The following is a 55,672-nucleotide window of genomic DNA, read 5'->3' as shown; positions in this document are numbered from 1 at the left end:
TCTTCTCCATATACTGAAGGAGCGAAATCATCATCGTTCCAATCTGGTTGTCCGAGCGGCAGTTGTCCTAATAAATCCGTCTGCAGTTCTTCAGCTAACTTTTGACCGCCACCTTTTCCAAAAATATATTCTTTTTCCCCCGTCGTTTTGCTTTCAAAATATGACATATTTTCAATGACACCGACAACTTCATGATTTGTACGTACCGCCATCGCTCCCGCCCTTGCTGCTACAAAAGCTGCTGTGGGATGAGGAGTCGTCACTATAATTTCTTTCGATGTTGGGAGCATTGTATGCACATCTAACGCTACATCGCCTGTACCTGGAGGCAAATCTAATAATAAATAATCCAACTCTCCCCATTCCACTTCATCAAAAAAGTTTTTTAACATCTTCCCAAGCATCGGGCCGCGCCAAATGACCGGGGAATTATCTTCTACAAAAAAGCCCATAGAAATAACTTTTACTCCGAGCCGTTCAACTGGGATGATTTTTTCCCCACGAACAATAGGGCGCTCAGTGATGCCCATCATGTCTGGTACGCTAAACCCATAAATGTCAGCGTCAATTAAACCGACTTTTTTACCAAGCCTTGCAAGCGAAACAGCTAAGTTAACGGAAACAGTCGACTTTCCTACTCCACCTTTTCCACTTGCGATCGCCAAATAAATCGGCTCATTTACCATTCGCTCTTCTTCTAACGGCAATTGAGCAAAGCGAAGTCCAACAGAAGACGCCCCTGCATCTTTTAAACGTTGCACAACGGTTTGTTGTACTTGAAGTTGTTGAGCCGTTTCCATTTTAGCTAAAGCAATTTTCACACTCACTAGCCCTTTTTCTTCATTTATCTTGACTTCTTGAATGGCTCCTGTTTCTTTAAACGTTTTTTTCAAAAAAGGGTCATAAATTGTTTCGAGCAGTTCCACAACTTGTTTTTCTGTCAACATCGCGCCTCACCAATCCTTATGTATTCGGTTTCACACTTTCAATATAACATAATTTTCTGGATAAAAAAATGAATCCTTCTCACTCAGAAGGATCACGTTCATTTGATACGTAACGTAAAATGCCTTTGTAAATCGAAGCCGCTAACTTTTCCTGATACGATGAAGACACTAGTAGTTTTCGTTCTTCCTCGTTTGATAAAAAACCAATTTCAACTAAAGCCCCTGGCTTTTTAGCCATTTTTAATAAATATACCGTTTGAATGGGCTTCGCCAATCGATGTGTATTTTCCAAATTGACACGTAGCTCTTGTTGAATAAACTTAGCTAATCTCGCATTTTCCTCTAATGAAGGATAGTAAAAAACTTGTGCGCCTCTCCACTTCGGCGAAGGGATGGCATTTAAGTGAATACTAATGAAAAAATCTGCCTCTGACTCATTAACAAACTGCACTCGCCGTTGTAAGTCCTCTATTTTTCTTCGGCTATATCCTCTTGTCTGTTCGCTAGCTAAATCATGATCTCCTTCTCTTGTCATTTGAACAAGCGCACCTTGTTGTTGCAAATAATCGCGTAATTTCAACGCCACATGTAGCGCGATTTCTTTCTCCAAAACGTCTCCTTCAACCGCTCCCCCATCAGGACCCCCGTGCCCTGGGTCAAGAATGATTACCTTCCCTGATAACGGTAAGCTCCATGCTTTCCACGAGCGATCGCTTAACACGTAAAACTGTAACAAAAGGACAAAAACAATGAAAAAAATAATAATACGTATTTTCATCCCTTCTCCTCCCCACTATTTATGTTATATGGGACAAGAGAAGAAATTAGAACGGTTATTTTAAACGAAGCTTTTGACGACGCAATCCTTTTTCCATTCCCTCTTCCCACCATACGTCGATATAGCGAGCACATACATCGTATATTCCATCTCTCCACTGTTTCATGTACTCATGTAGCTCATGAATGAGCTGCTCATACTCATCTATACAACGACTTTTTACCGTTTCGATTTTCTCGCCGTAATATGCAAATCGACTATAATGCGCCCCGAGTAAGTACGCTTCAACCGCAGCGTCAATACAAATGTTTTCAATGACATGAGAAATAATCATATATCGTTGCCAATATGTATGTACACGTCTACACAATTCACGATAAGAAAGATCCCGCAATACGTTTCGTTCATAAGTAAGCTGTTTTTCTAATTTCTTCGCTGTAAATGATGTAAGCATTCCCATTTTGCTGTCCCTCCTTATGTATATTGTTTGCATGTGACAAAGGAACATACAAAAAAAATCTCGGCAAAATAATTGCCGAGATTTTTTGAAATTAACGTTTTGAGAATTGTGGTGCACGACGAGCGCCTTTGAGACCGTATTTTTTACGCTCTTTCACACGAGAATCGCGCGTTAACAAGCCTGCACGTTTTAATGTTTGACGGTATTCAGGGTCAACTTGCAACAACGCACGAGCAATGCCATGACGGATTGCGCCTGCCTGACCTGTGAATCCACCGCCGCTTACGTTTACTAGTACATCGTAGCTACCGAACGTTTCTGTTAAAACAAGTGGTTGTTTTACAACTTCAACTAATGACTCGTATGGAACGTAATCACGAATGTCACGACCATTTACGATAATGCGTCCTTCACCTGGAACGAGACGCACGCGCGCAACTGAGCTTTTGCGACGACCTGTGCCGTAGTATTGTACCTGTGCCAAAATAATGCCCTCCTTTAATCAATTATCCACGAAGTTCGTAAACTTCTGGTTTTTGTGCTTGATGCGGATGTTCACTTCCGCGATAAACGTGCAATTTTTTGAACATTTGACGACCAAGGCTACCTTTTGGAAGCATGCCACGAATTGCTCTTTCAAGCATTTGCTCTGGATAATTTGTGCGCATTTCAAGCGCTGTTCTTACTTTTAATCCACCTGGATGTAAGCTGTGACGGTAGTATAATTTGTTTGTTAATTTTTTACCTGTTAACTCAACTTTCTCTGCGTTGATGATGATCACATGATCACCAGTATCAACGTGCGGTGTGTAAGTTGGTTTATGTTTACCGCGCAAAATTGCAGCAACTTCACTAGCAAGACGTCCTAACGTTTTGCCTTCTGCATCAACAACGTACCATTTACGTTCTACTTCATTTGGCTTCGCCATATACGTACGCATTTGTTTTCCCTCCTAAAATAAAAAATGAACAAGCGATATTTATTTCAACACGATTAATTTCCGGGGCTAATCGTGGGTTTAAAATACATACCATATGATATAATATCTCTTTCAACACCCAATGTCAAGAAAATGTTACACCTGGATTAGTTGTCATACGAAACGTGCCATAAATAAAGACCGTGACCCGGTGCGGTCTTTCCGGCAGCACTTCGATTTTTTTGTTCCAAAATTGTTTTCATCTCTTCAGCACGCCGTTCCCCGCGTCCGACTTCTAGCACCGTCCCAACGATAATGCGAACCATATTGTATAAAAAGCCATTTCCAACGAGACGGAAGATCAATTCGTCTCCTTGTGGAATGACTTCCGCCTCGTAAATCGTACGCACTTTATCCTCTATTTCCGTTTTTGCTGAACAAAAACTCGTGAAATCATGCGTGCCAATCAGATCATGAAGCGCTTCGTTCATCGCTGCTACATTAAGCGGATACGGATAATGATACACGTAATGACGCAAAAACACGTTTTTCTCCCCCGTCCATACGCGGTAACGATATTCTTTCTTTTTCACGCTAAACCGTGCATGAAAGGAAGGGGATACTTCACTTGCTTCTTTGACAATGACATCATCAGGGAGAAGCGCATTTAACGCTCTCGGCCATTTCTCATCTGGAATGGACAGCGGTGTGTCAAAATGAATCACCTGTCCGTGTGCATGAACGGTTGCATCCGTCCGTCCTGAAGCATATACGCGAACAAATTGCCCCTTATGAATGATCGAAAGCGCACGCTCAAGCTCTCCTTGTACCGTTCGCTTTTGTTGTTGAATTTGGTACCCCACAAAATGCGTACCATCGTACGCAATAATACATTTTATTCTTCTCGTCATCTGAACTTAGCCCCTTTTACGAACGAAGTAACCATAACGCAATGGCCAATAAGGTAAGCAAAAGCATAAAAACCGTATCTGCACGCTTCCACGTCAACTCGCGCCATTTTGTTCGATCTTTCCCTCCGCGGTATCCGCGCACTTCCATTGCAACGGCTAACTCTTCTGCACGTTTAAATGCGCTAATAAATAGTGGAACGAGCAACGCCGTCATCGCTCTCATTCGTTCCGATAATGGGCCGCCTGAAAAATCAACGCCACGAGCCGCTTGAGCTTTCATAATCTTCTCGGTTTCTTCCATCAATGTTGGAATAAAACGAAGAGAAATCGACATCATTAACGCTAGCTCATGAACAGGTATATTCCATTTTTTTAATGGCGAAAGCAATGATTCCATCCCATCGGTCACTTCGATTGGCGTTGTTGTTAACGTCAATAATGTTGTCACAACAATAAGGAGCAAAAAGCGTAAAGAAATAAATGCCCCTTGTTGAATACCTTGATCATACACTTCCATTCCAAACCATTGAAAAACAACATGTCCTTCTTTTGTTAACAACACGTGAAGAAGGAATGTAAATACAATCACCCATAAAATAGGCTTCAGCCCTTTAACAAAAAACGAAAGGCGAATGCGCGATAAAAACAACAAGATGCACGTAAAAAAAGTTAATAGCCCGTATGTCCATCCGTTATTAGCAAGAAAAACGATGAACACATAAATAAACATAGTAATAAGTTTTGTACGTGGATCGAGACGGTGAATGAAAGAGTCCCCAGGAACATATTTTCCAATAATCATACTGTTCATCATATACCCTTCACCTTATTAAATAACGTTTGTAAGTTTTTAATGACATCTTCTATCGTCAAACATGGGGTGTGAAACTGCACGCCAAATTTTTGTTCGATGGCTCGCTGAAACAATATCGTTTCAGGTACATCTAATCCGAGATGTAGTAAATCATCGACGTGACGGAAAATTTGCTCCGGCGTCCCTCTTCGCACAATCGTCCCTTGATGCATGATGATAATCTCATCGGCATAACGTGCTGCTTCTTCCATACTATGTGTGACGAGCACAATCGTCATCCGTTTTTGTTGTTGAAGGCTAGCGAACATCTCCATCATTTCTTTTCGACCACGAGGATCTAACCCTGCAGTCGGTTCATCTAACACAAGCACTTCTGGCTCCATCGCCAAAACGCCTGCGATGGCGACACGACGCATTTGTCCCCCACTTAAACCAAATGGTGATTTATGTCGCACGTCTTCTGGCAATCCGACAAGCGCTAACCACTCACTAACGCGAGCTTTCGCCTCCTCTTCTGTCATTCCAAAGTTCATCGGTCCAAAACAAATATCTTTTTCTACTGTTTCTTCAAATAGTTGATGTTCAGGAAATTGAAACACGATTCCTACTTTTTTTCGCAAAGGCTTTAACTGTTTTTCTTTCTTTCCTGCTGTTATTGTATAATCCCCAAGATGAACAGTCCCTTTTGTCGGCTGGAGTAAGCCATTTAAATGTTGTAAAAAGGTGGATTTTCCTGATCCGGTATGACCGATCACCGCAACATACGACCCACTCCGAATATCAACATGAATATCGTACAACGCCCGTTTCTCAAAAGGGGTATTTACTTGGTAACGGTGTTCGACATCGCGGAATACAATGTCCATAATTCACTCACCAACCCCTCTATTGTCAAATGATCGGTTGTAATCGGAATACGATTGTCTTTCAACCGTTGACTTAGTTGCAGGGAAAACGGTAAGTCTAACCCCATTTCTTCTAACTTCATCCCATGCGCAAAAATATGTTTAGGTGTTCCCTCTAGTGCGATCCTTCCTTTATTCATGACAATCACTCGGTCGGCTTTTGCCACTTCATTTAAATCATGAGTAATTGAAATAACCGTCATATCGTGTTCACGACGAAGTGATTGGATCACTTGAAGAACTTCTTTTTTTCCACTTGGATCAAGCATCGATGTTGCCTCATCTAAAATAATGATATTTGGTTGAAGAGCAATGGCGCTTGCGATCGCCACACGTTGTTTTTGTCCACCTGATAGACGATGTGGTTCGTCATTCATGAAATTTTCCATACCTACTTTTTGTAACGCTTCTTTTATGCGCTTTTCCATCTCATGTTTTGGTACACCACGATTTTCAAGACCAAAAGCAACGTCATCTTGGACAGTCGTTCCAACAAATTGGTTATCTGGGTTTTGGAAAACAATCCCTAGTCGTTTTCGAACGTCCCATACTGTTTCTTCATTTAACGGAATACCGCATACGTGAATCGTTCCACTCGTAGATGGCAATAGGCCAATCAACAATTTAGCAAGCGTCGATTTTCCCGATCCGTTATGTCCAACAATTGTTACCCATTCGCCTTCATACACTTGAAACGAAACGTTTTGTAAAGCATACGTTTGTTCATTCGCATATTGAAAACTTACATTTTCCACACGTACAGCAACTTCCACATTTCTCTCCTCATCTCTTCTGAATTTTCTTATTCTCTACTCTACTACAAAAAAGAAAACAAAAAAAGGGCATAGATCCAGTTCAAAAACTGTCTCGCCCTTGTAAAAACATATTAAACTAGTTCGATAATGACCATTGGCGCACCGTCACCGCGGCGTGGTCCAAGTTTCATAATACGTGTATAACCACCTTGACGGTCTTGGTAACGAGGTGCGATGTCGCTAAACAATTTTTGAATCGCATCTTGACCTGTTTCTGTGTTTGCGACTTCTTTGCGTACGAATGCAGCCGCTTGACGACGTGCATGCAAATCGCCGCGCTTTCCTAATGTAATCATTTTTTCTACAACAGAACGCAACTCTTTTGCACGAGCTTCTGTTGTTTCAATTCGCTCATTAATGATTAAGTCTGTCACTAAATCACGAAGCAATGCTTTACGTTGAGAGCTTGTGCGTCCTAATTTTCTGTAAGACATGTGATGTCCCTCCTTTATTTCACTTTTAACATGAAAATGCCTAGTTAACCAAACGCTTAACTAGTCATCTTTACGTAAGCTTAATCCTAGCTCTTCTAACTTCGCTTTTACTTCCTCAAGCGACTTGCGGCCTAAGTTGCGCACTTTCATCATATCTTCTTCCGTTTTTTGAGCAAGCTCTTGCACTGTGTTGATGCCAGCACGTTTTAAGCAGTTGTATGAACGAACAGAAAGATCAAGCTCTTCAATTGTCATTTCGAGCACTTTTTCTTTTTGGTCTTCTTCTTTTTCGATCATGATTTCAGCATGTTGTGCTTCGTCTGTTAAGTTCACAAAAATGTTCAAGTGCTCTGTTAAAATTTTTGCCCCTAGTGAGATTGCTTCTTTCGGGCCGATGCTACCATCTGTCCACACGTCGATCGTTAACTTATCGTAGTTTGTCATTTGACCGACGCGCGTATTTTCGACTTGGTACGATACGCGCGATACCGGCGTATAAATGGAATCGATCGGGATAACACCTATCGGTTGATCCTCGCGCTTATTAGCATCAGCTGGTGTATACCCACGCCCGCGTTTCGCTGTCATTCTCATGCGCAAACGACCGTCTTTTGCCAAAGTAGCAATATGAAGGTCTGGATTGAGAATTTCTACATCGCTATCGTGAGTAATATCCGCAGCTGTAACGACTCCTTCACCCTGTACATCAATCTCAAGCGTCTTTTCTTCGTCCGAGTAAATTTTTAGCGCTAGCTTTTTAACATTTAAAATGATCGTTGTTACATCTTCCACGACGCCATCAATTGTTGAAAATTCGTGCAATACACCATCTATTTGAACAGATGTTACAGCGGCACCAGGGAGTGAGGATAACAGGATACGACGTAAGGAGTTACCCAAAGTTGTACCATATCCACGCTCAAGTGGTTCAACGACGAATTTGCCATATTTGGCATCCTCGCTGATTTCAACCGTTTCGATTTTCGGCTTTTCAATTTCCAGCATTCCTTTAACCCTCCTTCAAAACGTCGAAACCCCGATTAAACCGATGACAGCTCAATCGAAATTCCCCCATGAATAAGTTCCCGAATGTGCACAACAACTGTTTTTCATTTCCCTGTAAGAATGACTATATCCCATTATTGACACATGCGCAAATTCTATACAGAGAAATTAAACACGACGACGTTTTGGCGGACGGCATCCGTTATGTGGAACCGGTGTAACATCTTTAATTGCTGTAATTTCTAATCCAGCCGCTTGAAGTGCACGAATCGCTGCTTCACGACCAGCACCTGGACCTTTTACGTTTACTTCAACAGTTTTCATGCCATGCTCCATTGATGCTTTTGCAGCAGCTTCTGCAGCCATTTGTGCAGCGAACGGAGTAGACTTACGAGAACCTTTGAAGCCTAACGCACCCGCACTTGACCAAGAAATTGCATTTCCATGAACGTCTGTAATTGTGACGATTGTGTTGTTAAAAGTCGAACGGATATGAGCGATACCAGATTCAATATTCTTTTTTACACGACGTTTACGCGTATTCGTTTTACGTGCCATTCGTTCATGAACCTCCTTTACTTAATTATTTTTTCTTATTCGCTACTGTACGACGTGGACCTTTACGTGTACGAGCATTGTTTTTCGTATTTTGGCCACGAACTGGCAATCCGCGACGATGACGAAGACCACGGTAGCAACCGATCTCCATTAAACGCTTAATGTTTAAAGATACTTCACGACGAAGATCTCCTTCTACTTTTAAGCGATCTACGATTTCGCGAATTTTTCCTAATTCTTCTTCTGTTAAATCGCGAACACGAGTGTCTTCAGATACACCAGCTTCTGCTAAGATTTTTTGTGCAGTTGCTTTACCGATTCCGTAAATGTATGTTAATGAAATGACTACACGTTTGTCACGAGGAATATCTACACCTGCAATACGTGCCATGATTTGTACACCTCCTCAAGTTTTATCCTTGTTTTTGCTTATGCTTTGGATTTTCACAAATAACCATAACTTTTCCGCGTCTGCGAATGACTTTGCACTTTTCGCAAATCGGTTTTACAGATGGTCTAACTTTCATGTGAACTTACCTCCTTGTTCGTGCGGAGTGTTATTTATATCGATACGTAATTCTTCCACGTGTTAAATCGTAAGGTGATAATTCAACTGTTACTTTATCACCTGGTAAGATGCGAATAAAATGCATGCGAATTTTACCTGAAACGTGAGCTAAAACGGTATGACCGTTTTCAAGTTCCACTCGGAACATCGCATTTGGCAACGTTTCAACGACTGTACCTTCCACTTCAATTACATCGTCTTTCGCCATTGAACGGCTCTCCCTTCTTTTTTGAAATGAGTAACATGTTCAACTAACACGACCAGTTTAGTTTAAAGCTTACGATGCGCATCCGCAAAGAAGGTTAAAGCGTTCAAAGTGTTGTTAAAATTTCATATCCCGTCTCGGTAATGGCAATCGTATGCTCAAAGTGAGCACATAGTTTGCCATCTACTGTGACGACCGTCCAATTATCTTCTAACGTGCGAACATAACGGGTTCCTGCATTCACCATCGGCTCAATGCACAGAACCATGCCTGGCTTTAACCGTGGTCCTTTATTTGGCGGACCGTAATGTGGGATTTGCGGACTTTCATGTAAGTCTTGACCAATTCCATGCCCGACATACTCACGCACAACGGAAAAGTTATGCGCCTCAACGTATGTTTGGATCGCATGAGAAATGTTCGTTAACCGTGCGCCAGGTTTCGCTTCTTCCAATCCACGATACAATGACTGTTCTGTCACTTCTAAAAGCTTTTTCGCTTCTTCTGAAATGGCTCCGACCGGATACGTCCAAGCCGAATCACCATGATATCCATTATATTTTGCGCCAATATCGATGCTAATAATATCTCCTTCGCGAAGCACACGGTCTCCTGGAATACCATGAACGAGCTCTTCATTGACCGATGTGCAAATGCTCCCACGGAATCCATTATATCCTTTAAACGAAGGAATTGCACCATGTTTGCGAATGAACGTTTCAGCAATATGATCGAGCTCTCGCGTCGTTATGCCTGGCTCGATATATTTTTGTAGTTCTTGATGAGTTAAAGCGACAATTCGACCAGCTTCACGCATAATTTCAATTTCGCGTGGGGTTTTGCAAATGATCATGATTGTAAGCCCCCAAGTAATTCACAAATGTCAGCAAACACTTGATCAATATGTTGTTGTCCATTAATGTTGCGCAAGTACCCTTTCGCTGCGTAAAAATCAAGCAACGGCTGAGCTTGCTTCATATTGACTTCAAGACGATTCGCTACGGTCGCTTCGTTATCATCTGCGCGTTGATACAATTCTCCTCCGCATTTATCGCAGATGCCTGCTTGTGCTGGCGGATTAAATACAAGATGATACGTTGCGCCGCATTCTTTACAAATGCGTCTGCCTGTTAGACGTTCCATTAAGATGCTTTTATCTACTTCGATGTTAATAACATAATCAATGGAACGGTTCAATTGTTGAAGAAGCGTTTCTAACGCTTCCGCTTGAGCGACTGTTCGTGGAAATCCATCAAGCAAAAATCCGTTTTGGCAATCGTCCTTGCTTAACCGTTCACGAACAATGCCGATCGTCACTTCGTCTGGAACAAGATCGCCGCGATCCATATACGATTTCGCCTGTAAACCGAGCTCTGTTCCTTCTTTAATCGCTGCTCGAAACATATCCCCAGTAGAAATGTGAGGAATTTTATATTTCTCAACAATTTTTTCTGCCTGCGTACCTTTTCCAGCACCTGGAAGTCCCATTAATACTAAATTCATCAACGTCTCCCCCTCAGCTCTATGTGAGGTAGAGGGAATAAAATTCCCAACACCTCTTTTTATTTAATAAAGCCTTTGTAATGGCGCTTCACTAATTGGCTTTCTAGCTGCTTCATCGTCTCTAAAGCAACACCGATGACGATCAGCAAGCCCGTTCCTCCAATTCGAGCAGAAGGCGGTAGTTTAGCGAACTCGATAAAGAAGACAGGAAGAACAGCGATTGCTGCTAAAAATAGAGCTCCGACGAAAGTTAACCGGTACAAAACGCGTGTGATGAATTCTTGCGTGTTCTTTCCTGGACGAATGCCTGGAATGTAACCACCTTGCTTTTTCAAATTGTCCGCCATTTGTTCTGGATTGACTTGAACAAACGCATAAAAATACGCGAAGGCAACAATTAAAGCGACGTATATGATCATACCAACTGGTTGCGTGTAGTCAAAAACTTTTTTAATCCATAATGTTACATCATTCGAGCCGAAAAACGATGCAATCGTCGGTGGAGTAATAATAAACGACACCGCAAAAATAACCGGAATAACGCCTGCCGGATTGACTTTTAACGGAATGTGTGTCGAATGACCACCTACCGGACTACGTCCTTCTAATCGCTTTGCGTACTGAATCGGAATTTTCCGAAACGCTTGTTGCACATAAATGACGCCAACAATAACTGCAACAACTGCTAAAGCGACTAACAACACTGTGACGATGCGTAAAAACAGCTGATCGCCAGCATTTTCAAACTGTTGAACGTAAATTTGATTAAGTGTTGTTGGGATACCGGATACGATCCCTGCAAAAATCAATACGGAAATCCCGTTTCCAACACCTTTAGCTGTAATTTGCTCACCAAGCCACATTAAAAAGGCTGTTCCAGCTGTTAACACAAGCGCAATAAGCAAATATGTCGGAATGCCTGGATTTTTAATGAGCATGCCACCAGACATATTATGAAAACCGTACGACATAGCGAACGCTTGGATAAATCCAAGCACAATCGTAAAATAGCGGGTAAACTGAGCGAGTTTACGGCGGCCTACTTCTCCTTGTTTCGACCACTCTGTAAATTTAGGAACAACATCCATCTGCAATAGTTGAACGATGATGGATGCCGTAATGTATGGCATGACGCCCATCGCAAAAATAGAAAAGTTTCGTAAAGCGCCACCACCAAATGTGTTCAATACGCCAAAAGCGTTGAACTGATCTTGCATTTTTAGTACGTCTGCATTGACGCCCGGCACAGGAATAAACGTACCGATGCGAAATACAATGAGCATAAGAAGGGTGAATACAATTTTTCTTCTTATATCACCCACGCGCATAAAATTGGAGATTGTTCGAAACATTAAATCACCTCAGTTTTACCGCCAGCAGCTTCGATCGCTTCTTTTGCAGAAGCAGAGAATTTATGAGCTTTTACTGTTAATTTTTTCGTAAGCTCACCGTTTCCAAGAACTTTGATGCCTGCTTTCAACTTGCTTACTACGCCTGTTTCAAGCAACAATTCTGGTGTTACTTCAGTACCGTTTTCAAAGCGATTTAATGCTTCAAGGTTAACGATCGCATATTCTTTACGATGAATGTTTGTGAAGCCGCGTTTTGGTAAACGACGGAATAAAGGTGTTTGACCACCTTCAAAGCCGATGCGTACACCGCCGCCAGAGCGAGCGTTTTGCCCTTTATGTCCTCTACCAGAAGTTTTTCCGTTACCAGAGCCGATACCACGACCAACACGGTTACGTTCTTTACGGGAACCCGGTGCTGGTTGTAATTCATGTAGCTTCATGCCGAGGCACCTCCTTATTCTTCTAATTCTTTTACTGTTACAAGGTGAGAAACTTTATTAATCATCCCACGAATGGCTGGATTGTCGTTATGAACAACTGTTTGATGCAATTTTCTTAAACCTAATGTTTTAACCGTCACGCGTTGGTCTTGCGGACGACCGATTACGCTGCGAGTGAGGGTAATTGCTAATTTTTTCGCCATCATTTTTCCCTCCCTTATCCTAACAGTTCCTCAACTGTTTTACCGCGCAATTTTGCTACCTCTTCAGCACGTTTCAATTGCTTCAAACCGTCAATTGTTGCGCGCACCATGTTGATTGGTGTGTTGGAGCCGATTGACTTCGATAAAATATCGCTAATACCTGCTAATTCTAATACCGCACGTGCAGGACCACCAGCAATAACCCCTGTACCTTCGGATGCTGGTTTTAAAATGATTTCACCTGCTCCGAAATGTCCGATAACTTCATGTGGAATTGTTGTACCAACAATCGGTACAGTAATTAAGTTTTTCTTCGCGTCTTCAATCGCTTTGCGAATAGCATCTGGAACTTCTTGAGCTTTTCCAGTTCCGAAGCCGACATGACCGTTTTTGTCACCAACAACGACTAACGCAGCGAAACGGAAACGACGTCCACCTTTTACTACTTTAGCTACGCGGTTAACGGCAACAACGCGTTCTTCTAGTTCAAGTTTATTTGGATCAATGCGACGCATCTCTGTCCCTCCTTCTTAATTAGAATTGTAATCCAGCTTCACGAGCAGCGTCTGCAAGTGCTTTAACACGTCCATGATATAAATATCCGCCACGGTCAAATACAACCGCCGTAATTCCTTTTTCAAGTGCACGTTTAGCAATTAATTCGCCCACTTTTTGAGCTGCTTCAACATTGCCTGTTGATTCTAAGTCAAACTCTTTATCTAACGTTGACGCGCTAACAAGTGTCACAGCTTTCACATCGTCGATAATTTGCGCGTAAATGTGTTTGTTTGAACGGAACACATTTAAGCGTGGACGTTCCGCAGTTCCTACTACTTTACGACGAACACGAGCGTGTCTTTTTTTGCGAACTGCATTTTTATCAAGCTTAGTGATCATTCGTGTCACTCCTTTCATTTACCTAAGCAGCATTATTTCTTACCTGTTTTACCTTCTTTACGACGTACAACTTCGCCCTCGTAGCGAATACCTTTTCCTTTGTAAGGCTCTGGTGAACGAACGGCACGAATGTTTGCTGCTAATTCACCAACACGTTGTTTGTCCGCACCTTTAACGATGATTTTTGTTTGTGAAGGAACTTCGATTTCAAGTCCTTCTTCTGGCTCGATTTCAACAGGATGAGAGTATCCTACGCTTAATACAAGCTTTTTGCCTTGTTTTGTCGCACGGTAACCGACACCGACAAGCTCAAGTGCACGCTCATAGCCTTTTGAAACACCTTCAACCATGTTTGCAAGCAAGCTGCGAGTCGTTCCGTGAAGTGCACGATGATGTTTCTCATCGCTTGGACGCTCAACTGTTAAAACGTTGCCTTCTAATTTAATGATCATATCTGGATGGAACGTACGAGTAAGTTCACCTTTCGGACCTTTTACAGTAACCGTGTTACCGTTTAATGTAACTGTAACACCAGCTGGAATTTCCAATGGTTTTTTACCAACACGTGACATGTACTACACCTCCATTCGTTGCAAAATAATTACCAAATGTATGCTAACACTTCGCCGCCAGTACGTTTTTGACGTGCTTCTTTGTCAGTTAAAATGCCTTGAGATGTTGAAAGAATTGCGATTCCTAGGCCGTTCAATACGCGTGGTACTTCGTCAGCCTTTACATATACGCGCAAACCAGGTTTGCTAATGCGTTTAAGACCTGTAATTATGCGCTCGTTATTTGGACCGTACTTTAAGAAAATACGAAGAATACCTTGTTTGTTATCTTCAATGTATTCGACATCACGAATGAAACCTTCACGCTTTAAAATTTCAGCGATTTCTCTTTTAATTTTCGAAGCAGGAACTTCAAGTTTCTCGTGACGCACCATGTTCGCATTACGAATGCGAGTAAGCATATCTGCAATTGGATCTGTCATCACCATTATGTTTTACCTCCTTCCCAACTCATGGGTTTATTACCAGCTTGCTTTTTTCACACCAGGAATTTGACCTTTATACGCTAATTCACGGAAACAAATACGGCAAAGTTTAAATTTGCGATATACAGAGTGTGGACGTCCACAACGCTCACAACGAGTGTACGCTTGTACTTTAAACTTTGGTGTGCGTTTTTGTTTCGCGATCATTGATTTTTTAGCCACGTTTTCGCCTCCCTCTTTTTACGAATGGGAATGATTATTTTTGGAATGGCATACCGAGCAACGCAAGTAATTCACGAGCTTCCTCGTCAGTTTTCGCAGTTGTAACGATCACGATGTCCATACCGCGAACTTTGTTTACTTTATCGTAATCAATTTCAGGGAAAATTAATTGCTCTTTTACACCTAATGTGTAGTTTCCACGTCCATCGAATGATTTTTTCGATACGCCGCGGAAGTCACGAACGCGCGGTAAAGAAACAGAAACGAGCTTATCGAAAAACTCGTACATGCGCTCACCGCGAAGTGTTACTTTCGCACCGATTGGCATTCCTTCGCGAAGACGGAAACCAGCGATTGATTTTTTCGCGCGTGTAACAACTGGTTTTTGACCAGAAATTAATGCGAGTTCTTCTACTGCGCTATCTAACGCTTTTGCGTTTTGTACCGCATCACCAACACCCATGTTGATGACGATTTTTTCGATTTTTGGAACTTGCATCACTGATTTATAGTTAAACTTGCTCATAAGAGCAGGAACAACTTCTTTCAAATACTTTTCTTTAAGGCGGTTCATTTGAGTACCTCCCTTCCTCAGTCACTTCATTATTTGTCTAAAATTTCACCAGAACGTTTCGCATAGCGAACTTTTTTACCGTCAACTACTTTGTATCCAACACGAGTTGGTAATCCTGTTTTTGGATCAAGAGGCATTACGTTTGATACGTGGATTGGCGCCTCTTGGCTGATAATGCCGCCTTGTGGATTTGCTTGAGAAGGTTTTACGTGTTTTTTTACGATGTTCACACCTTCAACAAGCACTCGGTTTTTCTTTGGAAACGCAGCAAGAATAACGCCTTGTTTTCCTTTATCCTTACCAGAGATCACTTGCACTTTATCACCTTTTTTTACATGCATCTGAATCGCACCTCCTTAAAAGGCTTTTCCTTTTCATTAAATCACTTCTGGAGCTAAAGAAACGATTTTCATAAAGTCTTTGTCGCGCAACTCACGAGCAACTGGTCCGAAAATACGCGTACCACGTGGGCTCTTGTCATCACGAATGATTACGCAAGCATTTTCGTCAAAGCGGATGTAAGAACCGTCTGTACGGCGCACGCCACGTTTTGTACGAACGACAACCGCTTTAACAACTTGACCTTTTTTAACAACGCCACCTGGTGTTGCATCTTTAACTGTCGCCACAACGATGTCGCCAACGTTCGCATAACGACGACCAGAACCACCTAGCACTTTAATGACAAGCACTTCACGTGCACCAGAGTTATCAGCAACTTTCATACGAGTTTCTTGTTGAATCATTGACGAAACCTCCTTTCGGATTTGTATCCATCACACCGAACATATTGATTAAACGATAACAGCTTTTTCAACTACTTCAACAAGACGGAAACGTTTTGTTGCAGAGAGAGGACGTGTCTCCATAATTTTTACAATGTCGCCCACTTTTGCTACATTGTTTTCGTCATGTGCTTTATATTTTTTCGAATACTTTACGCGCTTGCCGTAAAGAGGATGCTTTTTATAAGTTTCTACAAGAACCGTAATTGTTTTATCCATTTTATCGGAAACAACACGGCCGACGAGAACTTTACGATTGTTGCGTTCACTCATTGTGCGAACCTCCCCTCGATTTCAATTATTTATTAGCAGCGATCTCTCTTTCGCGAATAACAGTTTTCATACGCGCAATCGCTTTGCGTACTTCACGAATACGAGCAGTATTCTCTAATTGACCTGTTGCCAATTGGAAGCGAAGGTTGAATAACTCTTCTTTCAACGCTTTAATTTTTTGTTCAATCTCGGCAGTGGTAAGTTCACGAATTTCTTTAGCTTTCATTTGATTCACCACCAATTTCTTCACGTTTTACGAATTTACATTTGATTGGAAGTTTGTGAGAAGCAAGACGTAATGCTTCACGAGCCACTTCTTCAGAAACTCCCGCGATTTCAAACATTACTTTACCAGGTTTAACAACAGCTACCCAACCTTCTGGAGCACCTTTACCGGAACCCATGCGCACTTCAAGTGGTTTTGCTGTGTATGGTTTTGAAGGGAAAATTTTAATCCATACTTTACCGCCACGTCTCATGTAACGAGTCATCGCACGACGAGCAGCCTCGATTTGACGGTTTGTAATCCATGCTGGCTCTAACGCTTGTAAGCCATACTCACCAAAATGTACTTCCGTACCGCCTTTTGCACGACCTTTCATGCGACCGCGATGTTCACGACGATATTTTACGCGTTTTGGCATTAACATGATTAATTTCCTCCTTCCTCAGTTTTCTTTTTCGTAGGAAGGACTTCTCCACGATAAATCCATACTTTCACGCCGATTTTCCCGTATGTTGTATCCGCTTCTGCTGTTGCGTAGTCAATGTCAGCGCGAAGAGTATGAAGTGGAACTGTTCCTTCGCTATAATGTTCTGAGCGAGCGATATCTGCTCCACCTAAACGACCAGATACCATCGTTTTAATTCCTTTAGCACCTGCACGCATTGTGCGTTGAATCGCTTGTTTTTGCGCACGACGGAATGATACGCGGTTTTCAATTTGACGCGCGATATTTTCCGCAACAAGTTTTGCTTCTAAGTCTGGCTTTTTGATTTCAACGATGTTGATATGAACACGTTTGCCAGTTAATTCGTTTAACGCTTTACGAAGCGCTTCAACTTCAGATCCACCTTTACCGATTACCATTCCTGGTTTCGCTGTGTGGATAGTGATGTTCACACGATTTGCCGCACGCTCGATCTCAATGCGAGAAACAGCTGCATCACTTAAGCGCTTTGTGAGGTACTCGCGAATTTTAAGATCTTCGTGTAAAAGGTCCGCGTAATCTTTTTCAGCGTACCATCTTGATTCCCAATCACGAATAATACCAATGCGAAGACCGATTGGATTTACCTTTTGACCCACTGATTATCCCTCCTTCTTTTCTGAAACAACGATCGTGATATGGCTTGTGCGTTTGTTAATTGCGCTAGCACGACCTTGTGCACGAGGACGGAAACGTTTTAATGTTGGTCCTTCGTTCACATAAGCTTCTGTAACAACGAGCTTATTAACGTCCATGTCATAGTTGTGTTCTGCGTTTGCCACTGCAGATTTTAATACTTTCTCGATAATCGGAGAAGCAGCTTTTGGCATATGACGAAGAATGGCAACTGCTTCACCTACTTGCTTTCCTCGAATTAAGTCAATGACTAAGCGAGCTTTACGAGGAGCAATTCGAACCGTTCTAGCAACAGCTTTAGCCTGCATAATGAAAGCCTCCTCTCATATTAACGTCTTGTTTTCTTATCATCAGCAGCATGGCCTTTGTATGTGCGCGTTGGCGCAAATTCACCGAGCTTATGACCAACCATGTCCTCTGTGATGTAAACCGGAACGTGTTTACGACCATCGTAAACAGCGATTGTGTGACCAATGAATTGTGGGAAAATTGTCGAACGACGAGACCATGTTTTGATCACTTGTTTTTGTCCAGTTTCATTCAATTTCTCGATTTTTTTCATTAAATGATCATCACAAAAAGGACCTTTTTTCAAGCTGCGACCCATAAGTGAACCTCCTTTCGTGATTGCTCTACGGTTCTTTTGAACCGTAGCTCAACCCCGTTATTTTTTACGACGACGTACGATAAATTTATCGGATTTGTTTTTCTTCTTACGCGTTTTGAATCCAAGAGTTGGTTTGCCCCATGGAGTCATTGGAGACTTACGTCCGATAGGTGCTTTACCTTCACCACCACCATGTGGGTGATCAACAGGGTTCATAACAGAACCACGAACAGTTGGACGAATGCCTAACCAACGAGCGCGTCCAGCTTTACCGATGTTCACAAGCTCATGTTGTTCGTTACCAACTTGACCGACTGTTGCGCGGCAAGTTGCTAAAATCATGCGAACTTCACCTGAAGATAAACGAACAAGTACGTACTTACCTTCTTTACCAAGCACTTGTGCAGATGTACCTGCAGCGCGCACTAATTGTCCACCTTTACCAGGTTTCAACTCAATGTTGTGAATTACTGTACCAACTGGAATGTTTGCTAAAGGTAATGCGTTACCTACTTTAATGTCCGCATCTGGACCTGACATGATTTCCATGCCAACTTCTAAGTTTTTCGGTGCGATGATGTAACGTTTTTCACCATCGGCATAATGAATTAATGCGATATTCGCAGAACGGTTTGGATCGTATTCGATTGTAGCAACGCGTCCTGGAATGCCATCTTTATCGCGTTTAAAGTCAATAATACGATATTGACGTTTATGACCGCCACCTTGGTGACGAACTGTCAATTTACCTTGGTTGTTACGACCGCCTTTTTTCTTTAAAGGGGCAAGCAACGATTTTTCCGGCTTATCTGTTGTAAGCTCAGAGAAGTCTAAAACCGTCATACCACGACGACCGTTAGACGTTGGCTTATATTTTTTAATCGCCATGTCCATTTCCCTCCTTCACTTTTAAACTTATACTTCAAATAGTTCGATCTCTTTGCTGTCTGGCGTTAATGTAACAATCGCTTTGCGACGGCGGTTTGTTAATCCGCTGTAGCGACCAACACGTTTGAACTTTCCTTTATAGTTCATAATGTTGACCTTTGCTACTTTTACGCCGAAGATCGCTTCAATCGCATCTTTTACTTCCGTTTTGTTCGCTTTTACATCAACTTCGAACGTATATTTTTTCTCACCCATTAACTCTGTTGAACGTTCAGTAATGACGGGGCGCTTAATAATATCGCGAGGATCTTTCATTATACAAGCACCTCCTCTACTTTTTCCACGGCAGCTTTTGTAATGACAAGCTTGTCGTGGTTGAGTACATCAAGAACGTTAATTCCGCTTGCTGTTACGACTGTAACTCCTGGGATGTTGCGGGCTGAAAGAATGACGTTCTCGTTTGCATCTGCTGTTACAATTAACGCTTTGCGATCAACAGAAAGGTTGTTTAAAATTTTAACCATTTCTTTTGTTTTCGGTGCTTCAAGTGTTAAATTGTCTAATACAACGATGTTGTTTTCAAGCACTTTTGAAGATAAAGCTGATTTAATTGCTAAGCGACGAACTTTTTTCGGAAGTTTGTAGCTGTAGCTGCGTGGAACTGGACCAAATACAATACCACCGCCGCGCCACTGTGGAGAACGAATCGATCCTTGACGAGCGCGTCCAGTACCTTTTTGACGCCATGGTTTACGGCCACCGCCGCTTACTTCTGCACGATTTTTTGTTTTATGAGTTCCTTGACGCAAGGAAGCACGTTGCATAATTACCGCTTCAAATAACACATGTTTGTTCGGTTCAATACCAAATACGGCATCGTTTAATTCGATTTCACCGATGTTTTCTCCGTTTTGGTTGTACAATGCTACTTTTGGCATTGGGTGTTTCCTCCTTTCTTAAAGAAATTATTTCGCCTTAACCGCGCTTTTAATGATAACAAGCCCTTTGTTTGGACCTGGTACGTTTCCTTTAATTAAAATTAAGTTGCGTTCTGGATCCACTTTGACAACTTTTAAGTTTTGTACTGTTACTCGCTCGCCACCCATGCGACCTGGAAGCTCTTTTGATTTGAATACACGGTTTGGAGCGATTGGACCCATTGAACCAGGACGACGATGATAACGAGAACCGTGCGCCATTGGTCCACGAGATTGTCCATGGCGTTTAATTACACCTTGGAAACCTTTACCTTTTGACGTTCCTGTGACGTCAACGATTTCACCTTCGTTGAAAATGTCCACTTTTACTTCTTGACCTACTTCATATTCTGCAAGATTCACACCACGAATTTCACGAATGAAGCGCTTAGGTGTGGTGTTTGCTTTTGCAGCATGACCTTTTTGCGGCTTGTTCGCTAATTTCTCACGTAAATCTTCAAAACCTAATTGAATCGCTTCATAACCGTCGTTTTCAATCGTTTTCTTTTGAAGAACTACGTTCGGAGTCGCTTGAATTACCGTTACAGGAATAAGATCCCCGTTTTCAGCAAACACTTGAGTCATGCCGATTTTTCTTCCTAAGATTCCTTTCATCTTTCACACCTCCTATATAGCAATTACAACTTGATTTCAATATCAACACCAGACGGTAAGTCTAAACGCATTAAAGAATCTACTGTTTGTGGAGTCGGATTGACGATGTCAATTAAGCGTTTATGTGTGCGCATTTCGAACTGCTCACGAGAGTCTTTGTATTTATGAACCGCACGTAAAATCGTGTACACCGTTCTTTCAGTTGGTAACGGAATCGGTCCAGATACAGTTGCGCCTGAACGCTTTGCAGTTTCCACAATTTTCTCAGCAGATTGATCAAGAATTCGATGATCATACGCTTTTAAACGAATACGAATTTTTTCTTTTGCCATTATTTTCCCTCCTTCTTCGCCTATTTTTAAAATAGACATTCTCCATGGAAATTTCCTTCACACTCGCCATGGCAAAGCGGCCGGGTGTGTCAGCAACCTCCCACTTCATCGCAGTCAAAGACCAACGTTTATTATTATATATAAAATCCATAGCTAATGCAAGTTTTTTTATTTCTTTTCTTCACAAACTGCCTTTCCTATTATACATATTTCGTCATGCATTTTCAATGGAGCAAAAAAATAAGTGGTCTAGCTGACCGCTAGACCACTTCCATCGATTACTCGATGATTTCAGATACAGAACCTGCACCTACTGTACGTCCACCTTCGCGGATCGAGAATTTTGTACCTTCTTCGATCGCGATTGGCGCGATTAATTCTACTGTCATTTCGATGTTGTCGCCAGGCATTACCATCTCAACGCCTTCTGGAAGTTGGATGATACCTGTTACGTCCGTTGTACGGAAGTAGAATTGTGGACGGTAGTTAGAGAAGAAAGGAGTATGACGTCCACCTTCTTCTTTTGTTAACACGTAAACTTGCGCTTTAAATTTTGTGTGTGGAGTGATTGTTCCTGGTTTTGCTAATACTTGACCGCGTTGTACTTCGTCACGAGAAACACCGCGAAGAAGTGCACCGATGTTGTCACCAGCTTCAGCTTGGTCAAGAAGCTTACGGAACATTTCAACACCTGTAACAGTTGTTGCTTTTGGCTCTTCAGAAAGACCGATGATCTCTACTTGGTCACCAACTTTTAAGATACCGCGCTCAACGCGACCAGTAGCAACTGTACCACGACCAGTGATTGAGAATACGTCCTCAACTGGCATCATGAACGGTTTATCGATTTCGCGTTGTGGAGTTGGGATGTACTCATCAACAGCGTTCATAAGCTCAATGATTTTTTCTTCCCAAGCTGGATCTCCCTCAAGTGCTTTTAACGCAGAACCTTTAATTACAGGAACTTCGTCTCCAGGGAAGTCGTATTCAGATAATAAATCGCGAACTTCCATTTCAACAAGCTCTAAAAGTTCTTCATCGTCTACCATGTCGCATTTGTTTAAGAATACAACGATGTAAGGTACACCTACTTGGCGAGAAAGAAGAATGTGCTCACGAGTTTGTGGCATTGGACCGTCAGCAGCAGATACAACAAGGATCGCGCCGTCCATTTGCGCAGCACCTGTGATCATGTTTTTCACGTAGTCAGCGTGACCTGGGCAGTCAACGTGTGCATAGTGACGGTTGTCAGTTTCGTACTCAACGTGTGCAGTTGAGATTGTAATTCCGCGCTCACGCTCTTCTGGAGCAGCGTCGATTTGGTCATATGCGCGTGCTTGTGCTTTACCTTGTTTCGCAAGAACTGTTGTGATTGCAGCTGTTAAAGTTGTTTTACCATGGTCAACGTGGCCGATTGTACCAATGTTGACGTGTGGTTTCGTACGTTCGAATTTCTCTTTAGCCATTATAATATCCTCCTTAGTGTTTTTTATTAAGTATAGAATATAGAATGCTCGGAAGTGAAAGTGCACAGGCACGTCCACTTCCAAGTCTTACATAAGTATTTATACTTGAACAATGCTAGAAAATCAATTATTCACCTTTATTTTTTTTGATGATTTCCTCGGCAATGCTTTTCGGAACTTCTTCATAATGGTCGAATACCATTGTGAATGTTCCGCGACCTTGTGTATTTGAACGCAATGAAGTTGCGTATCCAAACATTTCAGAAAGTGGAACCATCGCGCGAACAACTTGTGCGTTACCGCGAGCTTCCATACCTTCGACGCGACCACGACGAGAAGTGATGTCACCCATGATGTCACCTAAATATTCTTCAGGGACGATGACTTCTACTTTCATGATCGGCTCAAGCAACACAGGATCACATTTTGATGCTGCGTTTTTCAACGCCATAGAAGCAGCGATTTTGAACGCCATTTCGCTTGAGTCAACATCGTGGTAAGAACCGTCGAATAATTTCGCTTTAATATCAACAACTGGGTATCCAGCAAGAACACCGTTTTGCATTGCATCTTCAAGACCTGCTTGAATTGCAGGGATGTATTCTTTTGGAACAACCCCACCAACAATCGCGTTTTCGAATTCGAAGCCTTTTCCTTCTTCGTTTGGTGAGAACTCGATCCAAACGTGACCGTATTGACCGCGACCACCAGACTGGCGCACAAATTTTCCTTCAACTTGTGCAGATTTACGGAATGTTTCACGGTATGCAACTTGTGGAGCACCAACGTTTGCTTCTACCTTAAACTCGCGACGCATACGGTCAACGATGATGTCAAGGTGAAGCTCACCCATACCCGCGATGATTGTTTGACCTGTTTCTTGGTCTGTCCATGCACGGAATGTTGGGTCTTCTTCTTGAAGTTTTTGTAATGCTGTGCTCATCTTATCTTGGTCAGCTTTTGACTTCGGTTCGATCGCGATTTGAATAACTGGCTCTGGGAATTGCATAGACTCTAGGATGACTGGGTCTTTTTCATCACACAATGTATCACCAGTTGTTGTATCTTTTAAACCTACAGCTGCCGCAATGTCACCTGCGTAAACTTGTGCAATTTCTTCACGGTGGTTTGCGTGCATTTGTAGAATACGACCGATACGTTCACGCTTACGTTTTGTTGAGTTCAACACGTAAGAACCAGAGTTTAATGTGCCAGAGTATACGCGGAAGAACGTCAACTTACCAACGTAAGGATCTGTCATAATTTTGAACGCTAACGCTGCAAAAGGAGCATCGTCGCGCGCTTCGCGAACTGTTTCTTCTTCTGTATCAGGAACAGTTCCTTTAATCGCAGGAATGTCGACTGGCGATGGTAAGTAGTCAACAACCCCATCAAGCATTAATTGAACGCCTTTGTTTTTGAATGCAGAACCACAGAATACAGGGAAGAATTGAACAGAAACTGTCGCTTTACGAATCGCAGCTTTTAATTCTTCTTTTGTAATTTCTTCCCCTTCTAAATATTTCATCATTAATTCTTCATCAAGCTCTGCAACTGCTTCAATTAATTTTCCGCGATATTCTTCAGCCATATCACGATAGTCTTCAGGAATCTCGATGCGCTCGATGTTTTTTCCTAACTCATCGTGATAGTGGTATGCGCACATTTCAACAAGGTCAATGATGCCTGTGAATTGATCTTCTGCACCAATTGGTAATTGGACAGGGTGCGCATTCGCTTGTAAACGGTCATGAAGCGTTTTTACAGAGTATAAGAAGTCTGCGCCAATCTTGTCCATTTTGTTTACGAAAACGATACGTGGAACACCGTATGTAGTCGCTTGGCGCCATACTGTTTCTGTTTGCGGTTCTACACCTGATTGTGCGTCTAATACCGCCACTGCACCGTCTAATACGCGCAATGAACGTTCAACTTCTACTGTGAAGTCGACGTGTCCAGGTGTATCGATGATGTTAATACGATGGCCTTTCCATTGAGCTGTTGTTGCTGCGGATGTGATGGTAATTCCGCGCTCTTGTTCTTGCTCCATCCAGTCCATCGTTGCTGCGCCCTCATGAACTTCACCGATTTTATGAACGCGTCCTGTGTAGAAAAGGATACGTTCTGTTGTTGTTGTTTTACCGGCGTCAATATGGGCCATGATTCCAATATTGCGAGTGTTTTCCAAGGAGAACTGTCTTGCCATATGGATTTTTTCTCCTTCCTTAAATGAAGTGTCGTAATTTATTTTGCATACAGGAATATAGGCGAATGAGCGATGGGCATGCTTTTTTAGTTTCAACCGCATCGCTCTCACCTATTCTTAATTTAACGAAAAAATTACCAACGATAGTGTGCAAACGCTTTGTTTGCTTCTGCCATTTTGTGTGTATCTTCGCGTTTTTTCACAGCTGCACCTGTGTTGTTAGCAGCATCCATAATTTCATTTGCTAAACGCTCTTCCATCGTTTTTTCTCCACGAAGACGAGCGTAGTTCACAAGCCAACGAAGACCTAATGTTGTGCGGCGTTCTGGACGCACCTCAACAGGAACTTGATAGTTTGCACCACCAACACGGCGTGCGCGAACTTCAAGAACTGGCATAACATTTTTCAACGCTTGCTCAAACACTTCCATTGGATCTTTACCTGTGCGTTCACGAATAATATCGAACGCTGTGTAAAGAATTTTTTGTGCTTTACCTTTTTTACCGTCAATCATAATTTTATTGATTAAACGTGTAACTAGCTTTGAGTTGTAAATTGGATCTGGTAACACATCTCGTTTAGGAACCGGACCTTTACGTGGCATAGTTTTTCCTCCTTTCAGTGAAAATCAGCGAGAAATGATAAATGTTATTTCTTAGCTGCTTTTGGTTTTTTCGCACCGTATTTTGAACGACCTTGCATACGGTTTGCCACACCAGCTGTATCTAAAGCACCGCGAACGATGTGGTAACGTACCCCTGGTAAGTCTTTTACACGTCCACCGCGAATTAATACAACGCTGTGTTCTTGTAAGTTATGACCGATACCTGGGATATAAGCAGTTACCTCGATACCGTTAGATAGACGTACACGGGCATATTTACGAAGCGCAGAGTTTGGCTTCTTTGGTGTCATTGTACCTACACGTGTACATACTCCACGTTTTTGCGGAGAGTAAACAGTTGTTTGAACTTTTTTGAAGCTGTTATACCCTTTATTTAACGCAGGTGATTTAGATTTCACTACCTTTTTTGTACGACCTTTACGTACAAGCTGGTTAATTGTAGGCATGGTAAATTTCCTCCCTTCACAATCAAATTCAAGCCCACACATCCAGGTGGCTCATTTTTATGCAAAAACAAAGTTTTTGTAGTAAACCCACAAAAACAGTTTTTAACGAATGATCGCAACAGCAGCCGCTCCTACATCGATTTTACATGCTTTCCCGAGCTTTTTCATCGAGTCCACTTTACAAACAGGTACATTTGCCTCTCTTGCTGCTTCTAGCACTTTATCGATAATTGCTACATCCGCATCTTCAGCAATCACGATCTCATGTACCTTTCCATCTTTCAGAGCTCGTACTGTTTGTTTCGTTCCTACAATAATCTGTTTCGCCTGTGCGACTTTTTCATAAGACATGTAACATATCCTCCAAAGTGACAGGTTTTCGGAACACCTTTATTATGCTATCACTTTCTGCGTGCTGTGTCAACTATTTTTTGACCTATTGCTAGCAAACGATGCTAGCAATAGGTTCATCATTATTTCGTTGTAACAGCGTCTTCGTCTTTTGCTGTTTTAATTATCGGCTTTACTTTGCGGTAACGAGCCATACCTGTTCCCGCCGGAACAAGTTTACCGATAATGACGTTTTCTTTTAATCCAAGTAATTCGTCACGTTTTCCTTTAATTGCTGCATCCGTTAAGACACGTGTCGTCTCTTGGAATGAAGCTGCAGACAAGAACGAATCTGTTTCAAGCGATGCTTTCGTAATTCCGAGTAGCACCGGACGAGCTGTCGCCGGACGTTTACCCTCCATCAATACTTTTGTATTCGCATCCGTAAATTGATGGATGTCAAGTAGTGTACCTGGCAACAAGTCTGTATCGCCTGCATCGATGACGCGAACTTTACGAAGCATTTGGCGAACCATGACTTCAATATGTTTATCGCTAATTTCTACCCCTTGCATGCGGTATACTTTTTGTACTTCACGCAACAAGTATTCTTGTACAGCATTCATGTCTTTGACTCTCAACAACTCTTTCGGGTCAATTGAGCCTTCTGTTAGTTCTTGACCACGCTCAACTTTCTGTCCTTCTTGCACTTTCAAGCGAGCGCTGTAAGGAGCTGTATACGTACGTGTCTCGACTTCGCCTTGAATAACAATTTCACGTTGACGGTCACGCGTTTCGTTAATCGCCACAACAACACCATCAATTTCTGAAATGACGGCTTGACCTTTTGGATTACGCGCTTCAAACAACTCTTGTACACGCGGTAAACCTTGCGTAATATCGTCTCCTGCTACCCCACCAGTATGGAACGTACGCATCGTGAGCTGTGTACCTGGTTCACCGATCGATTGGGCTGCGATAATACCGACCGCTTCACCAACTTCAACTTCCGCACCTGTTGCCAAGTTGCGTCCGTAACATTTTTTACATACACCGTGTCGCGTATTACATGTAAATGCAGAACGAATCCACACTTCTTCAATACCCGCTTTGACAATGGCGTTTGCGATGTCTTCTGTGATCATTTCGTTTTCACGCACAAGCACTTCGCCTGTTTCTGGATGTTTTACCGTTTTTCGTGCATAACGTCCAATGAGACGATCTTCAAGCTTCACGATCACTTCCGTACCATCTTTTAATGCACGAATTAACGTACCACGATCTGTGCCGCAGTCGTCTTCGCGAATAATGACGTCTTGTGCAACGTCAACGAGACGACGTGTTAAATAACCAGAGTCCGCTGTTTTTAACGCTGTGTCCGCAAGACCTTTACGCGCACCGTGTGTTGAAATGAAGTACTCAAGTACCGTTAAACCTTCGCGGAATGAAGATTTAATCGGAAGCTCGATAATACGTCCAGCTGGGTTTGCCATTAATCCACGCATACCAGCAAGTTGCGTAAAGTTCGATGCGTTACCACGGGCTCCAGAGTCACTCATCATGAAAATTGGATTTCGTTTATCAAGCGATTCCATTAAGCGACCTTGAATTTTATCTTTCGCCGCACTCCAAATCGAAATAACACGCTCATAACGTTCTTCATCAGTAATTAAACCGCGTCTAAATTGTTTTAATACCGTGTCAACTTTTGCTTGTGCTTCTTCTAAAATTTCTTGTTTTTCAGGCAAGACAACAATGTCCGCGACACCAATTGTAATACCGGCTTTTGTTGAGTACTTAAAGCCAAGATCTTTCATGCGGTCAAGCATTTTAGATGTTTCTGTAATTTTGAAACGTTTAAACACTTCCGCGATGATGTTACCAAGAATTTTTTTCTTAAATGGTGGAACGAGTTCGAGCTTACGGATTTCTTCTTTCACGTTCACACCTTTATCTAAGAAATACTTATCCGGCGTTCGTTCTTCAATGTTCTCTTGCGTCGGCTCATTAATATATGGGAATGACTTCGGCAAAATCTCATTGAAGATTAACTTTCCAACTGTCGTGATCAGCAACTTATTATTTTGCTCTTCTGTAAACGTTTCGTTTTTCAACGAACCGGCATGAACGGCGATGCGTGTATGCAAATGAACATAGCCATTATGGTAAGCTAACAGCGCTTCGTCCGTATCTTTAAAGACCATTCCTTCTCCAATTGCACCTTCTCGTTCCATCGTTAAGTAGTAGTTTCCTAAAACCATGTCTTGTGAAGGCGTAACGACTGGCTTTCCGTCTTTCGGGTTCAAAATGTTTTGTGCCGCAAGCATAAGTAGACGTGCTTCCGCCTGTGCTTCTGCTGAAAGTGGTACGTGCACAGCCATTTGGTCACCGTCGAAGTCGGCGTTGTATGCCGTACATACAAGTGGATGTAATCGAATCGCACGCCCTTCTACAAGCGTCGGTTCGAAAGCTTGAATACCGAGACGGTGAAGGGTCGGTGCGCGGTTTAATAACACCGGATGCTCTTTGATGACAGATTCTAAAACATCCCAAACTTCTGGGTGGACGCGCTCAATTTTTCGCTTCGCACTTTTAATGTTATGTGCTAAGCCACGCTCTACTAATTCTTTCATAACGAACGGTTTAAACAACTCAAGCGCCATTTCTTTCGGTAATCCGCATTGATACATTTTCAAGTTCGGACCGACAACGATAACGGAACGACCAGAGTAGTCAACGCGCTTACCGAGCAAGTTTTGACGAAAACGACCTTGCTTTCCTTTTAACATATGGGAAAGCGACTTCAACGGACGGTTTCCTGGGCCTGTAACCGGACGGCCACGGCGACCGTTATCAATTAACGCATCAACCGCCTCTTGAAGCATCCGTTTCTCGTTTTGAACGATAATGTTCGGCGCCCCAAGATCTAATAGACGTTTTAAACGGTTGTTTCGATTAATGACACGACGATATAAATCGTTCAAGTCCGATGTCGCAAAACGACCACCGTCTAACTGTACCATCGGGCGCAACTCAGGCGGAATAACCGGTAGTACATCTAAAATCATCCAGGAAGGATCGTTACCAGAGTTACGGAACGCTTCAAGCACTTCAAGACGTTTGATCGTACGAGCACGACGTTGTCCTTGTGCTGTCTTCAATTCCTCTTTTAACGTTTCTACCTCTTTTTCAAGATCGATGTCTTGTAACAATTTTTTAATCGCTTCCGCACCCATTGAAGCTTGAAACGAATTTCCGTACTTCTCGCGATACGCGCGATATTCTTTTTCAGAAAGCAATTGCTTCTTTTCTAACGGCGTATCGCCTGGATCCGTCACAACGTAAGATGCAAAGTAAATGACTTCCTCTAGCGCGCGAGGGGACATGTCTAAGACAAGTCCCATGCGGCTAGGAATTCCTTTAAAGTACCAAATATGTGAAACAGGGGCTGCTAGTTCAATATGACCCATGCGCTCACGGCGAACTTTTGCACGTGTGACTTCGACACCGCATCGGTCACAAACGACACCTTTATAACGAACGCGCTTATATTTTCCACAATGACATTCCCAGTCTTTCGTCGGACCAAAAATGCGTTCGCAAAACAGTCCATCTTTTTCTGGTTTTAATGTTCGATAGTTAATCGTTTCTGGTTTTTTAACTTCACCATACGACCAAGAACGAATTTTCTCGGGTGAAGCGAGTCCGATCTTCATATATTCAAACTTATTCACATCTAACAAGGGGCCTACCTCCCTTTTAGTATCCAGGTTTTACCCTTATGTCAACACGCTATTCTTTTACAACAACGCCGTCATCTTCTTTGGCTGACTCATCTGTAGGTGGGATGATGTCAACTGGTTGAACGTCATCATCTTCCCCAAAGTTTTCCATACTAATTTCTTTTTCATCACTTGATAAAACTGTGACGTCCATACCCAAGCTTTGTAGCTCTTTAATTAACACTTTGAACGATTCAGGAACGCCTGGTTCTGGAACGTTTTCGCCTTTCACAATCGCCTCGTATGTTTTCACGCGACCAACGACATCATCTGATTTGACAGTTAAAATTTCCTGCAACGTATAAGCTGCACCGTATGCTTCAAGCGCCCATACTTCCATCTCACCGAAACGTTGACCACCAAACTGCGCTTTTCCGCCAAGCGGTTGTTGCGTAACAAGTGAGTACGGACCTGTCGAACGAGCATGCAGTTTATCGTCAACCATGTGCGCAAGCTTAATCATGTACATAATACCGACAGAAACACGGTTGTCAAACGCTTCTCCAGTCCGTCCGTCGTATAGAACGGTTTTCGCATCGCGTGCCATTCCCGCCTCTTCTAACGTTGCCCATACATCCTCTTCACGAGCACCGTCAAATACAGGCGAAGCGACATGAAGACCCAACTTTCTCGCCGCCATTCCAAGATGCAGCTCAAGCACTTGCCCGATGTTCATACGCGAAGGTACGCCTAATGGGTTTAACATGATGTCAACTGGTGTGCCATCTGGTAAAAACGGCATATCTTCTTCAGGTAAAATACGAGAAATAACCCCTTTATTCCCATGGCGTCCTGCCATTTTGTCACCTTCGGAAATTTTCCGTTTTTGTACAATGTATACACGGACAAGTTGGTTTACACCTGGCGGCAACTCATCGCCGTCTTCGCGAGTAAACACTTTGACATCAAGAACGATTCCGCCCCCACCATGTGGTACGCGTAAAGATGTATCTCGAACTTCACGTGCTTTCTCGCCAAAGATAGCATGTAATAGGCGCTCTTCTGCAGTTAACTCCGTAACACCTTTTGGAGTAACTTTACCAACAAGCAAGTCTCCATCTTTTACTTCTGCACCGATGCGGACAATACCGCGTTCATCTAAGTTACGAAGCGCATCTTCACCAACGTTTGGAATATCGCGCGTAATTTCTTCCGGACCGAGCTTTGTATCGCGCGCTTCAGATTCGTATTCCTCGATATGAATCGATGTATACACATCGTCTTTCACGAGACGCTCGCTCATAATAATCGCGTCCTCGTAGTTGTATCCATCCCATGTCATGAACGCAACAAGCACGTTGCGACCAAGTGCTAACTCGCCTTTTTCCATCGATGGACCGTCAGCTAAAATTTCACCTTTCTCTACAATGTCACCAGCTTTAACAATCGGGCGTTGATTGTAGCACGTTCCTTGGTTTGAACGAACAAACTTCAACAGACGATATTTATCTAAGTCACCTTTGACTTCTTTTCCATCGACTTCGATTAAACGGCGTACCCAAATTTCTTTCGCTTCGACTCGCTCAACAATTCCGCGATGCTTACAAATGACTGCAGCACCAGAGTCTTTCGCTGCCACATACTCCATTCCTGTACCAACGATTGGAGCTTCCGGTTGCATAAGTGGAACAGCCTGACGTTGCATGTTCGCACCCATAAGTGCACGGTTGGAGTCATCGTTTTCTAAAAATGGGATACACGCTGTAGCTACGGATACGACTTGCTTTGGTGAAACGTCTACATAATCGACACGATCACGTTTAACGACAATGTTTTCACCGCGGAAACGAGCAACAACGTTCTCTTCTAAAAACGTCCCATCTTCCGCAATCAGAACGTTTGCTTGAGCCACAACGTAATTGTCTTCTTCATCCGCTGTTAAATAATCAATTTGATCCGTTACTTTTCCTGTCTCAGGATCAACACGACGATAAGGTGTTTCAATAAAGCCAAATTTATTCACTTTTGCGTATGTCGAAAGCGAGTTAATTAATCCGATGTTCGGACCTTCTGGCGTTTCGATCGGACACATGCGACCATAGTGTGAATAGTGAACGTCACGCACTTCAAAACCAGCACGTTCACGCGTTAAACCGCCCGGACCAAGCGCAGAAAGACGACGTTTATGTGTCAATTCGGCCAGTGGGTTCGTTTGATCCATGAATTGCGACAACTGCGAGCTTCCGAAAAATTCTTTAATAGCCGCAATGACCGGACGAATATTAATGAGTTGCTGTGGTGTAATTGTGTTTGTATCTTGAATGGACATCCGTTCACGAACGACGCGCTCCATGCGCGAAAGACCGATCCGGAACTGATTTTGCAGCAACTCCCCGACAGAACGAAGTCGACGATTTCCTAAATGGTCGATATCGTCTGTATCGCCGACGCCATGCAATAAGTTAAAGAAGTAGCTAATAGATGCAATAATATCTGCAGGTGTAATATGTTTTACTGTTTCTGGAATATACCCATTACTAATGACTGTGATGACTTTTTCGCCATCTGGATCGTTTGGAGCATAAATTTTGATTGCTTGCAAAGCAAACTCATCTTCGACAACGCCCCCAAGCGGTTGGTATTTACGTATACCGATCCCTTTTTCGAGCTCAGGTAAAATGCGGTCGAGCGTTCTCCGATCAAGAACCGTTCCTTTTTCAGCAATCACTTCACCCGTTTCTGGATGAACGAGCGTTTCTGCTAAACGTTGACCGAATAAACGGTTTTTAATATGGAGCTTTTTGTTAATTTTATAACGACCAACGCTTGCTAAATCGTATCGTTTTGGATCAAAGAAACGAGAGATGAGCAAGCTTTTTGCGTTTTCAACGGTAGGCGGCTCCCCTGGACGTAACCGTTCGTAAATTTCAAGCAACGCTTTTTCTGTACTTTCTGTGTTATCTTTTTCTAACGTATTACGAATATACTCGTTATCACCAAGTAAATCGACAATCTCTTGGTCTGAACCAAAACCTAACGCTCGCAATAACACGGTCACGGGCAATTTACGCGTACGATCAATGCGAACGTACACAACGTCTTTTGCATCTGTTTCATATTCAAGCCATGCACCGCGGTTTGGAATAACGGTAGCTGTAAAGCCACGTTTTCCGTTTTTATCTACTTTTCCGCTATAATATACGCTCGGTGAACGAACAAGCTGAGAAACGATAACGCGTTCAGCACCATTAATAATGAACGTGCCTGTTTCTGTCATTAACGGGAAATCTCCCATAAATACATCTTGTTCCTTTACTTCACCTGTTTCTTTATTGATTAGGCGTACTTTCACCCGAAGCGGTGCTGCGTATGTAACGTCGCGTTCTTTTGACTCTTCGACAGAGTACTTTGGTTCTCCTAAGCTGTAATCAATAAATTCTAGTGACAAATTCCCTGTAAAATCTTCGATCGGTGAAATATCTTGAAACATTTCACGCAATCCTTCGTCGAGAAACCACTGGTAAGAAGAAGTTTGAATTTCGATTAAGTTTGGTAGTTCTAACACTTCACTAATGCGCGCATAACTTCTTCGTTGGCGGTGTCGTCCGTATTGAACTAGTTGACCTGTCAACTGATTCACCCCTCAAATCAAACATTAATAACTTGTCATCAGACAAAAAAGAAATGGTTTCTTATAAGAAAACCACATGTTTGACCTATTATATATTTTATAAGTTTTTCCTTTAAAACTAAAATTATACATACATACACAGCATACGTAAACTAAAAAAAATACACATTTAGCATTTTATAATGGTATCATACTGAAAATCGAGCGTCAAGCGTTTTTTGCTCGAATAATAAAGTAACCTTTTTTCTTTTCCACAACATCAACTTCATCAAAAATCGTTTTTAACTTTTCCAAAGCGGATGGGGCACCTTGTTTCTTTTGAATGACAACCCATAGTTGACCACCAGAAAGCAAGTAGTTCGCACTTTGCTCGAAAATGGAATGAACGACTGCTTTTCCTGCACGAATCGGCGGGTTTGTCACAATTGCAGCAAACTTCCCTTCTACTCGATCAAATAAGTTGCTTATGTAAATCTCAGCATTTTCAATGTCATTTTGCTGTTTGTTTTTCTTAGCCAATTCAATCGCTCGCTCATTTACATCGATCATATGTACCATTCGATGAGGAAAATCTTTCGCTAGCGCCAAACCGATTGGCCCGTATCCACAACCAACATCAAGAATATTTCCACTCACATTTGGTTCCACGAATGTTTCAATTAGTAGTCGGGAACCGAAATCGACTTCTTTTTTTGAAAACACACCTTGATCAACGGTAAATAAAAACTGATGACCTCGTAACATATACGCCCATTGAAACGGCTTACTTTCTACCACAGGTCGCTCCGTATAGTAGTGATCACCCATCACTCTCACCTCTCTTTCCTTTATTGTAAACGAATGCACATAAAAACACAAAGAAGCTCGCCGTTTTGAGCGAGCTTCTTTACTTTATTACTTAATTTCAACTTTCGCGCCAGCTTCTTCAAGTTTCGCTTTGATTTCTTCAGCCTCTTCTTTAGAAACGCCTTCTTTAACTGGCTTTGGAGTGTTGTCTACTAAGTCTTTTGCTTCTTTTAAGCCAAGACCAGTAAGTTCGCGTACAACTTTGATAACTTTGATTTTTTGCGCGCCGCCATCTGCAAGGATAACGTCGAATTCAGTTTTTTCTTCAGCAGCAGCACCAGCAGCAGCACCACCAGCAACTACTACAGGAGCAGCAGCAGTTACACCAAATTCTTCTTCGATTGCTTTTACTAAGTCGTTTAATTCTAAAACAGTCATATTTTTAACCGCTTCAATGATTTGTTCTTTAGTCATGATCGATCTTCCTCCTTAATATTTTAGTTTTAGGCAATTTGAAAATTAAGCGCCCTGTTCTTCTTTCTTCTCAGCAACCGCTTTTGTAACAAGCGCAAAGTTGCGGATTGGTGCTTGAAGAACGCTAAGCAACATAGAGAGCAAGCCTTCGCGAGATGGGAGCTCTGCAAGCGCCTTAACTTCTTCAAGTGTCGCTACGTTACCTTCGATGATACCTGCTTTAATTTTTAACGCTTCGTTCTTTTTCGCGAATTCGTTTAAAATTTTTGCAGGAGCAACGACATCATCATTGCTGAATGCAATCGCATTCGGACCTGTTAATGTTTCATCCAAACCTTCTAATCCTAACTCAGCAACAGCACGACGAGTTAATGTATTTTTGTACACTTTGAACTCGATGCCCGCTTCGCGAAGTTGCTTACGAAGCTCTGTAACTTGAGCGACATTTAAGCCGCGATAATCAACAATGATCGTTGATTTGCTCGCGCGAAGCTTTTCAGCAATCTCCGCTACTAGCTGCTGCTTTTGTTCAAGTACGCTGCTCATGTCAACACCTCCTGTAGAAGTTGAGTTTCGACACCACTTATACCGTTCAATAAAAAACCTCCATGTCAACGCAGACATGGAGGCCCCCGAAAAGTGCAAGATGCACTTATTTATGAGTCTCAACACCTCGGTAGGAAATTAAGCCTATATGAGGCACCTACTGTCTACGGTACAAATGATATTCGTTTTTCAAACAATGAATAGTATACTAAAGCGTTTCTAAAAAGTCAATATCTATAATTAGTTAGAAACAGCAACTGTAGAAGGATCTACTTTTACGCCAGGTCCCATTGTTGAAGCGACTGTTACGTTTTTCACGTATGTGCCCTTCGCCGCTGCTGGCTTCACTTTTAAGATTGTCTCATAGATTGTTGCGAAGTTTTCTACCAATTTTTCAGTATCAAATGATACTTTACCGATCGGCACGTGGATGTTTCCTGCTTTGTCAACGCGGTATTCTACTTTACCAGCTTTAATTTCATTAACCGCTTTCGCCACGTCAAATGTAACTGTTCCTGTTTTAGGGTTTGGCATTAAACCTTTTGGTCCTAAAATACGACCGATTTTACCTACCTCACCCATCATATCAGGAGTTGCAACGATCACATCGAACTCAAACCAACCTTGTTGAATTTTGTTGATGTAATCTGTATCACCTACATAATCTGCACCTGCTGCTTCTGCTTCTTTCGCTTTTTCACCTTTTGCAAGCACTAATACGCGGCGTACTTTACCTGTACCGTGTGGTAATACAACCGCACCGCGAATTTGTTGATCCGCTTTCTTCGGGTCAACTCCTAAACGGAAAGCAACCTCTACTGTTGCATCAAATTTTGCAACGTTTGTCTTTTTCACTAATTCGATCGCCTCTTGCACAGCGTATGCTTTTGAGCGATCAATCAACTTCGCTGCCTCTAAGTAACGTTTTCCTCTTTTCGGCATGTTCATTTCCTCCTTTTGTGGTTTTAACGGAAAGACCTCCCACGAATAAAGGTTGCGAAAACTATATAGTTCGCTTCCGCAACCTTCTCCAGCCAGATCTTCATTAGTCTTCGATGACGATACCCATGCTGCGCGCTGTTCCTTCGATCATGCGCATAGCTGCTTCAATGCTCGCCGCGTTTAAGTCTGGCATTTTTGTTTCAGCAATCTCGCGCACTTTGTCGCGCTTTACTGTTGCCACTTTATTACGGTTTGGCTCACCAGAACCAGACTCGATACCAGCCGCTTTTTTAAGTAATACAGCAGCAGGTGGAGTTTTCGTAATAAATGTAAATGAACGGTCTTCATATACCGTAATTTCAACAGGAATAATTAAACCTGCTTGATCAGCTGTACGAGCGTTGAATTCTTTACAGAATCCCATGATGTTAACACCAGCTTGACCTAATGCTGGACCGACTGGTGGTGCTGGATTCGCTTTCCCTGCAGGAATTTGCAATTTGACAACTTTAATTACTTTTTTAGCCACGAGACACACCTCCTTAAGTCCGTGATGTGGTATTAGGGATGTTCCCTCCCACTCCATATATAAAAACAATCATCGCATTCGTCTCAATGATTGAGACATACTGACCTTAAAATATTATCACTTTTCTTGCTCATTTGCAAGTTGTTTACTATTATATTTTTTCAATTTGCGAAAAGTCAAGCTCTACTGGTGTTTCACGCCCGAACATGTCAACGAGCACAGTTACTTTTTGCTTATCCATTTCGATTTCTTGGATCGTTCCAACAAAATTCGCAAATGGACCTTCTTTAATACGAACTGCTTCATTTAATTCAAAATCAAAATCCAAATCAATTAAATCAACGCCCATCCGTTTTAAAATCGCGGAAACTTCTTCTTCAAGAAGCGGCGTCGGTTTAGATCCGGCACCAGCTGAACCAACGAACCCTGTTACCCCTGGAGTATTACGAACGACATACCAAGAATCGTCTGTCATAATCATTTCAACAAGGACGTAACCTGGAAAAACTTTCTTTTTGACAACTTTCTTTTTGCCACCTTTTGTGTCTGTTTCTTCCTCCTCAGGCACAACGACGCGAAAAATTTTATCTTGCATGCCCATCGACTCAACACGTTTTTCTAAGTTTGTTTTTACCTTGTTTTCATAACCCGAATACGTATGAATAACATACCAATTCTTTTCCATTTGATGGGACGATATCGTCCTTCCCTCCCTAAACAAATCTTTTTTAGGCAAAATAAAAACCCGTCACCGGGCTTTATTTCTTGTTTGTTATCTTTCATTATACCATGGATATACGACCACTATTCAAGTATAAGACGAACTAACTCTGAAATTCCTAAATCAACAACAGCAAAAAATACAGTAAAAAACGCCACCGTCGCCAGAACGGTAATTGTATAGTTCACTAGTTCTTTTCGTTTTGGCCAGCTGACTTTTTTCATCTCGCGAACAACTTCGCGGAAAAACTTCGTTACTCGTTGCATAGAAAACCCTCCAACATCTCGGGATCATCAACTTACTTCGTTTCACGGTGAATCGTATGCGTATGGCATGTTTTACAAAACTTTTTCATCTCTAGCCGCTCATCGTAATGAGCTATATTTTTCATCGTTGTATAGTTTCGGCTTAAACATTGACTACACGCTAAAATCACTTTTTTGCGCATACGTTTTCCTCCGATACACTGCGTCTTAAAGACTGTATCATACAATATTTTTTTATGTCAATATTATAAACGAATTCCTTGAATTTCTACATACTTTTCTAGTTTGCGTTTCACGCGTTGCAAGGCATTGTCAATCGATTTGACATGACGATTGAGTTCTTCCGAAATTTCTTGATATGATCGACCTTCTAAATAAAGGAGAAGCACTTTTCTTTCTAAATCGCTGAGTAGCTCGGTCATCTTTTCTTCAATGTGATTGAACTCTTCTCTATTAATAATTAGTTCTTCGGGGTTTGTTATTTTCGTTCCCGAAAGAACGTCCATCAATGTACGGGCAGAATCATCTTCGTAAATTGGCTTGTCCAATGAAACGTAACAATTGAGAGGAATGTGTTTTTGGCGCGTAGCCATCTTAATAGCTGTAATCATTTGGCGAGTAATGCATAACTCTGCAAACGCCTTAAATGAAGATTGCTTGTCTTCTTTGAAATCCCGGATCGCTTTATATAGCCCGATCATTCCTTCTTGCACAATATCTTCGCGATCTGCACCGACTAAAAAATATGAACGTGCTTTCGCTCGAACAAAATTTTTATACTTATGAATTAAGTAATCAAGCGCCTCACTATCACCTTGATGTACGAGTTCTACAATCATTTCATCTTCTAATTGTTCGTAACGGCTTTGTTGTTTTTTGTTTGCATTTGCGCTCACGCCGATCCCCCCGCCCTGCACATGGATAAAAGTATTATACAGTACATTTTTTTACAGGGTCAATCGTTCATTTTTCCCCTCTTCGCCATTTTTCGAAAATTTTTGCGACTTCGTCTGTGAGAGGAATTTTTGACATCGGCTTTTTTTGTTGAATGTGCTTGACGTTCGTTGAAATATTTCGCTGCACCGCATCTACTTCAATCAATAATTCTCGGGCTGATTTGCGCAACGCCCCTTGACCGAAAATTGCCCATTGTTCCGTGTAGTCTGATGTAGCGACGTATACTTTTGTCCGAACTTGCTGGAGCGATTTCGCTAATTTCTCGATATGCTCATCAGCCGTTTCGTTTTCCTTTGTAAAAATGACCTCTACTTGATGATCGACATATTTTTTTGTTGTTCCTTGTACGAGGTGTGCATCGAAAACAATAATGACTTTACAACCGGTAAATGCTTGATATTCCGCCATTTTCTCGACAAGTCGGTCGCGCGCTAACGATAAATCTGTATCGCGCAACTCGCGCAGTTCTGGCCAGGCACCGATGATGTTGTAGCCATCAACGATTAAAATATCCATTTTACTCACCTAATGGATGTCGCTTTCGGTACACCTCATACATTAACAAGCTCGCCGCAACCGAGGCATTTAACGATGTGACATGTCCTATCATCGGCAAACGAACGAGCACATCGCATTTATCTCGTAATAAACGGCTTATTCCTTTCCCTTCACTACCGATAATTAAGGCTAACGGAATGACTCCATCAAGTTGACGATAATCTTGAGTTCCTTTTGCATCCGTTCCAAAAATCCAAACGCCCCGCTCTTTCAATTCATCAACCGTCCGCGCTAAGTTCGTTACACGCGCAACAGGCACATATTCAATCGCACCGGTTGACGCTTTCGCTACCGTTGCGGTTAAACCGACCGAACGCCGTTTCGGAATAATAATACCATGGGCACCTACCGCATCAGCTGTTCGCATAATCGATCCTAAATTGTGTGGGTCTTCAAGCTCATCCAAAATAATAAAAAACGGTGCTTCTTCTCTTTCTTCTGCCTTTTTAAATAAATCATCTATGTCATAGTATCGGTATGCAGCAACTTGCGCAATGACCCCTTGATGATTGCCGTCACTTAATTGATCCATCTTTTTTTTAGGAACATATTGTACCGTAATACCCATCTCTTTTGCGAGCTGAATGATCGATTGCATTTGACCACGTTGTGAGCCTTCAGCAATCCATATTTTATTCATTTCTCGTCCAGATTTTAATGCTTCTAACACCGGGTTTTTACCAATAATGAGATCCATCATTACTTCCTCCTTTCCTCATCGTTTTGATGTACATGTAACGCCAACTGCATTAATTGATGAAGTCGTTCTTCATTTCCGCTCAAAAAATGGTAACCGATTAATGCTTCGAGCCCTGTACTTTGACGGTACGTTTGTACATCTGTATTTTTCGGGGTACTCCCTGATTTTGCATTACGACCTCTTCGAACAATAGCCATTTCTTGCTCAGAAAGTTGGTTATGATTGAGCAACCATTGTAATACTTTCGCCTGCGCCTTCGCACAAACGTACGTTTTTGCTAAATTGTGTAAATCGTTTGGTTTTACTTTTCCTAAGGTCAGAAGGTGATGCCGTACGAATAATTCGTATACAGCATCACCAATGTAGGCTAACGTTAAACCGTTTAACTGCTGAAAATCTTTCATTTTGTTAAACAAATGCAACATCGTTTTATCCTCTTCTCCATCTCGTTCCTTGCGGTGTATCTTCTAAAATGATGTTTTTCGCTTTTAATTCATCGCGAATGCGGTCAGCTAAAGCGAAGTCGCGATTTTTTCGCGCTTCAATTCGCTGTTGGATAAGCGCTTCAATTTCTTCATCAAGCAACTCATCTTGTTGCAGTGAAAGACCAAGCACATCAAAAAGCTGTTCGAATTGTCGTAAAAACTTCTGAATAACCGCTTGCGACGTATGCTTCTCCATCAAATATACATTCGCTTGTTTTGCTAGTTCAAACAGCACAGCGATCCCGTTCGCTGTATTAAAATCATCATCCATTTCGCGAATAAACTCGTTTCTTAATTCCTCAATTTTTGCTAGCCATTGTTCATCGTTTGTCGTTAAATTCGTGCTACTTTCTAAACGGTGTTTTAAGTTCGCATATGCAGTCTTTAAGCGCTCCAACCCGCTTCTTGCACTTTCAAGCAACGGTTGGCTATAGTTGATCGGATGGCGATAATGAACCGAAAGCATAAAGAAACGTAGCACTTGCGGATCAACTTGCTTAATAATATCGTGCACTAAAATAAAGTTCCCAAGCGATTTTGACATCTTTTCATTATCGATATTAATGTAGCCGTTATGCAACCAATATTTCGCAAAAGGCTTTCCTGTTAACGCCTCAGATTGGGCAATTTCATTTTCGTGGTGCGGGAACGTTAAATCTTGTCCCCCAGCATGAATATCAATCGTATCCCCTAAATATTTACGTGCCATCGCGGAGCATTCGATATGCCAGCCCGGACGACCTTTCCCCCATGGACTATCCCAATAAATTTCTCCTTCTTTTGCCGCTTTCCATAAAGCAAAATCAAGAGGGTCTTCTTTTTTCTCTCCTACTTCAATACGAGCACCTGATTTTAATTCATCAATCGATTGATGCGATAGCTTCCCATAATCAGAGAAACGGCGCGTTCGGTAATATACATCACCATCAACTTCATACGCATATCCTTTTTCGATCAGTTGTTCAATAAATTGAATAATTGTATCAATGTTTTCGGTGACACGCGGATGGACGTCCGCTTTTTTGCAACCGAGTGCTGTAATATCTTCAAAGTACGCCTCAATAAACCGTTCTGCAATGGTCGGTACATCTTCACCTAATTCCCTTGCTGCTCGAATCAATTTATCGTCTACATCCGTGAAATTCGAGACGTATTGCACTTCATAGCCACGAAATTGTAAGTAGCGGCGAATCGTATCGAATACGATAGCTGGGCGAGCGTTTCCAATATGAATGTAGTTGTATACTGTTGGACCACATACGTACATTTTCACTTTATTTGGCTCTAACGGGATAAACGGTTCTTTTTTTCTCGTCAACGTATTATACACTTGAATGCTCATGGTTCACCGTTCCTTTCTTTAGTTCTTCTAATTGTGTTTTTAGTTGCTCGATTTCTGCTTCTAACTCTTTAAAACGATCTGCAATCGGATCCGGTAAATCACAATGATTTAAATCTTTATTCACACGCACGCCATTTTGCACAACAACGCGACCTGGAATTCCAACGACTGTTGAGTTCGGTGGCACATCTTTCAACACGACCGATCCGGCTCCAATTTTACTGTTTTCTCCAATAGTAATGGAACCAAGCACTTTGGCACCAGTCGCAATCAAACAATTATCTTTAATGGTCGGATGACGCTTTCCTTTTTCTTTCCCTGTTCCTCCAAGTGTGACGCCTTGATACACTGTCACGTTATCACCAATTTCGCACGTTTCTCCAATGACAACTCCCATACCATGATCGATGAAAAAGCGCCGACCGATCTTTGCGCCGGGATGAATTTCAATACCCGTAAAAAAGCGACTAATTTGCGAAATGAGGCGCGCTAAAAAATAAAATTTTCGCTTATAAAGCGCGTGGGCAATACGATGTGCCCAAATGGCATGTAAACCTGAGTACGTCAAAATAACCTCTAAACAACTTCTTGCTGCCGGATCTTGTTCGAAAATAACTTCAATATCTTCTTTTAATGTTTTAAACATATTGCTCCCCCCTTTGTTATTTTTCAAATAAAAAACGTCCCTGTGTACAATGACACAGAGACGCTTGGTTGCGCGGTTCCACTCTGTTTAGCCGAAGGCTCACTCTTGCCCTTATAACGGAAGGGGATCCGCTCCATTCTACTGCAGAACGTCTCTGGTTCGAAAGGAGGCTCCGAGGTGCATTTCAAAAGAATCAAACATAAACCACTTCCAGCCAAGGTGGTTCTCTCTGGCATGCTGATTCTTTTTACTTCTCCTCATCAACGCTTTCACCAATATAGGTTACACCTATTTTATTATATAAACGAGGAAATGTTAACGGATGAATTTTACTAATCGAGACAATACCGCTTCTTTTCCGAGCAAACGAATCACCTCTGGAAGTTCGGGACCGTGCGTTTGCCCTGTTACCGCCACACGAATCGGCATGAATAAGTTTTTCCCTTTTTGCCCCGTTTCTTTTTGTACCGCTTTAATGGCTGCTTTAATGTGGTCACTATCAAACGTTGCAAGCTGTTCCATTTGCTCGTAAAATGCTTTTAGTACATTCGGCACTTGTTCGCCAGCTAAAACAGCCTTTGCCTCTTCATCATACTCGATTTCTTGTTTAAAGAACAACTCTGACAGCTCAACAATTTCAGCGCCGTAGCTCATTTGCTCTTGATATAGTGCGATTAAATCACGAGCCCATTGTTTTTGTTCATCTGTCATTTGTTCTGGCAAGCGACCAGCTCGAACTAAATGTGGAAGTGATAGTTCCACTAACCGATCTAAATCAAGCTTTTTAATATATTGATTGTTCATCCATGTCAGCTTTTGTTTATCAAACATCGATGGCGATTTTGATAAACGGGACACATCAAACATGCGAATAAGCTCTTCTTTCGTGAAAATTTCTTCTTCTCCCTCTGGCGACCAACCTAATAGCGCAAAAAAGTTAAACATCGCTTCTGGTAAATATCCGAGTTCTTTATATTGAGAAACGAATTGAATAATTGACTCATCGCGCTTTGATAATTTTTTACGATTTTCATTTACAATTAATGTTAAATGTGCGTATTTTGGTGGCTTCCAACCGAAATATTCATACACCATTAACTGTTTCGGTGTGTTTGATAAATGTTCTTCACCGCGGAATACATGTGTAATTTTCATTAAATGATCGTCAATGACGACAGCGAAGTTGTACGTCGGGATGCCATTGGCCTTTACGATCACCCAATCGCCAATATCTTTCGATTCAAATGATACACGACCGCGCACCATATCTTCAAATTCATATACTTTTCCTTCCGGTACTTTTAAACGAATCGTATACGGTTTTCCTTCAGATTCAAGCTGTTGAACTTGCTCTGGCGTTAAATGACGGCATTTGCCACTATATTGCGGTGCCGCAATGCCCGCCGCTTTTTGTGCCTCACGCTCTTGCTCTAGCTCCTCAGGCGTACAAAAACATTTATACGCATAGCCTTTTTCTAACAATTCGTTTGTATATTGGCGATAAATATGCAGACGCTCCGTTTGACGATAAGGACCATATCCTCCGTCTTTGTCTACCGATTCATCATATTCAATACCGAGCCATTTCAAGTTTTCAAGCTGTGATTGTTCGCCACCTTCTACATTCCGCTCAATATCTGTATCTTCAATGCGAACGATGAATTTCCCATGATGGTGACGAGCAAACAAATAGTTAAACAACGCTGTGCGCGCACCACCAATATGTAAATGACCCGTCGGACTTGGCGCGTAGCGCACCCTTACTTCCTGTGTCATGTCATGACCTCCATCTACCTAATTTCTGTACCTCATTGTACCGTAAACCGCATACAAAATCCATCATTCATTATTTTTTTGTAACAAAACAACAGCTTGTGCGGCAATTCCTTCCTCTCTCCCTGTGAAGCCAAGTTTTTCTGTTGTCGTCGCCTTGACGTTAACTTGTGAAATATCCCCTTCTAACAATTCAGCAATACGTTTTTGCATATTTGGAATATGTGGTGCCATTTTTGGTTTTTGCGCAATAATCGTACAATCAACGTTAACAAGCGTATACCCGTGTTGACGAACAAGTTTCCATACGTGTTGTAAAAGTAGCGCAGAGTCAACGTCTTTGTATGCTTCATCTGTATCAGGGAAATGTTTTCCGATATCCCCTTCACCAATGGCTCCTAAACAAGCATCAGCAATCGCATGCAACAACACGTCCGCATCAGAATGTCCGAGCAATCCTTTCTCATACGGAATGTTGATTCCACCAATGATAAGCGGACGCCCTTCAGCAAACTGATGAACATCAAACCCTTGTCCAATTCGATACATCATCGATCCCCTCTCGCACGTAAAATCGCTTCCGCAAATAATAAATCTTCCGGTGTCGTTAGTTTAATGTTTGTATACTCACCTTCGACAATGACGACACGATGACCCATCCGCTCAACAAGACTGGCATCATCTGTTCCGATAAATCGCTCTTTTTTTGCCCGCTCATGGGCATTAAGAATTAATGACATGGAAAAAGCTTGTGGCGTTTGCACAGCCCACAAGCTCGATCGATCGACCGTTTTCTCAATATGGCCATCGACCACCTGTTTCATTGTATCCTTGACAGGAACAGCGAGCACAGCTGCTCCCGTCTCCTTTGTTGCATGCACAAGTTCGTGAATTTTCTTGATTGTTACAAACGGACGAGCACCGTCGTGAATGAGCACAATGTGACCATCGTTGACCACTTTTAGTCCGTTATAGACGCTCTGCTGTCTTTCTTCCCCTCCTGAAACAAGGGCATTCACTTTTTTTATTTCAAAACAATGAAGCATACGAACAAATTGGTCACGTTCTTGATCGTTAATAACTAACACAATACCTCGACAAAAATCATCTCTTTCAAATACACGTAACGTATGAATAATAACGGGTACTCCTTCAAGCTCAATAAACTGTTTATTTATTCCTGCATTCATTCGTTTTCCTTGACCAGCTGCCGGTATAACGACATGGTAATTCATTCTCCTATCTCCTAACAGCTTATAATGCTTTTTCAAGTAGTTTTATTTTAGCAAAAATCATTCTTCCAGCCGAAGTTTGTAACACGCTCGTTACAAGCACATCGACTCGTTTTCCGATATAGTCCTTCCCATCTTCTACAACGATCATCGTTCCGTCATCTAAATAAGCAACACCTTGATTTTGTTCTTTTCCGTCTTTAATGACGTGAACATTCAATTCTTCCCCCGGAAGAACGATTGGTTTTACCGCGTTCGCTAAGTCGTTAATATTTAATACGGGAACATTTTGTAGTTCGCATACTTTATTTAAATTAAAATCATTTGTCACAACAACCCCTGATGTCAATTGAGCCAATTTGACGAGCTTGCTGTCAACTTCCTGGATTCCTTCAAAGTCGCCTTCGTATATTTCAACGTTAATGGCTAACTCTTTTTGGATACGGTTTAAAATATCAAGCCCCCTCCGTCCACGATTTCTTTTTAGTGCATCCGAAGAATCAGCAATATGTTGCAATTCTTCTAGGACAAAACGAGGAATAACAATCGTCCCTTCCAAAAAGCCCGTCTGGCAAATATCCGCAATACGCCCGTCAATAATGACACTCGTATCTAAAATCTTTAGCGATTTTCCTTTTTTCTCCTCTTCTTCGCCACCTTTTTTCTTGCCACTTCGGTTTGACAACGAAAATAAGCCCATTAACTCATCGCGCTTTTTAAATCCGACTTGAAATCCTAAATATCCTAACAATAGCGTAAGAAAAATAGGCAATATCGTATTAACAAGCGGAATTTGAATAGAGTTTAATGGAATAATGACTAAAAAGGCTACAATCAAGCCGAAAATCAAACCGAGACTTCCAAATAATAAATCAGTTACAGGTGCTTTGACTAACGTTTCTTCCATCCAATGAATAAGTCCAACCACATGATCGACTAACCAGAACGTGAGAAGGAATACGATGATCGCACCAACTGGAGCCGCTACATATGGGCTATTGACATAAGGAAGATCGTTTAAATGTAACATTTTCAACAAAGTAGGAAAGAAAATAATTCCTAACATTCCCCCAGTAATTAAAAAAGATGCTTGCACAATTCGTTTTAACACGTTTTTCACCTCCTCTATTACATTATAAACAGTTTCCAATGTTTGAAACCAATCTGAACATCATTTTTAATCATTTTTTAATGGTTTTGTTAAAATATTGGACCATTTTTCCCTTCTCCTAATGCGTAGTATAGCGCCTCTTCGACATTAGCTATTCCGATGATTTCAACACCTTTTGGAATGTTCCACCCACCGATGTTGCTTTTCGGAATAATGATGCGCTGAAAGCCAAGTTTAGCAGCTTCTTGTACACGCTGTTCAATGCGGGAGACACGACGCACTTCCCCTGTTAATCCAACTTCCCCGATTACAACGTCCGTATGATTTGTCGGTTGATCTCGAAAGCTAGATGCAATGCTTACCGCAATCGCTAAGTCAATCGCAGGTTCATCTAACTTTATGCCACCAGCCACCTTTAAATATGCATCTTGGTTTTGAAGAAGCAGACCAACTCTTTTTTCAAGCACAGCCATTAGTAAAGATACGCGATTATGGTCTATTCCTGTCGCCATTCGACGTGGCGTTCCAAAGCTAGTTGGCGATACTAATGCTTGAATTTCCACTAATACCGGTCTTGTTCCCTCCATGGAAGCGACGACCGTTGAGCCAGCTGCACCTTTCGAACGCTCTTCTAAAAAAATTTCCGACGGGTTTTTGACTTCAGTAAGCCCCATTTCTTTCATTTCGAAAATACCGATTTCGTTTGTGGAACCGAATCGATTTTTCACTGCCCGTAAAATGCGATACGTATGATGACGCTCTCCCTCAAAATATAATACAGTATCAACCATATGTTCTAAAATGCGCGGTCCTGCAAGCGCTCCTTCTTTTGTAACATGCCCAACTATAAAAATCGCAATACCTTTTGTTTTAGCTAGTCTCATTAACTCTGCCGTACATTCACGAACTTGTGAAACGCTCCCTGGGGCCGATGTAATTTCTGATCGATATATCGTTTGGATGGAATCAATAACGACAAACGCTGGCTTCATCTCGTCAACCGTTTGGATAATATGTTCTAAGTTTGTTTCAGATAAAACGTATAAATGTTTAGCTGTCACATGCAACCGTTCAGCACGCAACTTCGTTTGTTTTACCGATTCTTCCCCCGAAATATATAAAACGGAGTAGTCATCGCTTGCAAGTTGAGCGCAAATTTGTAGCAACAACGTCGATTTCCCAATACCCGGATCCCCCCCAATCAAAACGAGAGAACCACGAACAATGCCGCCTCCTAACACGCGGTTAAATTCTGTAAACTTCGTATCAATTCTCGGCTCCTGCGTTGTTTCCACCGTTGTAATCGATACAGGTTTAGTTGTTCCACCTTCTGTATGCACAAATAATGCTCGGGTGTGTGGTTTTACTATTTCTGTTTCTTCAACCATCGCATTCCACGAATGGCACCCCGGACATTTCCCCATCCATTTCGCCGTTTCATATCCACAATGTTGGCAAACGAACTTTGTTTTCCGCTTAACCATAACTCCATTCCTTTCATGATGAAAAACAAGGTATGCGTGTAAGCATACCTTGTTTTCGTTATTTTACTGTCTCTTTTGTCAACACAACAAACTGTCCGTCCTTTACATCCATGACAACTTTTTGTCCGCTGCCGATTGTTCCTTTTAACAGTTCTTCAGATAAACGGTCTTCAACATGTTTTTGAATCGCGCGACGCAATGGACGTGCACCATATTCTAAATCGTAACCTTCTTCTGCTAATTTTTCAATTGCGGCATCGGTTAACTCTAAATCGATTTGTTGTTCTTGTAGGCGTTTTTTCAATTGCTCAACCATTAATGAAACAATTTCTTTCAAATGTTTCTTCTCAAGCGAATGGAACACAATAATTTCATCAATTCGGTTTAAAAATTCCGGACGAAACGCCTTTTTCAATTCGTCCATCACTTTCCCTTTCATATCTTTGTACTGTTGACTCTCGTCTTGCACATTGAAGCCAACGTATTTATTTCTCTTCAGCGCATCCGCACCAACGTTTGATGTCATAATAATGATCGTATTTCGGAAATCAACTGTCCGTCCTTTCGAATCCGTTAAACGCCCATCTTCTAATACTTGTAGTAAAATGTTAAATACGTCTGGATGAGCCTTTTCAATCTCATCTAATAAGATGACAGAATACGGCTTGCGACGAACTTTTTCCGTTAATTGTCCACCTTCTTCGTAGCCAACATATCCCGGAGGTGAACCGACAAGACGTGATGTCGAATGTTTCTCCATATATTCAGACATGTCAATTCGAATCATTGCATCTTCATCACCAAACATCGCTTCTGCAAGCGCACGGGCTAATTCTGTTTTCCCGACACCCGTCGGACCAAGGAAAATAAACGAACCGATTGGGCGTTTTGGATCTTTTAAGCCTGCACGGGCGCGACGAACTGCTTTTGCAACTGCTTTGACAGCTTCTTCTTGTCCAATCACACGGGAATGTAAAATTTCTTCTAGTTTTAACAACCGTTCTGTTTCTGTTTGAGCTAATTTGGAAACCGGGATTCCCGTCCAGCTAGATACAACAGCTGCGATGTCCTCTACAGTTACTTCGGAGTTTTCTTGACCTTGTTTCTCTTTCCATGCTCGTTTCGTTTCTTCAAGTTGTTCGCGCAATTTTTGTTCTGCATCTCGTAATGATGCTGCTTTTTCAAACTCCTGGCTTTGTACCGCTGCATCTTTTTCTTTACGAATTTCCTCAAGTTTTTGTTCAAGCTCTTTTAAATTTGGTGGTGTCGTAAACGAACGTAAACGTACTTTCGAGCAAGCTTCGTCAATTAAGTCAATTGCTTTATCTGGTAAAAATCGATCTGAAATGTAGCGATCTGAAAGCTTCACAGCTTGCTCAATTGCCTCATCTGAAATCGAAACGCGATGGTGAGCCTCATAACGATCTCGCAACCCTTTTAAAATTTGGATCGATTCTTCAACTGTTGGCTCACCAACATGAATTGGTTGAAAACGTCTTTCTAACGCCGCATCTTTTTCAATATATTTGCGATATTCATCCAATGTTGTTGCGCCAATACATTGCAACTCTCCACGTGCAAGAGACGGTTTTAAAATATTTGATGCATCAATAGCTCCCTCTGCGCCACCAGCTCCGATGAGCGTATGCAATTCGTCAATAAACAAAATGATATTTCCTGCTTGACGAATTTCATCCATCACTTTTTTCAAACGATCTTCAAATTCTCCACGATATTTTGTACCTGCCACGACCGTTCCCATGTCAAGCGTCATGACACGCTTATCACGAAGTGTTTCTGGCACTTCGTTATTGACAATTTGTTGAGCTAGTCCTTCGGCAATGGCTGTTTTTCCTACCCCTGGTTCCCCAATTAAAACAGGGTTATTTTTCGTTCTGCGGCTCAATACTTCGATCACACGTTGAATTTCTTTACTTCTTCCAATGACAGGGTCTAAACCGCCTTCGCGTGCGATCGCTGTTAAATCACGAGCTAAACTATCTAACGTCGGCGTATTCGCATGCGTTGCTCCCCCGTGATGTCCTGAGGCAGATTCGCTGCTTCCTAATAATTGAAGCACTTGCTGGCGAGCCTTATTTAAGCTTACTCCTAAATTATTTAAAACGCGTGCCGCTACACCTTCTCCTTCACGAATAAGGCCAAGTAAAATATGTTCTGTACCAACGTAAGAATGTCCAAGCTTTCTAGCTTCATCCATTGAAAGCTCAATCACTTTTTTGGCACGTGGCGTATAGTGGATCGTTTGCCCAACTTCATTTCCCCGTCCAATAAGCGATTCTACTTCTTTTTGAATTTTATCTGGCCCTAATCCGAGCGCCATAAGCGCTTTTGCTGCAATTCCTTCCCCTTCTCGAATAAGACCGAGCAAAATGTGCTCTGTTCCAATATTGTTATGCCCCAATCGAACCGCTTCCTCTTGCGCTAATGCTAACACTTTTTGTGCTCGTTCTGTAAAACGTCCGAACATCATTTTCATCAACCTCCTTTAATTCACTTCCATTGGTGTAATCGTTCACGAATGAGCGATGCACGACGAACATCACGTTCTTGCGGGCGTAATGCACCACCAGCATACTTTTGTAAAAAGCCGGGCTGCGTCAAAATCATTAGCTCCGTTAAAATTGTTTTTGGTACGTTCGTAATATATCCGAGATCGATGCCTAGTCGTACATCAGATAAACATTGGGCAGCCTCTTTTGAACCAATGATCCGGCTGTTCGTTAGCACACCGTAAGAACGATATACCTTATCTTCTAATTGTATGTTAGAAGTTTTGACTAATGCCTCACGCGACATTCGTTCTTGTTCAATTAGTTGACGAACAACTCCTGTTAAATCTTCAACAATATCCTCTTCACTTTTTCCAAGTGTAATTTGATTAGAAATTTGGAAAATGTTCCCCAACGCCTCACTACCTTCTCCATACGTGCCGCGAACAACTAGACCGAGCTGGTTGATCGCAGGAATCAATTGATTCATTTGTTGTGTTAACACAAGACCCGGTAAATGCATCATTACAGATGCTCGCAAACCTGTGCCGACATTCGTTGGACAGCTCGTCAAATAACCGTACTTTTCGTCGAAAGCGTAGTCAATATGTTGTTCAATCCAATCATCCAAAGCATTTGCCATTTTCAATGCTTCTTTCAGCTGAAAACCAGCAAATAAACATTGAATACGAATATGATCTTCCTCGTTGATCATAATACTTGCTTCTTCTTGTTCAGATAATAAACACGCACCAAACGTACAATCTTCAGCTAAATGAGGGCTAATTAAATGTTTTTCAACTAATACACGTTTTTCAATAGATTGTAATTCATTCATTTTTAATAAGAAAAAAGAACCGATACGATCGAAACTTTTTTGTGAAAATAATCGTTCAAACAACTGAACAATTTGCATTGCTTCCTCATTTGTAAATACCGTTGGGAACGGATATTTTCTCATATTTCTCGCTAAACGAATACGGCTACTAAGTACAATATCAGAATCTGGCCCCTCTTCATTCATCCATGGACTGAGAGCGCGTTGGAAAAACAAATGTTCATTCATATAATTAGGCGCCCCCTTCCGCATGTAATTCTGCTTCAAGTTCTCGAATTTGATCACGCACTTCAGCAGCTTTCTCAAATTGTTCTTTAGCAATAAGCTCCTGTAACATTTGTTTCAACTGCCCGATTTGCTTACGGACGTACAACGTACCTCCTACTCGCTTCGGAATTTTCCCCTCATGCGCTACATGTCCTCCATGTAACTTTCGAAAAATAGGTGGTAAATGGCTACGAAACGTTTCATAACAACTCGCACAACCAAAACGACCGACTTTAACGAATTGGGTGTATGTCATTTTACAACGCTCACATTGTAATATATGTTCATTGTGAAAAGAGGGAGCTTTTGGCTCTTTTAGTGATGCATCCATATTATTTAATAGTCCTGCAATTAAATTATTGATTGAAAAAGCTCCTTGATGCGGAAACATAAACATTTCGCCTTTTTCATGAGCGCATTGCTCACAAAGATGAAATTCTGTCTTCTCCCCATTAACAATTTTAGTGAAATGAAGCGTTGCTGGTCGTTGATTACACTCTTGACATATCAAAGTATTCACCCTCTCTACATATACTTTAACGATGTCAGCATCGCTTTTAATATGCGCGCACGCAACTCGTCACGATGAGGAAGGTCAAGAGATAAAACCGTGCGATCAATGATGCTTAACATCATATTCGCTTCTCGTTTTGAAATTACCTTTTCATCTAATAAGCGTTGAATAATATGTTCTCCATTTGTTTGACTAATTCTTTCTTGGACAAGTGACAATAAATGATCAATAAGCTGAGAAGTATTTTGATTTTTCACTTTCATTATGCGAATATAGCCGCCGCCACCTCGTTTACTCTCAACAATGTATCCTCTTTCTAACGTAAAGCGTGTGTTAATGACATAATTTATTTGCGAAGGAACACACTGAAACTTGTCTGCAATTTCGCTTCGTTTAATCTCAACGATATCTTTTCCGCTCATATTTAATACTTGTTTTAAATATTGCTCAATGACATCAGAGATATTCCTCACATAATCCCTCCTCTGCCAGTTGACTTTGACTATATTTGACTTTAATTTTAATATATACGGATTTCTTCAAAAATGCAAGGATTCCCTTCTTTTTCTTATATATTTTACCCATTGCATTCACGATATAAAACAAAAAGACCAAGACAAAATTTGTCTTGGTCTTTCCTTGCCCGGCAACGTCCTACTCTCGCAGGCGGTGTCCCGCCAACTACCATCGGCGCTGGAGAGCTTAACTTCCGTGTTCGGGATGGGAACGGGTGTGACCTCTCCGCCATCGTCACCGAGCAATATATTGAAGGATAATTCCTTCAAAACTAGATAACAGAACAGTCGCCTTCGCTTTTCTTACTGTCTAGCTTCGAACTAACATCCTCCTACGCCTTTCGCTTTTTCCGTTCGACGTGCAAGCACGTCTTCGTCAAAAGCTCTCGGCTCCGTCGGACGTTTCCTTGGCTTCGCCAAGGACCGTTCTACGCTTTTCTTGTGTGCTTAGTTAAGTCCTCGATCGATTAGTATCCGTCAGCTGCACGTGTCGCCACGCTTCCACCTCGGACCTATCTACCTTGTCATCTTCAAGGGATCTTACTCGCTTGACGCGATGGGAAATCTCATCTTGAGGGGGGCTTCACGCTTAGATGCTTTCAGCGCTTATCCCTTCCGCACATAGCTACCCAGCTGTGCCCCTGGCGGGACAACTGGTACACCAGCGGTGCGTCCATCCCGGTCCTCTCGTACTAAGGACAGCTCCTCTCAAATTTCCTACGCCCGCGACGGATAGGGACCGAACTGTCTCACGACGTTCTGAACCCAGCTCGCGTACCGCTTTAATGGGCGAACAGCCCAACCCTTGGGACCGACTACAGCCCCAGGATGCGATGAGCCGACATCGAGGTGCCAAACCTCCCCGTCGATGTGGACTCTTGGGGGAGATAAGCCTGTTATCCCCGGGGTAGCTTTTATCCGTTGAGCGATGGCCCTTCCATTCGGAACCACCGGATCACTAAGCCCGACTTTCGTCCCTGCTCGACTTGTAGGTCTCGCAGTCAAGCTCCCTTCTGCCTTTACACTCTTCGAATGATTTCCAACCATTCTGAGGGAACCTTTGGGCGCCTCCGTTACGCTTTGGGAGGCGACCGCCCCAGTCAAACTGCCCACCTGACACTGTCTCCCACCCCGATCAGGGGTGCGGGTTAGAATCTCAGTACGACAAGGGTGGTATCCCAACGGCGACTCCACCTAGACTGGCGTCCAGGCTTCTCAGTCTCCCACCTATGCTGTACATGTCGCACCAACATTCAATATCAGGCTGCAGTAAAGCTCCACGGGGTCTTTCCGTCCTGTCGCGGGTAACCTGCATCTTCACAGGTACTATGATTTCACCGGGTCTCTCGTTGAGACAGTGCCCAAGTCGTTACACCTTTCGTGCGGGTCGGAACTTACCCGACAAGGAATTTCGCTACCTTAGGACCGTTATAGTTACGGCCGCCGTTTACTGGGGCTTCGGTTCGCACCTTCGCTTGCGCTAAGCGCTCCCCTTAACCTTCCAGCACCGGGCAGGTGTCAGCCCCTATACTTCGCCTTACGGCTTCGCAGAGACCTGTGTTTTTGATAAACAGTCGCTTGGGCCTTTTCACTGCGGCTCCCCTGGGCTATTCACCCGAGGGAGCACCCCTTCTCCCGAAGTTACGGGGTCATTTTGCCGAGTTCCTTAACGAGAGTTCTCCCGCGCACCTTAGGATTCTCTCCTCGCCTACCTGTGTCGGTTTGCGGTACGGGCACCTCTCACCTCGCTAGAGGCTTTTCTTGGCAGTGTGGAATCAGGCACTTCGGTACTTTATTTCCCTCGCCATCACAGCTCAGCCTACTCAAGCGGATTTGCCTACTTGAGGCACCTAACTGCTTGGACGCGCACAACCAGTCGCGCGCTGACCCTATCCTCCTGCGTCCCCCCCATTGCTCAAACGGTGAGGAGGTGGTACAGGAATATCAACCTGTTGTCCATCGCCTACGCCTTTCGGCCTCGGCTTAGGTCCCGACTAACCCTGAGCGGACGAGCCTTCCTCAGGAAACCTTAGGCTTTCGGTGCAGAGGATTCTCACCTCTGTTTTCGCTACTCACACCGGCATTCTCACTTCTAAGCGCTCCACTAGTCCTTCCGGTCTAGCTTCGACGCCCTTAGAACGCTCCCCTACCGACGACGTAAATCGTCCCACAGCTTCGGTGGTACGTTTAGCCCCGGTACATTTTCGGCGCAGAGTCACTCGACCAGTGAGCTATTACGCACTCTTTAAATGGTGGCTGCTTCTAAGCCAACATCCTGGTTGTCTAAGCAACTCCACATCCTTTTCCACTTAACGTACACTTTGGGACCTTAGCTGGTGATCTGGGCTGTTTCCCTCTTGACCACGGATCTTATCACTCGTAGTCTGACTCCCGAGCATAAGTCATTGGCATTCGGAGTTTGACTGAGTTCGGTAACCCGATGAGGGCCCCTAGCCCAATCAGTGCTCTACCTCCAAGACTCTCAACTCGAGGCTAGCCCTAAAGCTATTTCGGGGAGAACCAGCTATCTCCAAGTTCGATTGGCATTTCACCCCTACCCACACCTCATCCCCGCACTTTTCAACGTGCGTGGGTTCGGGCCTCCAGTAGGTATTACCCTACCTTCACCCTGGACATGGGTAGATCACCTGGTTTCGGGTCTACGACCTCGTACTATACGCCCTATTCAGACTCGCTTTCGCTACGGCTCCGTCTTTT

At 42.4% G+C, this 55,672-nt stretch carries 69 protein-coding genes, 2 rRNA genes and 2 other annotated features (2 of these 73 running past the window's edge); all 71 genes read right to left on the bottom strand.

Annotation, left to right across the window (positions count from 1 at the left end; genetic code table 11):
• On the bottom strand, positions 1 to 947 hold the 5' portion of the coding sequence (locus tag NSS60_RS00860; protein WP_004888714.1) for an Mrp/NBP35 family ATP-binding protein. It extends 61 nt beyond the left edge of the window; only the first 947 of its 1,008 coding nucleotides appear in the window; it begins with the start codon at positions 945 to 947; its stop codon lies beyond the left edge, outside the window.
• A gap of 79 nt (positions 948 to 1,026) precedes the next feature.
• Positions 1,027 to 1,725, bottom strand: a complete 699-nt coding sequence (gene cwlD / locus NSS60_RS00855; protein WP_004888713.1) for an N-acetylmuramoyl-L-alanine amidase CwlD — start codon at positions 1,723 to 1,725, stop codon at positions 1,027 to 1,029.
• A gap of 55 nt (positions 1,726 to 1,780) precedes the next feature.
• Positions 1,781 to 2,185 carry a DUF2521 family protein gene (locus NSS60_RS00850; RefSeq protein ID WP_004888712.1) on the bottom strand — a complete coding sequence of 135 codons (405 nt, stop codon included), beginning with the start codon at positions 2,183 to 2,185 and terminating at the stop codon, positions 1,781 to 1,783.
• A gap of 91 nt (positions 2,186 to 2,276) precedes the next feature.
• Positions 2,277 to 2,669, bottom strand: a complete 393-nt coding sequence (gene rpsI / locus NSS60_RS00845) for a 30S ribosomal protein S9 (protein ID WP_003397701.1) — start codon at positions 2,667 to 2,669, stop codon at positions 2,277 to 2,279.
• A gap of 22 nt (positions 2,670 to 2,691) precedes the next feature.
• On the bottom strand, positions 2,692 to 3,126 hold the full coding sequence (gene rplM / locus NSS60_RS00840; protein ID WP_012573869.1) for a 50S ribosomal protein L13: 435 nt from the start codon (positions 3,124 to 3,126) through the stop codon (positions 2,692 to 2,694).
• Positions 3,127 to 3,272: 146 nt separating this feature from the next.
• The gene (gene truA / locus NSS60_RS00835; protein WP_064214004.1) at positions 3,273 to 4,016 is read right to left on the bottom strand and encodes a tRNA pseudouridine(38-40) synthase TruA; all 744 of its coding nucleotides are present in this window, start codon (positions 4,014 to 4,016) and stop codon (positions 3,273 to 3,275) included.
• A 16-nt stretch (positions 4,017 to 4,032) separates the two neighbouring features.
• Complete coding sequence (locus NSS60_RS00830; protein WP_064214003.1) at positions 4,033 to 4,830, bottom strand: energy-coupling factor transporter transmembrane component T family protein; 798 nt, start codon at positions 4,828 to 4,830, stop codon at positions 4,033 to 4,035.
• Entirely contained in the window at positions 4,827 to 5,696 is an 870-nt protein-coding gene (locus tag NSS60_RS00825) for an energy-coupling factor ABC transporter ATP-binding protein (protein WP_064214002.1), read from the bottom strand. The genes NSS60_RS00830 and NSS60_RS00825 overlap by 4 nt, the downstream gene beginning before the upstream one ends.
• Positions 5,654 to 6,508 carry an energy-coupling factor ABC transporter ATP-binding protein gene (locus NSS60_RS00820; RefSeq protein WP_064214001.1) on the bottom strand — a complete coding sequence of 285 codons (855 nt, stop codon included), beginning with the start codon at positions 6,506 to 6,508 and terminating at the stop codon, positions 5,654 to 5,656. The genes NSS60_RS00825 and NSS60_RS00820 overlap by 43 nt, the downstream gene beginning before the upstream one ends.
• Positions 6,509 to 6,621: 113 nt before the next feature.
• Positions 6,622 to 6,984, bottom strand: coding sequence for a 50S ribosomal protein L17 (gene rplQ / locus NSS60_RS00815; RefSeq protein WP_003397694.1), 363 nt, complete (start codon positions 6,982 to 6,984; stop codon positions 6,622 to 6,624).
• A 60-nt stretch (positions 6,985 to 7,044) separates the two neighbouring features.
• On the bottom strand, positions 7,045 to 7,989 hold the full coding sequence (locus NSS60_RS00810; RefSeq protein ID WP_003397693.1) for a DNA-directed RNA polymerase subunit alpha: 945 nt from the start codon (positions 7,987 to 7,989) through the stop codon (positions 7,045 to 7,047).
• A 168-nt stretch (positions 7,990 to 8,157) separates the two neighbouring features.
• On the bottom strand, positions 8,158 to 8,547 hold the full coding sequence (rpsK, locus tag NSS60_RS00805; RefSeq protein ID WP_003397692.1) for a 30S ribosomal protein S11: 390 nt from the start codon (positions 8,545 to 8,547) through the stop codon (positions 8,158 to 8,160).
• Between the two features lie 25 nt (positions 8,548 to 8,572).
• On the bottom strand, positions 8,573 to 8,938 hold the full coding sequence (gene rpsM / locus NSS60_RS00800; protein WP_003397691.1) for a 30S ribosomal protein S13: 366 nt from the start codon (positions 8,936 to 8,938) through the stop codon (positions 8,573 to 8,575).
• Positions 8,939 to 8,960: 22 nt separating this feature from the next.
• Entirely contained in the window at positions 8,961 to 9,074 is a 114-nt protein-coding gene (rpmJ, locus tag NSS60_RS00795) for a 50S ribosomal protein L36 (RefSeq protein WP_000868344.1), read from the bottom strand.
• Positions 9,075 to 9,104: 30 nt separating this feature from the next.
• The gene (gene infA / locus NSS60_RS00790; protein ID WP_003247618.1) at positions 9,105 to 9,323 is read right to left on the bottom strand and encodes a translation initiation factor IF-1; all 219 of its coding nucleotides are present in this window, start codon (positions 9,321 to 9,323) and stop codon (positions 9,105 to 9,107) included.
• 103 nt (positions 9,324 to 9,426) lie between these two features.
• Positions 9,427 to 10,173 carry a type I methionyl aminopeptidase gene (gene map / locus NSS60_RS00785; protein WP_004888702.1) on the bottom strand — a complete coding sequence of 249 codons (747 nt, stop codon included), beginning with the start codon at positions 10,171 to 10,173 and terminating at the stop codon, positions 9,427 to 9,429.
• On the bottom strand, positions 10,170 to 10,823 hold the full coding sequence (locus NSS60_RS00780) for an adenylate kinase (protein WP_004888700.1): 654 nt from the start codon (positions 10,821 to 10,823) through the stop codon (positions 10,170 to 10,172). Before NSS60_RS00780 ends, map begins: the two co-directional genes overlap by 4 nt.
• A gap of 59 nt (positions 10,824 to 10,882) precedes the next feature.
• Positions 10,883 to 12,175, bottom strand: coding sequence for a preprotein translocase subunit SecY (gene secY, locus NSS60_RS00775; RefSeq protein ID WP_004888698.1), 1,293 nt, complete (start codon positions 12,173 to 12,175; stop codon positions 10,883 to 10,885).
• On the bottom strand, positions 12,175 to 12,615 hold the full coding sequence (gene rplO, locus NSS60_RS00770) for a 50S ribosomal protein L15 (RefSeq protein ID WP_004888697.1): 441 nt from the start codon (positions 12,613 to 12,615) through the stop codon (positions 12,175 to 12,177). Before rplO ends, secY begins: the two co-directional genes overlap by 1 nt.
• Before the next feature lie 14 nt (positions 12,616 to 12,629).
• Complete coding sequence (gene rpmD, locus NSS60_RS00765) at positions 12,630 to 12,818, bottom strand: 50S ribosomal protein L30 (RefSeq protein ID WP_003397685.1); 189 nt, start codon at positions 12,816 to 12,818, stop codon at positions 12,630 to 12,632.
• Positions 12,819 to 12,832: 14 nt separating this feature from the next.
• Positions 12,833 to 13,333, bottom strand: coding sequence for a 30S ribosomal protein S5 (rpsE, locus tag NSS60_RS00760; protein WP_004888691.1), 501 nt, complete (start codon positions 13,331 to 13,333; stop codon positions 12,833 to 12,835).
• Positions 13,334 to 13,352: 19 nt separating this feature from the next.
• Positions 13,353 to 13,715 carry a 50S ribosomal protein L18 gene (gene rplR / locus NSS60_RS00755; RefSeq protein WP_004888689.1) on the bottom strand — a complete coding sequence of 121 codons (363 nt, stop codon included), beginning with the start codon at positions 13,713 to 13,715 and terminating at the stop codon, positions 13,353 to 13,355.
• Between the two features lie 32 nt (positions 13,716 to 13,747).
• Positions 13,748 to 14,287, bottom strand: coding sequence for a 50S ribosomal protein L6 (rplF, locus tag NSS60_RS00750; protein WP_004888688.1), 540 nt, complete (start codon positions 14,285 to 14,287; stop codon positions 13,748 to 13,750).
• A gap of 29 nt (positions 14,288 to 14,316) precedes the next feature.
• Positions 14,317 to 14,715, bottom strand: coding sequence for a 30S ribosomal protein S8 (gene rpsH / locus NSS60_RS00745; RefSeq protein ID WP_004888685.1), 399 nt, complete (start codon positions 14,713 to 14,715; stop codon positions 14,317 to 14,319).
• A gap of 33 nt (positions 14,716 to 14,748) precedes the next feature.
• Entirely contained in the window at positions 14,749 to 14,934 is a 186-nt protein-coding gene (rpsN, locus tag NSS60_RS00740) for a 30S ribosomal protein S14 (RefSeq protein ID WP_003397678.1), read from the bottom strand.
• Positions 14,935 to 14,968: 34 nt separating this feature from the next.
• The gene (rplE, locus tag NSS60_RS00735; RefSeq protein WP_004888681.1) at positions 14,969 to 15,508 is read right to left on the bottom strand and encodes a 50S ribosomal protein L5; all 540 of its coding nucleotides are present in this window, start codon (positions 15,506 to 15,508) and stop codon (positions 14,969 to 14,971) included.
• Between the two features lie 29 nt (positions 15,509 to 15,537).
• Positions 15,538 to 15,849, bottom strand: a complete 312-nt coding sequence (gene rplX / locus NSS60_RS00730) for a 50S ribosomal protein L24 (RefSeq protein ID WP_003397676.1) — start codon at positions 15,847 to 15,849, stop codon at positions 15,538 to 15,540.
• Between the two features lie 36 nt (positions 15,850 to 15,885).
• Positions 15,886 to 16,254 carry a 50S ribosomal protein L14 gene (gene rplN / locus NSS60_RS00725; RefSeq protein ID WP_004888678.1) on the bottom strand — a complete coding sequence of 123 codons (369 nt, stop codon included), beginning with the start codon at positions 16,252 to 16,254 and terminating at the stop codon, positions 15,886 to 15,888.
• Positions 16,255 to 16,302: 48 nt separating this feature from the next.
• The gene (gene rpsQ, locus NSS60_RS00720) at positions 16,303 to 16,566 is read right to left on the bottom strand and encodes a 30S ribosomal protein S17 (protein ID WP_003397674.1); all 264 of its coding nucleotides are present in this window, start codon (positions 16,564 to 16,566) and stop codon (positions 16,303 to 16,305) included.
• Between the two features lie 25 nt (positions 16,567 to 16,591).
• Positions 16,592 to 16,792, bottom strand: coding sequence for a 50S ribosomal protein L29 (gene rpmC / locus NSS60_RS00715; RefSeq protein WP_003397671.1), 201 nt, complete (start codon positions 16,790 to 16,792; stop codon positions 16,592 to 16,594).
• Positions 16,782 to 17,216 (bottom strand): 50S ribosomal protein L16, encoded by a 435-nt coding sequence (rplP, locus tag NSS60_RS00710; protein WP_003397670.1) that lies wholly within the window; start codon positions 17,214 to 17,216, stop codon positions 16,782 to 16,784. The genes rpmC and rplP overlap by 11 nt, the downstream gene beginning before the upstream one ends.
• 2 nt (positions 17,217 to 17,218) lie before the next feature.
• On the bottom strand, positions 17,219 to 17,875 hold the full coding sequence (rpsC, locus tag NSS60_RS00705) for a 30S ribosomal protein S3 (protein ID WP_003397666.1): 657 nt from the start codon (positions 17,873 to 17,875) through the stop codon (positions 17,219 to 17,221).
• 3 nt (positions 17,876 to 17,878) lie between these two features.
• Positions 17,879 to 18,220: a 50S ribosomal protein L22 gene (gene rplV, locus NSS60_RS00700; protein WP_064214000.1), complete on the bottom strand. Its 342-nt coding sequence runs from the start codon at positions 18,218 to 18,220 to the stop codon at positions 17,879 to 17,881.
• Between the two features lie 20 nt (positions 18,221 to 18,240).
• Complete coding sequence (gene rpsS / locus NSS60_RS00695) at positions 18,241 to 18,519, bottom strand: 30S ribosomal protein S19 (protein WP_003397663.1); 279 nt, start codon at positions 18,517 to 18,519, stop codon at positions 18,241 to 18,243.
• A 57-nt stretch (positions 18,520 to 18,576) separates the two neighbouring features.
• A complete protein-coding gene (rplB, locus tag NSS60_RS00690) occupies positions 18,577 to 19,407 on the bottom strand; it encodes a 50S ribosomal protein L2 (protein WP_003397662.1) in 831 nt (276 codons plus the stop codon).
• A gap of 27 nt (positions 19,408 to 19,434) precedes the next feature.
• Positions 19,435 to 19,722, bottom strand: a complete 288-nt coding sequence (gene rplW, locus NSS60_RS00685; RefSeq protein ID WP_004888670.1) for a 50S ribosomal protein L23 — start codon at positions 19,720 to 19,722, stop codon at positions 19,435 to 19,437.
• Positions 19,722 to 20,345, bottom strand: a complete 624-nt coding sequence (rplD, locus tag NSS60_RS00680; RefSeq protein ID WP_064213999.1) for a 50S ribosomal protein L4 — start codon at positions 20,343 to 20,345, stop codon at positions 19,722 to 19,724. The genes rplW and rplD overlap by 1 nt, the downstream gene beginning before the upstream one ends.
• A gap of 27 nt (positions 20,346 to 20,372) precedes the next feature.
• Positions 20,373 to 20,999, bottom strand: a complete 627-nt coding sequence (gene rplC / locus NSS60_RS00675) for a 50S ribosomal protein L3 (protein ID WP_004888665.1) — start codon at positions 20,997 to 20,999, stop codon at positions 20,373 to 20,375.
• A gap of 23 nt (positions 21,000 to 21,022) precedes the next feature.
• Positions 21,023 to 21,331: a 30S ribosomal protein S10 gene (gene rpsJ, locus NSS60_RS00670; RefSeq protein ID WP_009361489.1), complete on the bottom strand. Its 309-nt coding sequence runs from the start codon at positions 21,329 to 21,331 to the stop codon at positions 21,023 to 21,025.
• A 278-nt stretch (positions 21,332 to 21,609) separates the two neighbouring features.
• A complete protein-coding gene (gene tuf / locus NSS60_RS00665; RefSeq protein WP_004888661.1) occupies positions 21,610 to 22,797 on the bottom strand; it encodes an elongation factor Tu in 1,188 nt (395 codons plus the stop codon).
• 127 nt (positions 22,798 to 22,924) lie between these two features.
• Positions 22,925 to 25,003, bottom strand: coding sequence for an elongation factor G (fusA, locus tag NSS60_RS00660; RefSeq protein WP_004888659.1), 2,079 nt, complete (start codon positions 25,001 to 25,003; stop codon positions 22,925 to 22,927).
• A gap of 134 nt (positions 25,004 to 25,137) precedes the next feature.
• On the bottom strand, positions 25,138 to 25,608 hold the full coding sequence (rpsG, locus tag NSS60_RS00655) for a 30S ribosomal protein S7 (RefSeq protein ID WP_004888658.1): 471 nt from the start codon (positions 25,606 to 25,608) through the stop codon (positions 25,138 to 25,140).
• Between the two features lie 44 nt (positions 25,609 to 25,652).
• Positions 25,653 to 26,075 (bottom strand): 30S ribosomal protein S12, encoded by a 423-nt coding sequence (gene rpsL / locus NSS60_RS00650; protein ID WP_003397652.1) that lies wholly within the window; start codon positions 26,073 to 26,075, stop codon positions 25,653 to 25,655.
• Between the two features lie 102 nt (positions 26,076 to 26,177).
• On the bottom strand, positions 26,178 to 26,426 hold the full coding sequence (locus tag NSS60_RS00645; RefSeq protein ID WP_004888656.1) for a 50S ribosomal protein L7ae-like protein: 249 nt from the start codon (positions 26,424 to 26,426) through the stop codon (positions 26,178 to 26,180).
• Between the two features lie 122 nt (positions 26,427 to 26,548).
• Positions 26,549 to 30,148, bottom strand: a complete 3,600-nt coding sequence (rpoC, locus tag NSS60_RS00640; protein WP_004888655.1) for a DNA-directed RNA polymerase subunit beta' — start codon at positions 30,146 to 30,148, stop codon at positions 26,549 to 26,551.
• A gap of 49 nt (positions 30,149 to 30,197) precedes the next feature.
• Complete coding sequence (rpoB, locus tag NSS60_RS00635) at positions 30,198 to 33,758, bottom strand: DNA-directed RNA polymerase subunit beta (protein ID WP_004888653.1); 3,561 nt, start codon at positions 33,756 to 33,758, stop codon at positions 30,198 to 30,200.
• A gap of 207 nt (positions 33,759 to 33,965) precedes the next feature.
• On the bottom strand, positions 33,966 to 34,565 hold the full coding sequence (locus NSS60_RS00630; protein WP_004888651.1) for a class I SAM-dependent methyltransferase: 600 nt from the start codon (positions 34,563 to 34,565) through the stop codon (positions 33,966 to 33,968).
• A gap of 87 nt (positions 34,566 to 34,652) precedes the next feature.
• A complete protein-coding gene (gene rplL / locus NSS60_RS00625) occupies positions 34,653 to 35,018 on the bottom strand; it encodes a 50S ribosomal protein L7/L12 (RefSeq protein WP_003397647.1) in 366 nt (121 codons plus the stop codon).
• A gap of 45 nt (positions 35,019 to 35,063) precedes the next feature.
• Entirely contained in the window at positions 35,064 to 35,564 is a 501-nt protein-coding gene (gene rplJ / locus NSS60_RS00620) for a 50S ribosomal protein L10 (protein WP_004888648.1), read from the bottom strand.
• Between the two features lie 42 nt (positions 35,565 to 35,606).
• Positions 35,607 to 35,752 (bottom strand) — a sequence feature (ribosomal protein L10 leader region).
• 52 nt (positions 35,753 to 35,804) lie between these two features.
• Positions 35,805 to 36,506, bottom strand: a complete 702-nt coding sequence (rplA, locus tag NSS60_RS00615) for a 50S ribosomal protein L1 (RefSeq protein ID WP_004888645.1) — start codon at positions 36,504 to 36,506, stop codon at positions 35,805 to 35,807.
• 103 nt (positions 36,507 to 36,609) lie between these two features.
• Positions 36,610 to 37,035 carry a 50S ribosomal protein L11 gene (rplK, locus tag NSS60_RS00610; protein ID WP_003397643.1) on the bottom strand — a complete coding sequence of 142 codons (426 nt, stop codon included), beginning with the start codon at positions 37,033 to 37,035 and terminating at the stop codon, positions 36,610 to 36,612.
• A gap of 151 nt (positions 37,036 to 37,186) precedes the next feature.
• Complete coding sequence (gene nusG, locus NSS60_RS00605) at positions 37,187 to 37,720, bottom strand: transcription termination/antitermination protein NusG (RefSeq protein ID WP_004888641.1); 534 nt, start codon at positions 37,718 to 37,720, stop codon at positions 37,187 to 37,189.
• 119 nt (positions 37,721 to 37,839) lie between these two features.
• A complete protein-coding gene (secE, locus tag NSS60_RS00600; RefSeq protein ID WP_004888640.1) occupies positions 37,840 to 38,022 on the bottom strand; it encodes a preprotein translocase subunit SecE in 183 nt (60 codons plus the stop codon).
• Positions 38,023 to 38,054: 32 nt separating this feature from the next.
• Positions 38,055 to 38,204 (bottom strand): 50S ribosomal protein L33, encoded by a 150-nt coding sequence (gene rpmG, locus NSS60_RS00595; RefSeq protein WP_004888636.1) that lies wholly within the window; start codon positions 38,202 to 38,204, stop codon positions 38,055 to 38,057.
• 63 nt (positions 38,205 to 38,267) lie between these two features.
• Positions 38,268 to 38,918 carry an RNA polymerase sporulation sigma factor SigH gene (sigH, locus tag NSS60_RS00590; RefSeq protein ID WP_004888635.1) on the bottom strand — a complete coding sequence of 217 codons (651 nt, stop codon included), beginning with the start codon at positions 38,916 to 38,918 and terminating at the stop codon, positions 38,268 to 38,270.
• A 67-nt stretch (positions 38,919 to 38,985) separates the two neighbouring features.
• Complete coding sequence (locus tag NSS60_RS00585; RefSeq protein WP_004888634.1) at positions 38,986 to 39,495, bottom strand: NYN domain-containing protein; 510 nt, start codon at positions 39,493 to 39,495, stop codon at positions 38,986 to 38,988.
• A gap of 1 nt (position 39,496) precedes the next feature.
• On the bottom strand, positions 39,497 to 40,234 hold the full coding sequence (rlmB, locus tag NSS60_RS00580; protein ID WP_004888633.1) for a 23S rRNA (guanosine(2251)-2'-O)-methyltransferase RlmB: 738 nt from the start codon (positions 40,232 to 40,234) through the stop codon (positions 39,497 to 39,499).
• A gap of 2 nt (positions 40,235 to 40,236) precedes the next feature.
• Positions 40,237 to 40,662, bottom strand: coding sequence for a Mini-ribonuclease 3 (locus tag NSS60_RS00575; protein WP_004888631.1), 426 nt, complete (start codon positions 40,660 to 40,662; stop codon positions 40,237 to 40,239).
• Positions 40,663 to 40,666: 4 nt separating this feature from the next.
• Positions 40,667 to 42,064: a cysteine--tRNA ligase gene (gene cysS, locus NSS60_RS00570; RefSeq protein WP_004888629.1), complete on the bottom strand. Its 1,398-nt coding sequence runs from the start codon at positions 42,062 to 42,064 to the stop codon at positions 40,667 to 40,669.
• Positions 42,045 to 42,710 (bottom strand): serine O-acetyltransferase, encoded by a 666-nt coding sequence (gene cysE / locus NSS60_RS00565; protein WP_004888627.1) that lies wholly within the window; start codon positions 42,708 to 42,710, stop codon positions 42,045 to 42,047. The genes cysS and cysE overlap by 20 nt, the downstream gene beginning before the upstream one ends.
• A 53-nt stretch (positions 42,711 to 42,763) precedes the next feature.
• Positions 42,764 to 42,983: a binding site (T-box leader), on the bottom strand.
• Positions 42,984 to 43,025: 42 nt separating this feature from the next.
• Positions 43,026 to 44,486 (bottom strand): glutamate--tRNA ligase, encoded by a 1,461-nt coding sequence (gene gltX / locus NSS60_RS00560; protein ID WP_004888626.1) that lies wholly within the window; start codon positions 44,484 to 44,486, stop codon positions 43,026 to 43,028.
• 63 nt (positions 44,487 to 44,549) lie between these two features.
• The gene (gene ispF / locus NSS60_RS00555; protein ID WP_004888624.1) at positions 44,550 to 45,032 is read right to left on the bottom strand and encodes a 2-C-methyl-D-erythritol 2,4-cyclodiphosphate synthase; all 483 of its coding nucleotides are present in this window, start codon (positions 45,030 to 45,032) and stop codon (positions 44,550 to 44,552) included.
• Positions 45,032 to 45,718 carry a 2-C-methyl-D-erythritol 4-phosphate cytidylyltransferase gene (ispD, locus tag NSS60_RS00550; RefSeq protein ID WP_004888623.1) on the bottom strand — a complete coding sequence of 229 codons (687 nt, stop codon included), beginning with the start codon at positions 45,716 to 45,718 and terminating at the stop codon, positions 45,032 to 45,034. Before ispD ends, ispF begins: the two co-directional genes overlap by 1 nt.
• A gap of 19 nt (positions 45,719 to 45,737) precedes the next feature.
• Entirely contained in the window at positions 45,738 to 46,826 is a 1,089-nt protein-coding gene (locus NSS60_RS00545) for a PIN/TRAM domain-containing protein (protein WP_004888622.1), read from the bottom strand.
• An 89-nt stretch (positions 46,827 to 46,915) separates the two neighbouring features.
• Positions 46,916 to 48,310 (bottom strand): DNA repair protein RadA, encoded by a 1,395-nt coding sequence (radA, locus tag NSS60_RS00540; protein WP_004888620.1) that lies wholly within the window; start codon positions 48,308 to 48,310, stop codon positions 46,916 to 46,918.
• 58 nt (positions 48,311 to 48,368) lie between these two features.
• Positions 48,369 to 50,801: an ATP-dependent protease ATP-binding subunit ClpC gene (gene clpC / locus NSS60_RS00535; protein ID WP_004888619.1), complete on the bottom strand. Its 2,433-nt coding sequence runs from the start codon at positions 50,799 to 50,801 to the stop codon at positions 48,369 to 48,371.
• A gap of 20 nt (positions 50,802 to 50,821) precedes the next feature.
• Positions 50,822 to 51,886 carry a protein arginine kinase gene (locus NSS60_RS00530; RefSeq protein ID WP_004888618.1) on the bottom strand — a complete coding sequence of 355 codons (1,065 nt, stop codon included), beginning with the start codon at positions 51,884 to 51,886 and terminating at the stop codon, positions 50,822 to 50,824.
• Positions 51,887 to 51,890: 4 nt separating this feature from the next.
• Positions 51,891 to 52,436, bottom strand: a complete 546-nt coding sequence (locus NSS60_RS00525) for a UvrB/UvrC motif-containing protein (RefSeq protein WP_004888616.1) — start codon at positions 52,434 to 52,436, stop codon at positions 51,891 to 51,893.
• Between the two features lie 14 nt (positions 52,437 to 52,450).
• Positions 52,451 to 52,912, bottom strand: coding sequence for a CtsR family transcriptional regulator (locus tag NSS60_RS00520; RefSeq protein ID WP_004888615.1), 462 nt, complete (start codon positions 52,910 to 52,912; stop codon positions 52,451 to 52,453).
• A 168-nt stretch (positions 52,913 to 53,080) separates the two neighbouring features.
• Positions 53,081 to 53,197, bottom strand: a 5S ribosomal RNA gene (gene rrf, locus NSS60_RS00515).
• 204 nt (positions 53,198 to 53,401) lie between these two features.
• Positions 53,402 to 55,672, bottom strand: a 23S ribosomal RNA gene (locus NSS60_RS00510) (it continues 656 nt past the right edge of the window).

The organism is Anoxybacillus sp. FSL W8-0382 (genome assembly GCF_038003845.1).
Classification (GTDB): Bacteria; Bacillota; Bacilli; order Bacillales; family Anoxybacillaceae; genus Anoxybacillus; species Anoxybacillus flavithermus_G.
The sequence above is the reverse complement of the archived record's forward strand: the minus strand, read 5'-3'. Positions and strand labels throughout refer to the sequence as shown.

What these genes read in the sequence shown, in the direction of transcription:
- NSS60_RS00645 (WP_004888656.1), bottom strand. Translation starts at nt 26,426, where the DNA reads ATGTCTTATGAAAAAGTCGCACAGGCGAAACAGATTATTGTAGGAACG.
- secE (WP_004888640.1), bottom strand. Translation starts at nt 38,022, where the DNA reads ATGCAACGAGTAACGAAGTTTTTCCGCGAAGTTGTTCGCGAGATGAAA.
- rplW (WP_004888670.1), bottom strand. Translation starts at nt 19,722, where the DNA reads ATGAAAGATCCTCGCGATATTATTAAGCGCCCCGTCATTACTGAACGT.
- rpmC (WP_003397671.1), bottom strand. Translation starts at nt 16,792, where the DNA reads ATGAAAGCTAAAGAAATTCGTGAACTTACCACTGCCGAGATTGAACAA.
- map (WP_004888702.1), bottom strand. Translation starts at nt 10,173, where the DNA reads ATGATCATTTGCAAAACCCCACGCGAAATTGAAATTATGCGTGAAGCT.
- rplA (WP_004888645.1), bottom strand. Translation starts at nt 36,506, where the DNA reads ATGCCGAAAAGAGGAAAACGTTACTTAGAGGCAGCGAAGTTGATTGAT.
- NSS60_RS00830 (WP_064214003.1), bottom strand. Translation starts at nt 4,830, where the DNA reads ATGATGAACAGTATGATTATTGGAAAATATGTTCCTGGGGACTCTTTC.
- ispD (WP_004888623.1), bottom strand. Translation starts at nt 45,718, where the DNA reads ATGAATTACCATGTCGTTATACCGGCAGCTGGTCAAGGAAAACGAATG.
- rplL (WP_003397647.1), bottom strand. Translation starts at nt 35,018, where the DNA reads ATGACTAAAGAACAAATCATTGAAGCGGTTAAAAATATGACTGTTTTA.
- cysE (WP_004888627.1), bottom strand. Translation starts at nt 42,710, where the DNA reads ATGTTTAAAACATTAAAAGAAGATATTGAAGTTATTTTCGAACAAGAT.
- rplX (WP_003397676.1), bottom strand. Translation starts at nt 15,849, where the DNA reads ATGCATGTAAAAAAAGGTGATAAAGTGCAAGTGATCTCTGGTAAGGAT.
- infA (WP_003247618.1), bottom strand. Translation starts at nt 9,323, where the DNA reads ATGGCGAAAGACGATGTAATTGAAGTGGAAGGTACAGTCGTTGAAACG.
- radA (WP_004888620.1), bottom strand. Translation starts at nt 48,310, where the DNA reads ATGGTTAAGCGGAAAACAAAGTTCGTTTGCCAACATTGTGGATATGAA.
- rpsL (WP_003397652.1), bottom strand. Translation starts at nt 26,075, where the DNA reads ATGCCTACAATTAACCAGCTTGTACGTAAAGGTCGTACAAAAAAGGTA.
- rplP (WP_003397670.1), bottom strand. Translation starts at nt 17,216, where the DNA reads ATGTTAATGCCAAAACGCGTAAAATATCGTCGTGAACATCGCGGTCGC.
- rlmB (WP_004888633.1), bottom strand. Translation starts at nt 40,234, where the DNA reads ATGGATCTCATTATTGGTAAAAACCCGGTGTTAGAAGCATTAAAATCT.
- rplV (WP_064214000.1), bottom strand. Translation starts at nt 18,220, where the DNA reads ATGCAGGCTAAAGCTGTTGCTAGAACGGTTCGAATTGCTCCTCGTAAA.
- rplD (WP_064213999.1), bottom strand. Translation starts at nt 20,345, where the DNA reads ATGCCAAAAGTAGCATTGTACAACCAAAACGGAGAAAACATCGGTGAA.
- rpsS (WP_003397663.1), bottom strand. Translation starts at nt 18,519, where the DNA reads ATGGGTCGCAGCTTGAAAAAAGGTCCTTTTTGTGATGATCATTTAATG.
- rplN (WP_004888678.1), bottom strand. Translation starts at nt 16,254, where the DNA reads ATGATTCAACAAGAAACTCGTATGAAAGTTGCTGATAACTCTGGTGCA.
- tuf (WP_004888661.1), bottom strand. Translation starts at nt 22,797, where the DNA reads ATGGCTAAAGAGAAATTCGAACGTACGAAACCACACGTCAACATTGGT.
- rpsG (WP_004888658.1), bottom strand. Translation starts at nt 25,608, where the DNA reads ATGCCACGTAAAGGTCCGGTTCCTAAACGAGATGTGTTACCAGATCCA.
- rplM (WP_012573869.1), bottom strand. Translation starts at nt 3,126, where the DNA reads ATGCGTACGTATATGGCGAAGCCAAATGAAGTAGAACGTAAATGGTAC.
- clpC (WP_004888619.1), bottom strand. Translation starts at nt 50,801, where the DNA reads ATGATGTTCGGACGTTTTACAGAACGAGCACAAAAAGTGTTAGCATTA.
- NSS60_RS00630 (WP_004888651.1), bottom strand. Translation starts at nt 34,565, where the DNA reads ATGGGTGATCACTACTATACGGAGCGACCTGTGGTAGAAAGTAAGCCG.
- rplF (WP_004888688.1), bottom strand. Translation starts at nt 14,287, where the DNA reads ATGTCACGTGTTGGTAAAAAACCATTGGAAATTCCAGCTGGTGTTACA.
- cysS (WP_004888629.1), bottom strand. Translation starts at nt 42,064, where the DNA reads ATGAGCATTCAAGTGTATAATACGTTGACGAGAAAAAAAGAACCGTTT.
- rpsQ (WP_003397674.1), bottom strand. Translation starts at nt 16,566, where the DNA reads ATGAGTGAACGCAACAATCGTAAAGTTCTCGTCGGCCGTGTTGTTTCC.
- rpmG (WP_004888636.1), bottom strand. Translation starts at nt 38,204, where the DNA reads ATGCGCAAAAAAGTGATTTTAGCGTGTAGTCAATGTTTAAGCCGAAAC.
- rplJ (WP_004888648.1), bottom strand. Translation starts at nt 35,564, where the DNA reads ATGAGCAGCGTACTTGAACAAAAGCAGCAGCTAGTAGCGGAGATTGCT.
- rplQ (WP_003397694.1), bottom strand. Translation starts at nt 6,984, where the DNA reads ATGTCTTACAGAAAATTAGGACGCACAAGCTCTCAACGTAAAGCATTG.
- secY (WP_004888698.1), bottom strand. Translation starts at nt 12,175, where the DNA reads ATGTTTCGAACAATCTCCAATTTTATGCGCGTGGGTGATATAAGAAGA.
- fusA (WP_004888659.1), bottom strand. Translation starts at nt 25,003, where the DNA reads ATGGCAAGACAGTTCTCCTTGGAAAACACTCGCAATATTGGAATCATG.
- NSS60_RS00825 (WP_064214002.1), bottom strand. Translation starts at nt 5,696, where the DNA reads ATGGACATTGTATTCCGCGATGTCGAACACCGTTACCAAGTAAATACC.
- rpsE (WP_004888691.1), bottom strand. Translation starts at nt 13,333, where the DNA reads ATGCGTCGCATTGATCCAAATAAACTTGAACTAGAAGAACGCGTTGTT.
- rpsK (WP_003397692.1), bottom strand. Translation starts at nt 8,547, where the DNA reads ATGGCACGTAAAACGAATACGCGTAAACGTCGTGTAAAAAAGAATATT.
- NSS60_RS00530 (WP_004888618.1), bottom strand. Translation starts at nt 51,886, where the DNA reads ATGAATGAACATTTGTTTTTCCAACGCGCTCTCAGTCCATGGATGAAT.
- rplR (WP_004888689.1), bottom strand. Translation starts at nt 13,715, where the DNA reads ATGATCACTAAGCTTGATAAAAATGCAGTTCGCAAAAAAAGACACGCT.
- rpmJ (WP_000868344.1), bottom strand. Translation starts at nt 9,074, where the DNA reads ATGAAAGTTAGACCATCTGTAAAACCGATTTGCGAAAAGTGCAAAGTC.
- cwlD (WP_004888713.1), bottom strand. Translation starts at nt 1,725, where the DNA reads ATGAAAATACGTATTATTATTTTTTTCATTGTTTTTGTCCTTTTGTTA.
- NSS60_RS00585 (WP_004888634.1), bottom strand. Translation starts at nt 39,495, where the DNA reads ATGGATATTTTAATCGTTGATGGCTACAACATCATCGGTGCCTGGCCA.
- NSS60_RS00780 (WP_004888700.1), bottom strand. Translation starts at nt 10,823, where the DNA reads ATGAATTTAGTATTAATGGGACTTCCAGGTGCTGGAAAAGGTACGCAG.
- NSS60_RS00850 (WP_004888712.1), bottom strand. Translation starts at nt 2,185, where the DNA reads ATGGGAATGCTTACATCATTTACAGCGAAGAAATTAGAAAAACAGCTT.
- NSS60_RS00575 (WP_004888631.1), bottom strand. Translation starts at nt 40,662, where the DNA reads ATGTTGCATTTGTTTAACAAAATGAAAGATTTTCAGCAGTTAAACGGT.
- rplO (WP_004888697.1), bottom strand. Translation starts at nt 12,615, where the DNA reads ATGAAGCTACATGAATTACAACCAGCACCGGGTTCCCGTAAAGAACGT.
- rpmD (WP_003397685.1), bottom strand. Translation starts at nt 12,818, where the DNA reads ATGGCGAAAAAATTAGCAATTACCCTCACTCGCAGCGTAATCGGTCGT.
- rplB (WP_003397662.1), bottom strand. Translation starts at nt 19,407, where the DNA reads ATGGCGATTAAAAAATATAAGCCAACGTCTAACGGTCGTCGTGGTATG.
- rpsM (WP_003397691.1), bottom strand. Translation starts at nt 8,938, where the DNA reads ATGGCACGTATTGCAGGTGTAGATATTCCTCGTGACAAACGTGTAGTC.
- rplC (WP_004888665.1), bottom strand. Translation starts at nt 20,999, where the DNA reads ATGAAAGGAATCTTAGGAAGAAAAATCGGCATGACTCAAGTGTTTGCT.
- ispF (WP_004888624.1), bottom strand. Translation starts at nt 45,032, where the DNA reads ATGTATCGAATTGGACAAGGGTTTGATGTTCATCAGTTTGCTGAAGGG.
- NSS60_RS00810 (WP_003397693.1), bottom strand. Translation starts at nt 7,989, where the DNA reads ATGCTGGAAATTGAAAAGCCGAAAATCGAAACGGTTGAAATCAGCGAG.
- truA (WP_064214004.1), bottom strand. Translation starts at nt 4,016, where the DNA reads ATGACGAGAAGAATAAAATGTATTATTGCGTACGATGGTACGCATTTT.
- nusG (WP_004888641.1), bottom strand. Translation starts at nt 37,720, where the DNA reads ATGGAAAAGAATTGGTATGTTATTCATACGTATTCGGGTTATGAAAAC.
- gltX (WP_004888626.1), bottom strand. Translation starts at nt 44,486, where the DNA reads ATGACACAGGAAGTAAGGGTGCGCTACGCGCCAAGTCCGACGGGTCAT.
- rpsJ (WP_009361489.1), bottom strand. Translation starts at nt 21,331, where the DNA reads ATGGCAAAAGAAAAAATTCGTATTCGTTTAAAAGCGTATGATCATCGA.
- rplE (WP_004888681.1), bottom strand. Translation starts at nt 15,508, where the DNA reads ATGAACCGCCTTAAAGAAAAGTATTTGAAAGAAGTTGTTCCTGCTCTT.
- rpsH (WP_004888685.1), bottom strand. Translation starts at nt 14,715, where the DNA reads ATGGTGATGACAGATCCAATTGCAGATATGCTTACTCGCATTCGTAAT.